We start from the raw sequence: 55,850 nt of genomic DNA, 5'->3' as shown, positions 1-55,850 counted from the left end.
CGCGAACATGTGCTGCTGCCGGGCCTGGTCAACACTCACCATCACTTCTACCAGACCCTGACACGGGCCTGGGCCCCGGTGGTCAACCAGCCGCTGTTCCCCTGGCTCAAGACCCTGTACCCGGTCTGGGCCCGCCTGACCCCGGAAAAACTCGCCCTGGCCACCAAGGTGGCGCTGGCCGAACTACTGCTCTCCGGCTGCACCACCGCCGCCGACCATCACTACCTGTTCCCCGACGGCCTGGAAAACGCCATCGACGTGCAAGTCGAAGCCGTGCGTGAACTGGGCATGCGCGCCATGCTCACCCGCGGTTCGATGAGCCTTGGCGAAAAGGACGGTGGCCTGCCGCCGCAACAGACCGTGCAGGAGGGCCAGGTGATTCTCGACGACAGCCAACGACTGATTCAGCAGTACCACGAGCGTGGTGACGGCGCGCAGATCCAGATCGCCCTGGCACCCTGCTCGCCGTTCTCGGTGACCCCGCAGATCATGGCCGCCAGCGCCGAAATGGCCGAGGCCCTGGACGTGCGCCTGCACACTCACCTGGCCGAGACCCTCGACGAAGAAGACTTCTGCCTGCAGCGCTTCGGCCTGCGCACCGTGGACTACCTGGACAGCGTCGGCTGGCTCGGCCCGCGAACCTGGCTGGCCCACGGCATCCACTTCAACCCGGATGAAATCGCCCGCCTCGGGCAGGCCGGCACCGGCATCTGCCATTGCCCGAGTTCGAACATGCGCCTGGCGTCCGGCATCTGCCCCAGTATCGAGCTGACCGACGCGGGGGCGCTGTTCGGCCTGGGCGTGGACGGTTCGGCGTCCAATGACGCCTCGAACATGATCCTCGAAGCGCGCCAGGCGCTGTATATCCAGCGCTTGCGCTACGGCGCCGAGAAAATCACCCCGGAGCGTGTACTGGGCTGGGCGACCCAAGGCTCGGCAAGCCTGCTGGGCCGCACCGACATCGGTGAACTGGCGGTGGGCAAACAGGCAGACCTGGCCTTGTTCAAGCTCGATGAACTGCGCTTCTCGGGTAGCCACGATCCGGTTTCGGCACTGTTGTTGTGCGGTGCGGATCGGGCGGACCGGGTGATGATTGGCGGCAAGTGGCGGGTACTCGATGGCCAAGTCGAAGGGTTGGACCTCAAAGGCCTGATCGCCGATCACAGCCAGGCGGCCCGGCAACTGATCGCCAATACCTGACCCATGCCTCCTGCGGCGAGGGAGCACATCCCTCGCCTGCGTTCCAAACCGGATCAGCCTGGTGAAACATGGTAGTTTTGCGTCCTCAAAATAGCTGTCACAGGGACATTACGTGAGACACAAGCACGGACTGGCGCTTTGCGTCGCGCTGCTGATTTCAGGCTGTGGTAAACAGGAAGTTGCAGGTCCCGCCAGCAAAGTACTGCCACCTGCAAAGGTTGCCGAAATAGCTTCCACCATCAACCGCAAGTACCCGGACCTCTCCCCGCAAAACCGCGCCGCCGTGCTGAGCACGGTCGTCCGCTCGCTGGACAACATGGTGTTGATTGAAGGTGGCGAATTCCAGATGGGCGATTTCGGTTGGCCCCCTGGCTTCGACCCACAGGCCCTGTGCCAATGGCCCTGCGGCGTAGACCCGGCGAAAATGGAGCGGATCAGCCTAGACATCGATGATGATTTCGTTCACCCCGTCAAACTGAGCAGCTATTACCTGTCCTCGCTGCAAACCACCCTGGGCGATTTCGATCTGTTCTTCCTCGCGCAAGGCAAGCCGCCATTCGACGCGGCCCTGCGTAACCGCGCCGACATGCAGCACCTCTACCAAGAGAACCTGCCCGCCCCGGCGTCTCGAGACTGGCAAGAAGCCAAGGATTACTGCAGCTGGCTAGCAGAACTCAGTGGTTATCCGGTCGATCTTCCGACCGAGGCCCAATGGGAATATGCAGCGCGCAACCGTGGCCAGCCGGTGATGTTCGCCACCGACAACGGCAACCTGGACTACGGTCGTAACTTTCCGGCGCCCGACGACAACCAGACCTTCGCCGTGGATCGGTTCGTGCCCAAACCCCTGGGCCTCTACAACCTCACCGGCAATGCCAGCGAATGGGTCAACGATTGGTACGATAAACACTACTATCGCGAGTCTCCCGTGGAGAACCCGCAGGGGCCGCAAACCGGCATTTATCGGGCGCAACGTGGAGCGAACAACGAGTTTGCCAACGACCCGACCTTCTCGCCTTCGGCCAGCACCGTGCGTCGCTGGCGTTGGGGGGCACTCGCGGCCTGGAATGCCCCCGGTGTCAGCTTTCGCTGCGCCATCCAGTCGGCACAGCCGCTTTAAAGCCCGAGCAGCGAGAGCATGATGAAGGTGGCGAACAGCACGAAGTGAGTCATGCCTTCGATGGCGTTGGTTTCGCCATCGTTGAGGTTGATCGCGCTGACGATCAGGGTGATGAACACCATCACCGTCTGCACCGGCGTCATGGCCATCTGGAACGGTTGGCCGGTGTACAGGGCCATGGCCTCCATCACCGGCACCGTCAGGATCACCGTCGACAAGGACGCCCCCAGGGCCACGTTGACCACCGACTGCATGCGGTTGGCCAGGGCTGCGCGCAACGCGGTGAGGATCTCCGGTGCAGCGGAAATCGCCGCCACCAGGATCGCCGTGATCACCGGTGGTGCGCCGGTGCCTTCCAGGCCCAGGTCCAGGGTCTTGGACATCACCTCGGCCAGGGCGCCGATCACCACCACGCCAAACACCAGGATGCCGATGCTCCAGGCCAGGTTGACGGTAGCGGGCTGTGCCTGCGCCTCTTTATGGCGGCGTTTTTCCGGATAGCTGTAGCTGAAGAAGTAGCTGTGTGGCCCGACCTGCATGCGCAGGAACAGGGTGTAGAGCACCACCATCGCGCCGATGGTGAAGGCCGAGTAGACCTTCCAGTCGCTTTCGGGAATGAACTCCGGCACCACCATCGACACGCCCATGGCGGTGAGGATCATCACGCTGTAGGTCCGCGCCGAATCGTCGTTGTAGGGCTGCTCGCCATGCTTGATGCCGCCCATCAGCGCGGCCAGGCCGAGGATGCCGTTGATATCCAGCATCACCGCCGAATAGATGGTGTCGCGCACCAGGGTCGGCGAAGCCTCGTTGCTCATCATGATCGCCAGGATCACCACCTCCACCAGCACCGCAGCCAGGGTCAGGATCATGGTGCCGTAGGGGTCGCCGACCTTTTCCGCCAGCAGTTCGGCGTGATGTGCCACTCGCATCGAAGCCACTACGATGAAGCCGATGAGCACCAGCCCGGCGAGCAGGGCGATGCCCTGGCCGCTGTTGAGCAAGAGGTGTTCCAGGGGATAGGCGGCCAACGCAGCCAGTAGCGCAAGCAGCAGGAGCTTTTCTTGCTTGAGGGAAGTGAGCATTGCAGTCCTTTGACGGAATGGAAAAACGGACACAGGAGATGACCTGGAGACTGCATCGAGTCACTAATGTTTCGTTACATCTTAGAAGAATCGACTTCCAGGGGCCGGGTCGCACGCCCCCTCGGTCAGGTTTTACCGGACATTCGTCGCGCCCGCTGTAGAATGGCGGCTTTTTCGGACCCGGTGAAAACCGGCGAGGAGCGCAACCGTCGGCCAGCCCCCAGAGAAGGGGAAGCCCAGGTGTCGCCCCTCCTCGCAGTCCCCCGCACCTGATGAGACAACACCATGTATGACTGGCTGAACGCCTTGCCCAAGGCTGAACTGCACCTGCACCTGGAAGGTTCCCTGGAGCCCGAGCTGCTGTTCGCCCTGGCCGAGCGCAACAAGATCGCCCTGCCCTGGAGCGACGTCGAGACCCTGCGCAAGGCCTACGCCTTCAACAACCTGCAAGAGTTCCTCGACCTGTACTACCAGGGCGCCGACGTGCTGCGCACCTCCCAGGACTTCTACGACCTGACCTGGGCCTACCTGCTGCGCTGCAAAGAGCAGAACGTGATCCACACCGAACCCTTCTTCGACCCTCAGACCCATACCGACCGTGGCGTGCCTTTCGAAGTGGTGCTCAATGGCATCGCCAGTGCCCTGAAGGATGGCGAGCAGCAACTGGGCATCACCAGTGGCCTGATCCTCAGCTTCCTGCGCCACCTGAGCGAAGAAGAAGCGCAGAAGACTCTCGACCAGGCCCTGCCGTTTCGCGAAGCCTTCGTCGCCGTGGGCCTGGACAGCTCCGAGATGGGGCATCCGCCGAGCAAGTTCCAGCGGGTGTTCGACCGGGCCCGCGCCGAGGGTTTCCTGACCGTGGCCCACGCTGGCGAAGAAGGCCCGCCGGAGTACATCTGGGAAGCCCTGGACCTGCTCAAGATCCAGCGCATCGATCATGGCGTCCGGGCCTTCGAAGACGAGCGGCTGATGCAGCGGATCATCGACGAGCAGATTCCGCTGACCGTCTGCCCGCTGTCCAATACCAAGCTCTGCGTGTTCGATCACATGTCCCAACACAACATCCTGGAAATGCTCGAGCGCGGCGTGAAGGTGACGGTCAATTCCGATGACCCGGCCTACTTCGGCGGCTACGTCACCGAGAACTTCCATGCCTTGTACACCGACCTGGGCATGACCCGGGAACAAGCCCAGCGCCTGGCCCAGAACAGCCTGGACGCCCGCCTGGTCAAGCCGTAAGGCCAGCCTGCCGGAGTCGCTGCCACAGCCGGCACCTTCCCCAGGCGCCCTCTTGCAAGGGCGCCTGGGGCCACGGAACTGCCCTCTACACTTCGCTCAATTCCTCCAGGGTCCGGCCCCGGGTCTCCATCCCGAAGCGCCAGACCATCGCCGCCGCGACCACGAAGCACGCCGCCCCCAGGGCGAACACGCCCCCCTGCCCGGCGACCGGCAACACCAGCCCCGTCACCAAGGGCCCCAGCAACGAACCGATGCGGCCAACCGCCGAAGCGAACCCCGAGCCCGTGGCCCGGGCCGAGGTCGGATACAGCTCCGGGGTGTAGGTGTAGAGCACCGCCCACATGCCGAACAGGAAGAACTGCATCAGCAACCCGGTGCCGATCAGCAGGCTCGCATTGCCGCCGAACACCGCGCTCTGCCCGTAGAAGAAGGCCATAATCCCGCCACCGAGCAAGGTGACGATGCACACCGGCTTGCGTCCCCAGCGCTCCACCAGCCAGGCGGCCATGAGGAACCCCGGGATCCCGCCCAGGGAAATCAGCACCGTGTAGTACACCGACTGGGTCACCGCGAAACCGGACTGCTGGAGCAACGCGCTGAGCCAGGAGGTCAGGCCATAGAACCCCAGCAGGGCGAAGAACCACAGGCTCCAGATCATCACCGTGCGCTGGCGATACTGCGGCGACCAGATCTGGCGCAACGCAGAGAAAAACTGCCCAGGCGCGCTGTCCATGCGCGGCAGGCGCACGGGCTCGGGCAACTGGCTGGTGCCCAGGGATGCCCGCACCTTGTCCTCGATGCCTTGCAGCACCCGATCGGCATCGGCATGGCGCCCGGCCTGCTCCAGCCAGCGCGGCGACTCGGGGATGAAGAAGCGGATCGCCAGCACGAACAGCGCCGGGATCGCCAATACCAGGAAGATGTCGCGCCAGCCAATCAACGGCAGCAGGAAGTACGACAGCACCCCGGCGGCGACGAAACCCAGGGGCCAGAAACCATCCATCAAGGCGATGTAGCGCCCGCGTCGTTGCGCCGGGATCATCTCCGAGAGCATCGACTGGGCGATGGGAAACTCCATGCCCATGCCGATTCCCAGCAGCACCCGGAACAGGGTCAGGCTGTCCACGTCCTGGGCCGTGGAGCACAGGTAGCTGGCCACGCCCCAGAGCACGATGCTCCACTGGAACACCGGCTTGCGACCGAAACGGTCGGCGAGCATTCCCGATAGCGATGCCCCCAGCACCATGCCGAAGAAGCTGGAGCTGGCCAGCAGGCCGGCCTGGGCCGAACTCAAGCCGAACTCGGCTTTGATCGAGCCCAGGAGGAAGGTCATCATCGCCAGGTCCATGGAGTCGAAGAAGAACGCCAAGGCGATGATGATGAAGATCAGCCGGTGATAGCCGCTGATGGGTAACCGCTCCAGGCGCTCCGCAGCGCTGTATCCCTGTATGCCCATGCCCCGCCCCCCACTCGAATGCTTGACCGTCGGAGTGTGCGGGATCGAGACCGGGGCTGATTGCCGAGGGCGACCTGTCCACGTCCACCAGCGACGTCCAGGGTCGCAACGCCCGCAGGCGGTCGACGCGGAGCATGTCCTGGGAGTGCTATGTCGTGGCGGGGCTACGCCACAGGAAGCTCATGCCGGGCGGCGAGCGCTGATCTCGGCGCAGCGTCTTTGCAACAGATCGCGCAACAGCTTCACCGGTTTGCTCAGGTGCGCCCGGTGGGTGCAGAGCAGGTTCAGCGACGCCCGCTCGCAGGTCAGCTCCGGCAGCAGCACTTGCAGGCGCCCCTCCAGCACATCGGCGGCCACATCCAGCCAGGACTTGTAGACGATCCCGGCCCCGGCCAGGGCCCAGCGCCGGACCACATCGGCATCGTCGCTCAGGCGGTCGCCACCGACGCTGTGGCTCACCTCGCGCTTGCCGTCATGAAAGCTCCAGAGATCGTGGGCCCGGCTGTCGAGCATGTACAACAGGCAGTTGTGCTGGGCCAGTTGCTCCAGCTGGCGTGGCTCGCCATGGCGCGCCAGGTAGCCGGGAGCGGCGCACAGCACCCGGCGGTTGTCCGGGGCTACCGGCAGGGCCACCAGGCTCGAGTCCTCCGGTTCACCGTAGCGCAGGGCGATGTCCACCGGCTGGCGGAACAGGTCGGCGATCCTGTCCCCCAGCAACAGGCGCACGCTGAGCTTGGGATGCTCGCGCTGGAACTCGTCGAGCCAGGGCAGCAGCAGGTTGCGCCCAAAGTCCGAGGGAGCGGAAAGCTGCAACACGCCGCTGACCTGGTCCTGCCCGCTGGCCAGCAGGCGCCGGCCGTCATCCAGGTTGCCCAAGGCGGCGCGGGCGTACTCGAGAAACCCCTCGCCCTCGGCGGTCAGGCGCAGACTGCGGGTGGAACGAGCCAGCAGGCGTGCGCCGAGGTGGTGCTCGATGCGCTTGAGGGCGGCGCTGGCCACCGCCGGCGAAAGGTCCATGACCCGGGCCGCCGCCGACAGGCTGCCCAGGTCGGCGGCACGCACGAACAACTGCAAGTCATCGAATCGCAACACGGCCAGCCTCGGATTATCAAAAAAATATTGAAAGAGACTGCTCTTTTAGCCGGTTTTACCCGGTGAAGAAATAGCCAATCATCTCTCCATCGTCCAATTCCGCCGAGGAATACCCCGATGTCCGATCCCTTCACCGCCATTGCCACCCTGGTCGCCCGGCCAGGCCAGCAACACGTGTTGCAACGCGAACTCAGTACCCTGGTGGCGCCCAGCCGCGCCGAAGTCGGTTGCCAGTATTACCAACTGCACCAGGATGCCGAGCAGCCGGGCACCTTCTACGTCCTGGAGCGCTGGGATAACCAGGCGGCCCTGGACCTGCACAACGGCACCGCACATTTCCAGGCCTTCCTGGAACACACCCGCGATGCCCTCGAACACTTCGAACTCAAGCGCCTGCAACTGATCGCCTGACCCTCTTCAATCTCTTTAAAGGAACCCATCATGAAAGCCATCGCCTATTACCAATCGCTGCCGATCGACGATCCTCGCGCCCTGCAAGATATCGAACTGCCGGAGCCTACCCCCGGCCCTCGCGACCTGCTGGTGGAAGTCAAGGCCATCTCGGTCAACCCGGTGGATACCAAGGTGCGCCGCAACGTTCAGCCGGAAGGCGGGGCCGCCAAAGTCCTGGGGTGGGACGTAGCCGGGGTGGTCAAGGCCGTGGGCAGCGAGGTCAGCCTGTTCAAGGCTGGCGACCAGGTGTTCTACGCCGGCTCCATAGCCCGCGCCGGGGCCAACAGCGAAGTGCACGTGGTGGATGAGCGCATCGTCGGCCACATGCCCAAGAGCCTGGGCTTTGCCGAAGCCGCCGCCCTGCCGCTGACGGCGGTCACCGCCTGGGAACTGCTGTTCGATCGCTTGCAGGTCAGCCAGGACCCGCAGAACAAAAACCAGAGCTTGTTGATCGTCGGCGCCGCTGGTGGCGTCGGTTCGATCCTCACTCAACTGGCGCGGCAACTGACCGGGCTCAAGGTGATCGGCACCGCCTCGCGCGAGCAGACCCAGGCCTGGGTGCGCGAGCTGGGCGCTCATGCAGTGGTGGATCACAGCCAGCCACTGAGCGCCGAGCTCAAGCGCATCGGCATCGAGCAGGTGACCCACGTGGCCAGCCTGACCCAGACCGACACTCACCTGGGCCAACTGGTCGAAGCCCTGGCGCCCCAGGGCAAGCTGGGGTTGATCGACGATCCGCAAAGCTTCGACGTGACCAAGCTCAAGCGCAAGAGCCTGTCGCTGCACTGGGAATTCATGTACACCCGCTCGCTGTTCGAGACTCCCGACATGCAACAGCAACACGTGATCCTGACGCGGGTCGCCGAGCTGATCGACGCCGGCACCCTCAAGACCACGGTCGGCGAGCACTTCGGCCGGATCGACGCCGCCAACCTGCGCCGCGCCCACGCCCTGCTGGAGAGCGGCAAGGCCAAGGGCAAGATCGTCCTGGAAGGTTTCTGAGACGACGCCAGGCGGCCAATACCACGCTAGCGGCGTGGTGTCGGCCGTCAGTCAGAGAGTTGATTCCGGTCATGGTTTTGACCTTGTTCAGGTCTACACTGGGGCTCCCTTGCAGTGCAGTCTTTTACCGTTAGGAGGTCAGCAATGAAGATCCTGATAAAAGAATTGGCAACCCCTCAAGGCTCCCAATGGCAAGTACGCCTGGACCAGCACGCCGTGACATTCCGCAGCGAGGCCGAGGCCCGGGCCTTCACCCAGACCCTGCAGGGCCGGCTGCAAGCCCCGCATACGATTCCCCAGCCACAACGCGCCGCCGGTTGACTCAGCGGGCGGCCTGCAGTGCCCGGGCATTCTGCAAGCGCCGGGTCATGACCGCCATGCTCACCGCCAGCACGCCGCACAGGCAGATGACCATCGCCATGGGCGTGGCGCTGCCGTCGTGCAGCACGCCCACCAGGTAGGCCGCGCCCGCGGCCACACTGAACTGCAGGCACCCCAGCAGCGCCGAGGCGCTGCCAGCCCGTGCGCCCTGGCCATTCATGGCGCAGGCCGCGGCGTTGGGGATGATGCATCCCAGGCTGGCGATGCATACGAACAGCGGTACCAGCAGCGGCCACAGCGCCGCGGTATGCAAGGTACTGATGCCCAGCAGGGCCAGCCCCGCAGCCAGGTAGATCCACACGGTACGGGCCAGCAGGAAGGCCGGCCCGCGCTTGGCCAACAGCCGCGCGTTGACCTGGGCCACCAGGATGAAACCGCCGGCGTTGATCCCGAAGAACCAGCCGAAATGCTCCGCTGGCACCCCATAGAGCTTGATGAGAACGAAGGGCGAGCCGGCGATATAGGAGAACATCCCGGCAATGGCGATCCCGCCGGTCAGCGCATGCCCCAGGTACACCCGGTCCTTGAGCAGCAAGCCGTACTGGTGCAGCGCCCCGGACAACGGCAGGCGCGCTTGCTCGGCCGGCATGCTTTCCGGCAAGCCCAGGGCCACCGCCAGCCCGGACAGGGCACTGAACAGCGTGAGCATGATGAAGATCGACTGCCAGCCATGCAGATTGACCAGCAGCCCACCGAGCATGGGGGCCAGGATCGGCGCCAGGCCCATCACCAGCATCAGTTGCGAGAACACCTTGGCCGAACCCACCGCATCGCATTTATCGCTGACCACCGCACGGGAGATCACCATCCCGGCGCAACCGCCCAGGGCCTGGACGAAGCGCGCACCGATCAGCCATTCCAGGCTCGGCGCATAGGCGCACGCCACCGACGCCAAGGTGAACAATCCAACCCCGGCCAGCAGCGGCGGTCGGCGGCCGAAGCGATCGGCCAATGGCCCATAGAGCAGTTGCCCGATGGACAACCCCAGGAAGTAGGAGGCCAGGGTCAGCTGGACGTGTTTTTCATCGGTGGCGAAAGCCTGGGCCATCGCCGGGAAGGCTGGCAGGTAAAAGTCGATGGCCAAGGGGCCGAATGCGCTCAGGGCGCCGAGAATCAAGATAATGCGTAGGTTCATGGCATCCAAACGAGCGTCGGGTCAGCGGCCCGATAGTTTATCCGTGCTTGGACGCCTTGAACATTCCGGTAGGTCGCTAACGATCAGATCGATCAGGCAACCTGCACCGCATAGCCTTCTTCGCTGATCAGGCTGATCACTTCATCGTTGGACAGCCGGCTCTCGACCCCCACTTCCTTGGCCGCCAGGTCCACCCGCACGGTGGCTGCCGGATCCTTGCTCTGCAAGGCCTGGGTGATGGCTCGCACGCAGTGGCCGCAGGACATGCCTTGAACGTTGAATACTTGCATTGCGCTTCTCCTGTGTTGAAGTTGGGCAGAGTCTTGTCCTTGCCACCATGGCAAGGTCAAGTTCCAGCGCAACCTGCCGGGCTGGAAATCGACGCCGCGCTCGGCCAAGCTTCACTCCTTATGTCATCAAAGCGGGAGATTCAGCCATGCGCTGGTCAACTTTCAGCCTCGTCGGCCTGCTGGGCCTGTTCGCCGCAGTGCCACCGGCCCTGGCCGCCGGCGAGGATTACGGCGTACTGATCATTTCCAGGGAGCGGCTGGAAGTCGCCACCTCCTGTGAAATCGGCCTGTACATCCAGGACCAGCTGGCCGGCCGGCTGTTCCAGGAACAGAGTACGTCCTTCAACCTGCCCGCAGGCAAGGTGGCGCTGAGCCTGAAGCTGCTACCGGGCCAAGCGCCAGGCTGCAACGCCGGCATGCTGGCCCCCAACGCCCAGGAGGTCAGCCTCAGGGCTGGCGAAGTGCTCAAGTACCGCATCGCCACCAGTCCCTCCGGCATGTATCTCAAGCCCGCCTCCCTGGGCTACTGACCGGTTGCCCGGCGTCCCTCGACGCCGGGCCGGTGCATTTTGTCCCTGGGACAAAATGAAGCACCCGCGCAATGCCCCTTGACCTTGCCTGCGTGGCAAGGTTGATCCTGTAGCCAACCGTCTACAGGGAGTGGTCCCCATGTCCGATTCAATCACCTTCAACCTGCCGATCGCCGGCATGACCTGCGCCAGTTGCGCCGGACGCGTGGAGCGCGCCCTGGGCAAGGTCGCAGGCGCCGCTGCGGTGAGCGTCAACCTGGCCACGGAACAGGCCCGGGTCGAGGCACCGGGAGGCAGCCTGCCAGCCTTGCTGGCCGCCGTGGAAAACGCGGGCTACAGCGTGCCTGTGCAGAGCCTGGAACTGAGCATCGGCGGCATGACCTGCGCCACCTGCGCCGGCCGCGTCGAGCGCGCCTTGAGCAAGGTGGCGGGAGTGCGCAGCGCCAGCGTCAACCTGGCCACCGAGCGTGCCCACCTGGAGCTGTTGGGCCAGGTCGATCCGGCGCAGTTGATCGAGGCCGTGACCAAGGCGGGCTATCGCGCCAGCCTGTGGCAGGCCGAGCAACGCCATGACGCCGATCCCCAACACCAACTGCGGCGCGAGCGCTGGAGCCTGGCACTGGCCATCCTGCTGGCCCTGCCATTGGTGGTGCCAATGCTGGTGGAACCCTTGGGCCTGCACTGGATGCTCCCGGCCTGGGCCCAGTTCGTCCTGGCCACACCCGTGCAATTCATCTTCGGTGCGCGCTTCTACGTGGCGGCCTGGAAAGCCGTGCGCGCCGGCAGCGGCAACATGGACCTGCTGGTGGCCCTGGGCACCAGTGCCGGCTACGGCCTGAGCCTTTATGAGTGGGCCACGGCCGCGCCAGGCAGCATGCCGCATCTGTACTTCGAAGCCTCGGCGGTGGTCATCGCCCTGGTGCTGCTGGGCAAGTACCTGGAAAGTCGCGCCAAGCGCCAGACCGCCAGCGCCATCCGCGCCCTGGAGGCCCTGCGGCCGGAGCGGGCGATCCAGGTGATCGACGGCCGCGAACAGGAAGTGGCCATCAGCGCCCTGCGCCTGGGCGACCTGGTACTGGTCAAGCCCGGCGAGCGCTTCGCGGTGGACGGCGAGGTCGTCGAAGGCCAGAGCCATGCCGATGAAGCCCTGATCAGCGGTGAAAGCCTGCCGGTGCCCAAGCAGCCCGGCGACAAGGTCACCGGCGGCGCCATCAACGGCGAAGGCCGACTGCTGGTACGCACCCAGGCCCTGGGCGCGGAAACCGTGCTGGCAAGGATCATCCGCCTGGTGGAAGACGCCCAGGCCGGCAAGGCGCCGATCCAGAAACTGGTGGACAAGGTCAGCCAGGTGTTCGTGCCCACCGTGCTGGTGCTGGCGCTGATCACCCTGGTGGGCTGGTGGTTGTCCGGCGCATCCCTGGAAACCGCCCTGATCAACGCCGTGGCCGTACTGGTGATCGCCTGTCCCTGTGCCCTGGGCCTGGCCACCCCCACCGCGATCATGGCCGGTACCGGCGTCGCCGCGCGCCACGGCATCCTGATCAAGGACGCCGAAGCCCTGGAACGGGCCCATGAGGTCAGCTCGGTGGTGTTCGACAAGACCGGCACCCTCACCTCGGGCACCCCGCGCATCGCCCATATGCAAGCCGTGGATGGCAATGACGACAGCCTCCTGCAACTGGCCGGCGCCTTGCAGCGCGGCAGCGAACACCCATTGGCCAAAGCCGTGCTGGACCTGTGCCAGGAGCGCCAGCTGGCGGTCGCCGATGTCAGTGCCAGCCAGTCCCTGACCGGCCGCGGCATCGCCGGCACCCTCCAGGGCCGGCAACTGGCCCTGGGCAACCGTCGCCTGCTGGAAGAAAGCGGCCTGAACCCGGGCGACCTGGCCCAGGCCGCCAAGGACTGGGAACACGAAGGCCGGACCCTGTCCTGGCTGATCGAGCAAAGCCCGCAATCCCGGGTACTGGGCCTGTTCGCCTTCGGCGACACGCTCAAGCCCGGCGCCCTGCAGGCGGTGCAGCAACTGCGCGCGCGGCACATCAGCAGCCACCTGCTGACCGGTGACAACCGTGGCAGCGCCAAGGTGGTAGCCGATGCCCTGGGCATCACCGACGTCCATGCTGAAGTGCTGCCCGCGGACAAGGCCGCCACCGTGGCCGAACTGAAGAAAACCGGGGTGGTGGCCATGGTCGGCGACGGCATCAATGACGCCCCGGCCCTGGCCGCCGCGGACATCGGCATCGCCATGGGCGGCGGTACCGACGTGGCCATGCACGCGGCCGGCATCACCCTGATGCGCGGCGAGCCACGCTTGATCCCGGCCGCCCTGGAGATCAGCCGCAAGACCTACGGCAAGATCCGCCAGAACCTGTTCTGGGCCTTCGTCTACAACCTGATCGGCATTCCCCTGGCCGCCTTCGGCCTGCTCAACCCGGTGCTCGCCGGCGCCGCCATGGCCTTGTCCAGCGTCAGCGTGGTGAGCAATGCGCTACTGTTGAAAACCTGGAAACCCAAAGACCTGGAGAATGCCGGATGAACATCGGCCAAGCAGCGCGCAAGAGCGGCCTGAGCGCCAAGATGATCCGCTACTACGAGTCCATCGGCCTGCTCAAGCCGGCCCACCGCAGCGACAGCGGCTATCGCCTGTACGGCAACGAAGACCTGCACAGCCTGGCATTCATCAAGCGCTCCCGGGACCTGGGCTTCTCCCTGGAAGAAGTGGGCAAGCTGCTGACCCTGTGGCAGGACCGCCAGCGAGCCAGCGCCGACGTGAAGGCCCTGGCACGCCAGCACATCGACGAGCTGAACCAGAAGATCCGCGAACTGGCGGGCCTGCGCGACACCTTGCAGGACTTGGTGGAGCACTGCCACGGCGACCACCGCCCGGACTGCCCGATCCTCAAGGAGCTGGCCTCCGGCAATTGCTGCGGGCCTTGAGTGCGGCATGCTTGGTGCAGCCGCTGCCGCAGGCTGCGCACGGGCGCGCAGCGCTCGCAAGTTAGAGTCCTGAAGGTCCCGCGGACCTTGGCGCAGCCTCGCAGGCTCGACAGCGGCTACAGGGAGTCGAAGTGCCAGGTAGCTTGCAGAAATGAAAAATCCGGCCGAGGCCGGATTTTTCATGGGTCACTGCATCCAGGGCGGAGGCGGTGGCTCGTCGGATTTGCCCGGCGGTCTTTCGTCCTCCGCACGGGCAGCCCGGCGGCGCTCTTCGTCGAAACGCGCCGCTTCGATCTCGCGCATCACGCTGCCCACGTCCGCCCGCTCCTGGGAGTCGGCGAACTCACCGGTCAGCACGCTGCCCGGATGCAAGGTGCCCGCCTCGTACAAGGCCCACATTTCCTTGGCATAGCGGGTGCGCTTGAGCTCCGGGGCGAAACGCCCGAAGTAGGCGGCCATGTTGCCGACATCGCGCTCGAGCATGCTGAAGGCATGGTTGTTACCGGCCGCGTCCACCGCCTGGGGCAGGTCGATGATCACCGGCCCTTGCGGCCCCAGCAGCACGTTAAACTCGGACAGGTCACCGTGCACCAGGCCGGTACACAGCATCAGCACGATCTGGGAAATCAGGAAGGCGTGATACTCACGCGCCTGCTCCGGCTCCAGCACCACATCGTTCAGGCGCGGCGCGGCATCGCCGTATTCGTCGGCCACCAGCTCCATGAGCAGCACGCCTTCGAGGAAGTCGAACGGCTTGGGCACCCGGACCCCGGCATTGGCCAGGCGAAACAACGCGGCCACCTCGGCGTTCTGCCAAGCGTCCTCGGCCTCCTTGCGCCCGAACTTCGAGCCCTTGGCCATGGCCCGGGCCTGGCGGCTGTTGCGGACCTTGCGGCCCTCCTGATACTCCGCCGCCTGGCGGAAACTGCGTTTGTTGGCCTCCTTGTAGACCTTGGCGCAACGTATCTCCTTCCCGCAGCGCACCACATACACAGCTGCTTCTTTGCCACTCATGAGTGGACGCAGCACCTCATCTACCAGACCGTCTTCGATCAGCGGCTCAATGCGTTTTGGAGTCTTCATCAGCTTTTATTCTGGTTCCCTTGTTACCAAACACGCGAAAGTCACTCGTTATACGGCAATCCTCCCACGACGGGAAAGGGCTGCCGGTCTCCCCTGCCCTGCAATGCTCGCAATATGCCGCTGCAGCCCTTGTCCACCAAGGGACAACGCTGGCCGGGCGCCCCCGACAGGAGGATTTTTCTTCCTGCCGACTCAATTTTCCACGGCCTGGGCCGAAGTCCTTAGAGACAAGGGAGTTTGTCCGACAATCCAATAAAGACGTCAGCATCCGGCCAAGGTTCGATCGCCGCCTGCCGCACTCGCTCCAGGGATGGCAACCCGCACAGATTCCAAGCTGCCCAGGGTTTCGCGAGGTGCCCGCACTTCGTGGACTGACAACACAACAAGAAAAACCGGAGCGCAGATGAACATCAGACAGAAACTCACCTGGGCCTTTGCCGTCATCGCCTGCCTCCCCGTGGTGCTGGTCGCCACGCTGGTGGTGATGAACCTGCGCAGCGATGCCGAGGACGGCTTCGTCGACAGCAGCAATCGCGAAATCCGCCAAGTGGCCAACGCCATGCAGCTGTTCTTCGAGGGCATCAGCCAGAACATCGATTACCTGGCGGCTCAACCCCTGCTCACCCAGGCCGGCGACAACCTCAAGACCTGGATAAGCGCCGAAGCCGCCAAGGCCCCCGAAGGCGAACAGGACAAACGCATCTTCGAACTGTTCGCCGCCATGGCCGCCAGCCATCCGGCTTATTCCTATGTGTCCTATGGCGTGAGCAATGGCGGCTACGTCTCCTGGCCCGCCGACCTGAAGCTGAGCAACTACGACCCACGTGTGCGCCCCTGGTACCAGACCGCCCAGGCCAACCCGGGCAAGACCCTGCGCACCGCGGCCTACTACTGGGCCAACGACGATGCGGTGCTGGTCAGCACCGTGCGCTCCCTGGGCAACCAATTGGGCGCCCAAGGCGGCGTGGTCGCGGTGGACGTCTCGCTCAAGCAGCTCACCGAGATCGTCAAGCAGATCAAGCTGGGCGAATCCGGCTACCTGATGCTCCTGGAAAACAGCGGCACCATCCTGGTGGACCCCAAGCAGCCGGAACACAACTTCAAGGCCCTGGGCAGCCTCGGCAGCGGCTACGAGCAACTGGCCAAGGCCGGCAAGGGCCTGGTGCAGGTGGAGCTGGGTGGCAAGCGCTACATGGCCAATATCTGGCCTTCCGAGCAACTGGGCTGGACCTTCATCGGCCTGATCCAGCAGGACGAAGTCATGGGCCAGGCGACCCAGCTGACCTGGATCATCGCCATCATCGCCGGGGTCCTGGCGGTGTTGTTCGCCGTGTTCGGCGCCAGCTTCGCCGGCCTCATCGTGCGTCCGATCCGGGGCGTGGCCAGCGGCCTGGAAGGCATCGCCCAGGGCGAGGGCGACCTGACTCGCAGCCTGGACATCCGCGGCCGTGATGAAACCGCGCAACTGGCCAACTGGTTCAACCAGTTCCTCGCGGCGATCCGCAAGCTGATCCAGAACATCGGCCAGGCCGCCCAGAAGATCCTCGCCACCTCCCACTCCTCGACCCAGGTCTCCAGCGACATGGCCGAGGCCGCCGGACGCCAGCGCGAAGCCGTGGACATGGTGTCCACCGCGTTCCATGAAATGGTCGCCACGGCCAACGAAGTGGCGCGCTCCTGCAGCCAGGCCGCCGAATCCGCCGACAGCGGCCAGCGCCAGGCCCGCGAAGGCCAGCAGCAGATCGACGCGGCGGTGCACAGCGTCGATCGCCTGAGCCAGGAGATCGAACAATCGGCGCAATCGATGCAGCAACTGGAGCGCGACAGCAACGATATCCAGTCGATCCTCGGCACCATTCGCTCCATCGCCGAGCAGACCAACCTGCTGGCCCTCAACGCGGCCATCGAGGCCGCGCGCGCCGGCGAACAGGGCCGTGGTTTTGCCGTGGTGGCCGATGAGGTCAGGGCGCTGGCCAAGCGCACCGCCGACTCCACCGCCGAGATCGACGGCCTGCTGGGCAACCTGGCCAAGCGCACCAGCGCGGTGACCCAGCAGATGCATGCCAGCCTGGAAGTGTCCCAGCAATCGGTGGAGCGCATTGGCCTGGCGCGCAACAGCTTCGGGCAGATCCGCGAATCGGTGGATGTGATCCGCGACATGAACACCCAGATCGCCACCGCCGCCGAAGAACAGCATCAAGTGGCCGAAGACATCAACCGGCACATCAGCCAGATCCATGGCGACGCGCAACTGGTGGCGGAACTGGCCAACTCGGCGCGCCTGGACTCCCAGAGCCTGGCGGACCTGTCCAACGAACTGGACGGCCTGGTCCGGCGCTTCAAGACCTGACCCGTGGCGGCGAGGGGAATGCCCCTCGCCTGGCCGGAGCCGTCAGCGCTCGACGATGGCCGTCACGCCCTGCCCGCCCGCGGCACAGATCGAGATCAACCCACGCCCCTGCCCGGCCACGCTCAACAGCTTGGCCAGGTTGGCGACTATGCGCCCGCCGGTGGCGGCGAAAGGATGTCCCGCCGCCAGTGAACTGCCCTTGATATTGAGTCGCGAACGATCGATCGCCCCCAGGGGCGCCTCCAGGCCCAGGCGCGACTTGCAGTACTGCGGGTCTTGCCAGGCCTTGAGGGTGCACAGCACCTGGGCGGCGAAGGCTTCGTGGATCTCGTAGTAGTCGAAGTCCTGCAGGCTCAAGCCGTTGCGCGCCAGAAGGCGTGGCACGGCATACACCGGAGCCATCAGCAAGCCTTCGGCGCCATGGACGAAGTCCACCGCCGCCGCCTCGCCGTCACGCAGGTAGGCCAGGATCGGCAGGCCACGCTCCCGGGCCCATTGCTCGCTGCCCAGCAACACCAGGGAGGCGCCATCGGTCAGGGGCGTCGAGTTGCCGGCAGTGAGGGTGCCCTGGCCGCCGCGGTCGAACGCCGGCTTGAGTCCGGCGAGCTTGTCCAGGGTCAGGTCCGGGCGCAGGTTGTTGTCCCGGGTCAGGCCGAGGAATGGCGTCAGCAGGTCATCGTGCCAGCCCTCGGCATAGGCGGCGGCCATGTGCAGGTGGCTGTCCAGGGCCAGCTGGTCTTGCGCGTCCCGGGGAATGTCCCAGGTCTTGGCCATCTGCTCGCAATGCTCGCCCATGGACAAGCCGGTACGCGGCTCGCCGTTGCGCGGCAGCTCCGGCTTGAGGTGGCGCGGGCGCACCTGGGACAAGACCTTGAGCTTGTCACCCAGGCCCTTGGCCCGGTTGGCCTGGAGCAGGATCTTGCGCAGCCCTTCGTTGACCCCGATCGGCGCATCCGAAGTGGTGTCGACACCACCGGCGATGCCGCAGTCGATCTGCCCCAGGGCGATCTTGTTGGCCACCAGCAGCACCGCTTCCAGGCCCGTGCCGCAGGCCTGCTGGATGTCATAGGCCGGGGTGGTGGGCGACAGCCGCGAGCCCAGCACGCATTCACGGGTCAGGTTGAAATCCCGGGACTGCTTGAGCACCGCTCCGGCCGCCACCTCGCCGATGCGCAACCCATGCAGGTTGTAGCGCTCGATCAGGCCCTCGAGGGCTGCGGTGAGCATGGCCTGGTTGCTGGCGGTGGCGTAGGCGCCGTTGGAACGGGCGAAGGGGATACGGTTGCCGCCGATGATCGCGACGCGACGCAGTTGTGTCATGGAAAGCTCCCTGTTCGGTGAATGCGACTGCGGTGGGTATCTCCTCCACCAGCGTAGGTTCTCATCCGGCGCCTGCTCGGCCCTGCAAGGAGAACCCCTGATCGAACGACCCGAAGCCATTCGTGGTCCACACTTTGAACCCCAACCTGCGGAGTGCGTTCCATGTCCGACCGTTATATCGACTTCGCCAACTCGGGCATCGGCCAGCGCCTGGTCGGGGCCCTTGGCCTGCCCTCGCCGATGCGCCTGGAGCGCTGGCAGGCTGGCCGCCTGCGGCCCATCGAAGGTGCCTTGCTGATCGGCGGCGGCCCCCTGGCGCGACAGGTGGCGGACCTCGCGCCACGCCTGACCGATGCGATCTACAGCTATGGCAGCGACCCGGCCCTGGCCAGCCCCTGGATTCCCGGACATGGCCCCAGGCTCAAGGCCGTGGTGTTCGACGCCAGCGAACTACTGCAGATCGACCAGCTCAAGCAATTGCGCGAATTCTTCCAGCCGCTGCTGCGCAACCTGGCGCCCAGTGCTCACCTGGTGCTGCTCGGACGTCCGCCGCAAAGCCTCGACGCGCCCTTCGCCGCCAGTGCCCAGCGAGCCCTGGAAGGCTTCAGCCGTTCCCTGGCCAAGGAGTTGCGCAACGGCGCCACCCTGCAACTGCTGTATGTGGAGGCCGGGGCCGAAGACCAGCTGGAAGGCGCATTGCGCTTCTTCCTCTCGCCCAAGAGCGCCTTCGTTTCCGGCCAGGTGCTGCACCTGCAGCCCTGCACCGCCCAGGTCCGGGACTGGAGCCGGCCCCTGGCCGGGCGCAAGGCCCTGGTCACCGGAGCGGCACGGGGCATCGGCGCGGCCATCGCCGAGACCCTGGCCCGGGATGGCGCCCAGGTGCTGTTGCTCGACGTTCCCCAGGCCCAGGCCGACCTCGAGGCCTTGGCCGCACGCCTTGGCGGGCAGGCCATCAGCCTGGATATCTGCGCCGAAGACGCAGCGCCAAGGTTGCTCGAACAGTTGCCCCGGGGCCTCGACATCCTGGTGCATAACGCCGGCATCACCCGGGACAAGACCCTGGCCAACATGACCCCGGAATACTGGGATGCGGTGCTGGCGGTCAATCTCGGGGCACCGCAGGTACTGACCCAGGCGCTGCTGGACAGCCAGTGCCTGCACGAGCACGGCCGGGTGATCCTGCTGGCCTCCATCAGTGGTATCGCCGGCAACCGCGGCCAGACCAACTACGCCGCCAGCAAGGCGGGGCTGATCGGCCTGGCCCAGGCCTGGGCACCACGGCTCAAGGCCCGGGACATCAGCATCAATGCCGTGGCCCCGGGGTTCATCGAGACCAGGATGACCGCCAGCGTACCCTTCGCCTTGCGCGAAGCCGGGCGACGCATGAGTTCCCTGGGCCAGGGCGGCCTGCCCCAGGATGTCGCCGAAGCCGTGGCCTGGCTCGCCCAGCCCGGGAGCGGCGCGGTCAGCGGGCAGGCCCTGCGGGTCTGCGGTCAAAGCGTGCTGGGAGCGTGAAGATGACAGGACACTGGCACGAGCTGAACATCCCCGCGCCGCTGCCGAAGCTGTTTCTCAAGGCCGCATTGCGGCGCAAGATCAGCGGCACGCACTTGCCCGACCAGGGCCTGCGTTGCTTGATCAGCCTCGACCCCGGGCAACTGGCGGCCTACCGCAAGGTCTGCGGGTTTACCGACAACGGCCTGCTGCCCGTCACCTACCCCCATGTGCTGGCGTTCCCGCTGCAGATGCAACTGCTGACCGTCAGCGACTTCCCCTTTCCCTTGCTGGGGCTGGTGCACCTGGGCAACCGGATCCGCGTGCTAAGACCCATGGGTAACGTCAGCAGCGTGCGGGTCGGGGTCCGGGTGGATAACCTGCGCGCACACGCCAAGGGCGCGACCTTCGACCTGGTGACCAGCATCGACGACCTGCTGGGGCCGCTCTGGGAAGCCCGCAGCGAGATGCTTTGTCGCGGGGTCAAGCTGGCCGCTTCCGGGCCAGCACCAGCCCCTGCCGAACGTGAGCCAGGTCCAGGCCTGGAGGCCGTGGCCAACTGGCGGGCAGAGAGCGATATCGGCCGGCGCTATGCCAAGGTGTCGGGCGACTACAACCCGATCCACCTGAGCGCCTGGAGCGCGCGACTGTTCGGTTTTCCCCAGGCCATCGCCCATGGCCTGTGGAGCAAGGCCCGGACCCTGGCGGCGCTGGAGCAGCACCTGCCCACGGCGGGCGTGCAGATCACGGTGCGCTTCGCCAAGCCAGTGCTGCTACCCGGCGAAGTCCGCCTGCTGGCCAGCGCCGCCGGCTCCAGCGGCGACTTGCAACTGCTGGGCAAGGGTGGACTGCAACATATGCAAGGAGACTGGCAACCACTGCCCTGAGCGTCGTCACCCTCGACGAATCAGCACGACGCCAAGGATGATCAGCAGCAATCCGGCCATCTTGCCGAGGCTGATCGGCGCCTCGCGAAACCCGGCCCAACCGAAGTGATCCAGGGCCAGGGCCATGCTCAACTGGCCGGCCAGCACCAGTGTCATGAACAGCAAGGCGCCAATGCGCGGCCCGGCGAACGCTGCGACGGTGATGAAGAACGCTCCCATCAAGCCCCCGCACCAATGCCACCAGATCAGCCCCTTGAGGGCGCTCAACGATGGCGTCTCGCGCTGTATCAACACCAGGAGCAGCAACGCCATGGTGCCGACGAAGAAGGAAATCATCGCCGCGACGAACACACTACCGACCTGCTTGGCCAACTGGCCATTGACCCCGGCTTGCAAGGCAATCAGGGCACCGGCAACGAACGGCAGGCACAGTAGCCACCAGACTGGAGTCAGCATCAAAAGCTCCCGCAAAAATTAAGGCGCGCAGTATAAGCCAGTGCCTCGGCTGACAACACGGGCCAGCCAACGCTGCAGCCAAGCATTTCGCCCTATTAATTGTATGTATATAACTTTGGTCGAGGACCACCAGCGGCGCTGCCCGGCAAGCTCATTAGTTGTTGTTTTAGATAGCCTTTCTTAAATGCACGCAGACTCTTTCAATACTTTCAGGCTATTCATTTATAAGCATCTGGCAGCCGAAAAATAAGTCATTAATACCAACTTCATAATTGTTCGAAGTTCCCTTCGCGACTTTCATCTGGACAACGGACGACGACATCTCCAGCAGCAGAACTGGCGAGCCATCGAAAACAACAGACGTTGTAACAGGTGCAAGGAACAACTCTCATGAACACTCAATCCGGATGGAAGACGTTAACGGCCCTGACCATGATCCTGACCCTCAGCCTGGCCGGCTGCAGCGGTGGTGGTGGCGGCCACAAGAGTGGCAGCAGTTCTTCATCGCCCGCCAGTACCGACAGCGGCACTGGTGGCACCGACGGAACGGGCGGTGGCACTGGTGGTGGAACCGGTGGTACCGGCGGAACAGGCGGTGGCACTGGTGGCGGAACCGGTGGTACCGGCGGAACAGGCGGTGGCACTGGTGGCGGAACCGGTGGTACCGGTGGAACTGGTGGTGGCACCGGCGGCACTGGCGGTGGAACTGGCGGAACAGGCGGCACCGGTGGAACCGGAGGTACAGGCGGGACGGGTGGAACAGGCAGCACCGGCACCCCCCTGACCACCAGCAGCCTGGTATCGGACCTGGGCACCACCATCAGCGGTGTCGGCACCGGAGTCAGCGGCCTGGGCGACTCGCTGAGCGGCACCCCCGTAGTCGGCGGCGTGGTGCAAAGTGCGGTCAATACCACCGGCAACGTGGTGGATACCGTGGGCGATGGCCTGACCGATGGCCTGGGCAAGCTGGGTACCGATCCCAAGGCCCTGAGCAAGACCACCGCCACCGTCGGCAATGTAGTCAGCGACGTCGGTACCGGGGTCACCGATCTGAGTGGCAAGTTGGCCACCAGCACCCAGAGCGTGCCGGTAGTCGGCGGCGTGGTGACTCGGGTCGCCCCGACGCTTGGCAGTGTCGGCGCCCGAGTGACGATGCTCGGCAATACCCTGAGCACCACCACCAGCAGCGGCCCATTGGGCACCCTGACCGATAACCTGGGTAACCAGGCCCTGGTGCCGGTGGTCAGCATGGCCGAAGGCCTGACCGGCAAACTGGGCAGCACCACAGGCCTCGGGACTCCGGTCAAGGGCTTGCTCAACGGCGTGGCCCAGGCAGTGGACGGCACCGGCGACAAGGTCAGCGGCGCCGGCAACGGCAGTCCGGTGACCAACCTGCTGGGTACCGCCCTGAACAACACTGGCGCCAGCGTGGGCACCGCCGGCGGCTACCTGGCCAGCTCCGGCTCCGGAAGCGGTACGGGTAATGGTGGCACTGGGCCCAACAACGGCTTGCTGGAGACCGTGGGCGGCGCCGTGGCCAACCTGAGCAACGGCCTGAACGCCGGCAACACCAACGGTACCGTCAGTGCCGGCGGCGTCACCGGTGCCTCCGCCGGTGGCCTGGTGGCCTCGGTCGGTGGTGCCCTGGGTGGCAGCGGCACTCCCAACCTGACGGTCACCGCACCACTGGCCAGTGTCGGGGCCAGCGTCGGCTCGGCACTCAATCCAGTCACCAGCGCGGCCAGCGGCCTGACCCAGCAAGTGGGTGCAGCCACCGGCACCGGAGCCCCGGTCGCCGGCCTGCTGAACCAGGTGGGCGGCGCGGTAAGCAACGTCGGCACCAGCCTCGCCGGCAGCACCGGCACCGGCCAGGTCGGTACGGCACTGGGTGGCACCTTGAACGCAGTGGGAGGCACCGTGGCCGCGGCAGGCGGCCTGGTCAACGGCGGTACCGCTCCCAGCGGTGGCCTGCTGGGTGGCTTGAATGTAGGGGCTTCCGCCAGTGGCGGCGCCTCCACCGGAACCACCAGCGGCGGCCTGGGCGGCGTGGTAGGAGGCCTCACCGGCGCCTTGGGCGGCACTCGATAATTTGCACCTGGCCGATTCGACGGCCCCACCTACAGCGCCTACGCTTGGTTGAAGGCGAGAGATTCAAATGGGTCTCTCGCCTTTTTGTTCATCCTGGGCACGACATTCCTGAGCCGCCCCGAGCCTGTAGCCGACGGCCACCAGGCATGAGCACCTTGGCATCACCGCAATTCGACCATGGAGTGTCCTATGCGTACGTTGGCCAGCTTGTTGTTACTAGGGTGCTGCTCCAGCGCCTATGCCGACTCCCTGCCGCGCTTTCTCAACAACAACGACAGTATCAACAACCTGCCGACCCCCAACCTGCCGGTGGACGCTTACCGCCCGGCCAGCCCGAAACTGCAGCTTCCCGAAGAACCCTCGGTACCCAAGGGCCAGCAACCGCTGCAGATGGGCACCAAGCTCACCGTGCGCCAGCTACAGATCGAAGGTGGCACTGTCTATCCCCTGGAAGAGCTGGCGGCCATCTACCGGCCGCTGATCGGCCATGAGGTCAGCTTCAGCCAACTGATCGAGGCTACGCGCAGCATCACCAAGCGCTACCAGGACGACGGCTACCTGCTGTCCTACGCTTTCATTCCACAGCAACGCTTCGACCAGGGCACCTTGCGGATCGTGCTGGTGGAGGGATACATCCGCGATTACCAGTTGCAGGGCGACATCGGCCCGGTGTCGGCCTACCTGGACAAGCTGGTGGCCAAGCTCAAGGCCGAGCGCCCGCTGACCCGCAAGACCTTCGAACGCTACACCACGCTGATGAGCCGGGTGCCCGGGGTGACGTTGCAAGCCGTGGTGCCACCACCGGGCACCACCGACGGTGCGACCGGGTTGGTGGCCGTAGCCAGCCGCAAACCCATCACCACTACCCTCAACAGCAACCAGGACAACCGCAATGGCATGCAGGCCCTGGTGGGCATCACCAGCAACTCGCAGACCACCTGGGGCGAGCAGCTGACCCTCAGCGGGCTATTCCCGCCAGGCAAGGACAAGGAGCACTACTACCGCCTGGACTACAACCAGCTCCTGGGCTCGGAGGGCACCCAGCTGAGCCTGTACGGTGCGCGCTACCGTGCCGATCCGCATAGCGACATCCTGCTCAGCAACGGCCTGGTGCTGGAGCCCCATCGAGAGAACGACCGGTTCTCCATTGGTGTCAGCCACCCTTTCATCGCCTCGCCCAACGAAATGCTCACCCTCGGTACACGCCTGTACGCGGTGAACGACAAGACCCGCTATCGGGTGAATGGCCTGCCTTTGTCAGTGGAAGAAAAGACCGACATTCGCGCCCTGGCATTGGAAGGCGACTGGAGCAAGTCGGACCAACGCCAGCTACGGATCCTCAGCGCCGGCCTGTACCGCGGCCTCGACAGCATGGGCGCCAAGACCAACAACACCCTCTACGACCTGGACTTCTTCCGTGTGCGCCTGGCCGGCGTGCAGAGCAATCGCTTCCTCGACAACTGGCAGGGCGTGCTGTCCGGCGCCCTGTACTGGAGCCGGGACAACTTGCCGGACAGCGAACGGGCCAGCTTCGGCGGCCAGAACTTCGCCCGGGGCTACCCTGATGACCAGACCACCGGCGACAAGGGCTGGGGCGTGGCCTATGAGGTCAACTACAGCTTCAACCGCGAAGGAACCTGGGTCCGGGTGCTGCAGCCCTACGTAGTGCTGGATCGCTCCAAGACCTGGTTCAACGAACTGCCAGTCAGGGGCAGCAGCCTGTCGTCGGCCGCCGTGGGCCTGCGCTTTGGCGATACCAAGCACTACAACATCGCCGTGGAAGCCGCCAAGCCCATGTCCGACGAAGCCCTGGACACCTACAACCGCCGGCCGCGCTACAGCCTGAGCTTCAGCTACCAGCTCTGAACGAACAGTTGCGTGACTTGTGGCCCGCTTCGGCGGGCCTTTTTTTGCCGCCTTGCCATATATCGAGCACACCAAGGCCCCGGTAATCCGGGCCCCCTGGCGAGACAAGGGAGTCAGGGCCCGACGACGTGCAGTCGGGGCTCGGGAAACAGGTTGTTGAGGGTTTCCAGCAGGCGCACGTGGTAGATCGGCTTGCGGAACAGGTCCAGGACCTGCAGGCGCAGCAGGTCACTGACATCGTCCATGTCGGCATGGCCCGACATGACGATGACCGGCAGGTGCTGGCGCGAGGTGTGCTCGCGCAAGCGCTTGATCAACGACAAGCCACTCTCCTCGGGCATGCGCAGGTCGGTGATGACCAGCGCGATGTCCGGATGGCGGGTGAGATGGTCCAGGGCCAGCCTCACCGAGAGGGCGGTGAAGCAGGTGAAACCCTCGCCTTCCAGCAGCTCGGCGAGTTCCATCAATGCGTCTTCTTCGTCATCCACAAGAAGCAGTTGCTGGCGTGGGGTGGAGGGAGTGTTCATGAATCCTGCCTTGAGCTGACTGTTCGACGGCCTTCACTGCTGTTGCAGTCGCAGGCCTCAAGGTGTGGGGCGTGTAACCGCCGTTCCTCCCAGGGCAGTGAGGATGTTGTTGAAGATCGCCAGAACCCGGTCGCCCATTGGGGTGACGAATACAACCACGACCACCGCGACCATCGCCACCACGATCGCGTATTCGATGGCCGAGGCGCCCTCGGTACGGGCCAGCAGCAGTCGCGCGCGAAGCAGCAGATATTCAAGCAGCATCAGATACCTCCCGGCTGCATAACGCAGCCATGCATTCTCGCTGGCTCACGGTGTGGGACGGGTAACGGCAGTGCCTCCGAGGGTAGTCAGTACGTTGTTGAAGATGGCGAGTACCTTGTTACCCAGCGGAGTCACGAATGCCACCACTACCACGGCGACCATCGCCACCACGATTGCGTACTCAATGGCGGAGGCACCTTCGGTACGGTCAAAAAACAGGCGCGCCCTGAGCAACAAATATTGAAGGATCATCCTAGCTCTCCTTTGCGCCAGACGGCGCCGATGGAACCGCACCGAACCCATTTCCCCGGTGCTAATTGAGCATTGTCAACAAAACAGGGCCCAGCAACTGTAAGAACGGATTAATCACTAAGTATTAATCGGAAAGTAAACGCCAGAAACCCAGACACTGTTGAGAGCGTTGTACTTTTGTCAGCTATTTTTTGACCAGGTAATGGCATTTCGTCCTAGCTCAACTACCTTCACATAGCGAAATAGTTGCATGTTCATAGCTGCCTGATTGCGAATCGACTCGTTTGGAATCACGGGCTGTCACGGGCTGTAGTGCAGCAGGAAAGGGAGAGCCTTCATGAACAGTCGCGTCACTATGGGCCTGGCAGGACTTCTTTTGGTCGGTGCGGTGTTTTTCGGGTACTGGGGCCTGGTGCTCAGCCGTCAACCCGAACCCGCTCCAGCCGCAGCGCAACCACCCACTCCCAGCACCGTCGTCGAGCAGACTGCCAGCACCGCCGAAGACCAGACGCGCCAGCCGGTGGTGGTGCTGGTACACGATGTCCCGCCGTTCGTGCCCCTGGCCGCCAGCGACCTGGCCCTGGAGAAACTGCGCACCGCCCCATCGGGCAGCCTGAGCGCCATCGACCAGGCCGTGGGCCGTACTCCATGGCGCCAGCTGAGCGCCGGCACCTGGCTCAACGAACAGAGCTTCGCCAGCGGCGGCGCCCTGGCCCGGATGATCCACAGCGACGAGCGGGCACTGGCGGTAGCGATCGACGAGGTGATCGGTGCAGCAGGCCAGCTGAGCCCCGGCGACTATGTGGACGTCCTGCTGTTCTTGCGCCAGGACAGCGCCAACCCGCAACAGTCGGCGCAGATCGCCGTACCGGCGATTCGCGTGTTGGCCGTGGGCGAACAACTGGGGCTGACCAACGACGGCCAACCGGGCAGCGCCGTGAGCAACGACGAACGGCTCAAGCAAGATCAGCGCCGGATCAACGCCCGCACCGTGGTCCTGGCCGTGCCCGAGCAACTGCTGAGCCGGATGATGCTGGCCACCCAGGTCGGCGTGCTGCGCCTGGCAGTGCGCAGCAGCGAGGAGCAACGCCTGGCCCACTACTGGGCCGGCAACGAAGAGGCAGTCGAGCATCTGGATGCCGCCAGCAGCAACCTGTTCCAGTTCACCCAACTGGCCCTGGGCCGCGCTCCCCGCAGCCCGGTCGCCCAAGGCACCGCGCCACGACCGGCGGTGGAGGTGATCCGTGGCAACCAGGTCACCCAACAGACCCCCTGATCGAGCAAGGATGCAATACATGCGCAGTCGCTCCACGCCCACCCTCATCGCCCTGCTGGCCCTGGCCCAGCTGCTCTGGAATCCGGTCCAGGCCGCTCCGGCAACGGGCTGCTCGGGCCTGGCCCCGTTGCCCGGGGTCTTGGAAGTCGGCGAAGGCCTGCAACAGCAGTTGCAATCGCCGGTGGCGATCACCCGGCTGGCAGTGGGCGACCCGAAGATCGCCGACGTCCAGGCCACCGGCGACCGGGCCTTTCTGCTCACCGGCATGGGCCCTGGAGCCACCAGCCTGATGGTCTGGACCGCCTGCTCCAGCACTCCACGCCAGAGCATGGTGTTCGTCCAGGGCCGGGCCAGCGCCGAGATGCAGGCGGCCCGCGTATCGAGCAGCGCTGATGCGCCGCTGCCCAGCCAGGTGCAGACCGATATCCGCTTCGTCGAGGTCAGCCGGACCAAGCTCAAGGAGGCCAGCGTCTCGCTGTTCGGCCGCGGGCACAATTTCCTGATCGGCTCGCCGAACACCGCCCCGGTCACCAGCGGCACCTCCGGCAGTACTACGCCAGTCTTCGGCAGCATTCCCCTGAACAATGACTCGTTCAACATCGGCTTCGGCGGCGGCCGGGTGCTGACCCTGATCAACGCCCTGGAAGGCAGCGGTTTCGCCTATACCCTGGCCCGCCCGAGCCTGGTGGCCCTCAATGGCCAGAGCGCGAGTTTCCTCGCCGGGGGCGAAATCCCCATCCCGGTACCCAGCACCGGCAGCAACAGCGTGACCATCGAATACAAGGAGTTCGGCATCCGCCTGACCCTGACTCCCACCATCGTCGATCGCGGGCGCATCTCGCTGAAGGTCGCCCCCGAGGTCAGCGAGCTGGACTACAGCAACTCCGTGGCCATCGCCGGCACTCGGGTGCCGGCCCTGACCATCCGTCGTACCGATACCAGCATCTCCCTGGCCGACGGCGAGAGCTTCGTCATCAGCGGCTTGATCAGCACCCGCAACAGCTCCCAGGTCAACAAGTTTCCCGGGCTGGGCGACCTGCCGGTGCTCGGCGCCTTCTTTCGCGACAACTCCATCAGCCGCGAAGAACGCGAACTGCTGATGGTGGTCACCCCGCATCTGGTCCAACCCCTGGCGGTGGATGCCAAGCTGCCGGCCCTGCCAGGGGAACGCTTGCGCAACTACGATCCGAATTTCTATCGCATGTTCTTCCTCGAGAACGGCAACTTCGATAAACGCAGTGGGCTGTCGCAATGAGCCAGAACCAGAACCTGAGCCAGACCTTCCTCGCCATCACCCGCAACAGCACCGACCTGGAATGGCTGCAGGGCGCCCTGGCGCCCCTGGGCCAGGTGGTGGGCGCCGATGGCAGCCTGGACGAGTTGCTGGCGCTGGTGGACGTGACCTGCGCCAACCTGGTGTTCGTCGGCCTCGACCGCGAGCACGTGGTGGCCCAGGCGGCGCTGATCGAGGGCGCCCTGGAGGCCAAGCCGATGCTGGCGATCGTCGCCCTGGGCGATGGCATGGACAACCAGCTGGTGCTCAACGCCATGCGCGCCGGGGCCCGCGATTTCGTCGCCTACGGCTCGCGCTCCAGCGAGGTCGCCGGGCTGGTCCGGCGCTTGAGCAAACGCCTGCCGGCGGTCACCCCCAGCACCCAGCTGGGCGGCCTGACCGTGCTCTACGGCGCCCAGGGCGATGGTGACGGCGCGCTGCTGGCGGGGCATCTGGCATTGGTGGTGCAGAAGAGCGGCCAGCAGACCCTACTGCTGGATCTCGGACTGCCCCGGGGCGACAGCCTGGCCTTGCTGGGCCTGGAGAGTTCGTTCCACTTCGGCGATGCCCTGCGCCACCTGCGCCGCCTGGATACCACCCTGATCGACAGCGCCTTCACCAGCGCCGAGGCCGGGTTGCGGATCCTCGCCTACGCCAGCCACGACGAGCCCCTGGAACACACCAGCGCGGCGGAGCTGTACATGCTGCTCAGCGCCCTGCGCCAGCACTTCCAGCACATCGTGGTGAACCTGGTGGGACAACCGGACAGCGAGGCCCTGCGCACCTTCGTCAGCCACTGCGACAAGCTGCTGTGGTGTACCGACCAGAACGTGCTCGACTGCCGACGCAACCTGGAAGTACTCAACCACTGGCGGGAAAAAGGCATGAAGCTGGAGCACGCGCGCCTGTTGGTGGACCGCTACCTGCGCTCGGTCGCCCCGGACTCCGACACCCTGGGCAAGACCTTCGGCCTGGAGGTGATCGCGGTACTGGCGTTCAGCCCCGAGCTGCGCCTGAACGCCAAGAACCAGGGCGTCACCCTGTTCGAACTGGGCCCGCGCGAACAACTGACACAAGCCCTGCGGACCCTGGGTGAACGCCTGGCCAAGCGTTCCCAAGGCCTGCCCCAGCCCAAGGCCGGCTGGCTGAACCGGATCATGGGGGGCCGATGAGCGGAGAAAAACTCTTTGGCGCGTCGAACCGCGCCAGCGGCAACGCCGACCACGAAGGCCTGAAGCTGGTCCTGCATCGCTACATCATCGATGCCATCGAGGAGTCGGGAAAGAACCTGCTGGAAAGCTCGCGGCAGAACCTCTCGCAGTTCGTCACCGACAAGGTGGCCGAATACATCGCGCGCATGCACCTGGCCATTTCCCGCTATGAAATGGAGCGCCTGGCGGAGGAGATCGTCGATGAGCTGACCGGCTTCGGCCCCCTGGAAGTGCTGCTGCGCGATCCGGCGGTGACCGAGATCCTGGTCAACGGCCCGCACCGGGTCTTCGTCGAACGCGACGGAGTGCTGCACCAGAGCGACCTGCGCTTCATCGATGCGCACCACGTGGAGCGCGTGATGCAACGGATCCTTGCGCCATTGGGCCGGCGCCTCGACGAATCTTCGCCGATGGTCGATGCACGCCTGCCAGACGGCAGCCGGGTCAACGCGATCATTCCGCCGATCGCCCTGGACGGCCCGTGCCTGTCGATCCGCAAGTTTCGCAAGGACATGCTCAAGAGCAGCGACCTGATCGCCATGCAGACCATCGACCAGGCGATCTTCGAGTTTCTCCAGGACGCGGTGGGCAAGCGCTGCAACATCCTCATCAGCGGCGGTACCGGCACCGGCAAGACCACCTTGCTGAACATCCTCAGCCAGTTGATCAATCCCCATGAACGCCTGGTGACCATCGAGGACGTGGCCGAGCTGCAACTGGGACACCCCCATGTGGTGCGCCTGGAAACTCGTCCGCCCAATGCCGAGGGCCATGGCGAGGTCAAGGCCAGCGACCTGATCCGCAACGCCCTGCGGATGCGCCCGGACCGCATCATCCTCGGCGAGATCCGCGGCGTGGAGGTGCTGGACGTGCTGACGGCGATGAACACCGGCCACGACGGCTCCATGAGCACCGTGCATGCCAACAATGCCCAGGATGCCCTGCTGCGCCTGGAGACCCTGGTGGGCTTGACTGGGCGCCACGTCGCCGAGCGCACCCTGCGGCAGATGATCTGCGCGGCCCTGGACGTGGTGATCCAGCTCAGTCGCATGCCCGACGGCCGCCGCTGCGTCAGCGAGGTGGTGGAAGTGGTGGGCATCCGCGACGACATCTATGTCACCAATACCCTGTTCCGCCTGGATCGGCGCACCGGTTTCGGTTTCCTGCGCGAGGCGCTCAACCCCGCCGGGGACAAGCTGCGCCGGGAAATCGGGCTGGGCCTCAACTGAACCGCCGGGGGGGAGCCATGATCGCGCTGTTGCTGACCATGATCTGCCTGTTCTTGCTGGGACTGTCCGGCTGGATGTTCTATCACGGCGTACGCAAGACCGAGCGCGAGCGGGTGCTCAGCCGCCTGGCCGAAGGACAGCCCGACCAGGCACCACCCCCCAGCTCCTGGACCGGCCTGGAACGCACCTTCATCCGCGCCGGTCTGGGCCAGCCAGGAGAGCGCCTGGGGTTGTGGCTGGCAGCCTGGGCCCTGTGCATGCTGCTGGGCTATCTGCTGGCCGACTGGCTCGGCCTGCTGGGCGGTGCCCTGGGGCCACCCATACTGCTGCGCCTGTACGTCAGCTGGCGCTACCAGCGGCGGATCAGGCGCATGATCGAACAGCTGCCGCCCTTGCTGGACCACAGCGTGCGCAGCCTGAAGTCTGGGCGGACCCTGGCGGATGCGATCCTGGGGGCCATCGAGTCGAGCAACGACCCGCTCAAGCAAGCCATGGGCCGGGTGCAGCGCAACGTGCAGCTGGGGGTCAACCTGCCGGAAGCGCTCAGCGACTTCGCCGAGTTCTACGATCAGGACGAACTGCGCATGTTCGCCCTGGGCCTGAAGGTCAACCATCGCTACGGCGGCAATGCCAGCGAGCTGCTGGAAAACCTGATCAAGTTGATCCGCGAGCGCGAGCAAGGAGCCCGGCAACTGAGCGCGATGACCGGGGAAACCCGCATGACCGCCTGGGTCCTGGGCGCCTTGCCATTGCTGTTGGTGGGTTACTTCATGTTCACCAATCCCGGCTACATGCTCGGCATGTGGCATGACCCCTCCGGGCAGAAGATGCTGATCACCGCCGTGTGCCTGCAGATCGTCGGCTGCCTCGCGCTGTGGCGCATGCTGAGGAGTATCTGAAGTGTTGCTGCTAGCGGCGCTGCTGCTGTTCCTCGGAGCCGCGTTGTTGCTTGGCAACATCGTGCTGGAGCAACGCCGGCGCGAGCGCCAGATCGCCCAACGGCTGCAGGGTCACATGACCCGCGACAGTCGCCTGGGCAGCTGGCTGCGCCTGCTTGGCGAAAGCCGCTTCGGCCAACGCGCGGTGAGCATGGACAGCGAGACCCAGACCCTGCTCAACCGCCTGGGCTGGCGCCGCGCCAACCAGCGCTCGCTGTTCGCCGCCCTGCAACTGGCCACGCCGCTGGTGGTGGTTTGCCTGACCCTGTTCATCCAGGAAGTGGCCTACCCTAACGCCACCAACAAGTGGCTGCTGCCGATGCTCTCCGCCGGTGCCGGCTACCTGCTGCCCAAGCGCGCCCTGGCCTACTTCGCCCAGCGCCGGCAGAAACACCTCGCCCTGGAGATCTCCACCTTCATTCCACTGCTGCGCATCCTGTTCGAATCGGGCATGGCCGTGGAACAGGCGCTGCGGGTGCTGAGTACCGAGGCGCAGAAACTGCTGCCGGAGCTGACCCATGAGCTGCGCCTGGTCCTGGCACGGGTCGACTCGGGCCTGGAGCTGGGCCACGAACTGAACCAGACCGCAATTCTGCTGGCGGTGGATGAGTTCACCGACACCTGCGTGATCCTCCAGCAACTGATCCTGCAAGGCGGCGGCGCGATGAAGTCGCTGCAAGCACTCAAGCAGTTGCTGGATGACCGGCGCCTGACCCGCCTGCAGGAATACATCTCGAAAATGTCGGCCAAAATGTCGGTGGTGATGATGCTGTTTCTCTTCCCCGCCCTGTTGATCGTCCTGGCCGGGCCAGGCTTCACCGCCATCGCCCGGGCCTTCGCGTCCTAGAGGAAACCTGATGAAACCACTGATCGCCATCGCTTGCCTGGCACTGCTGGGCGGTTGCGCCAGCAACGGCCAGGCGCCCTGGGCGGCCCTGACCAGCTCCAGCAGTTGCGCCAAGCTCAGCTCCGAACAGGAACTGACGGTGAACCTGGCCGACGACATGACCAACGATGGCAAGCTGTACGCCGGCCTGGCCAACCTGCAGAGCCTGCCGGACAACCTGGCCGAGGTCCGGGTGCGCAAGGCCCGGGTCTATCGCTTGCTGGGCCGCAGCGAGGCCGAGCCGCTGTATCGCAGCCTGCTGGGGTCATGCCTGGCCGCCGAAGGCGAACACGGCCTGGGCCAGCTGGCCGCTGCCCGGGGCGACAACGGCCAGGCCCAGGCGCACCTGCAACGGGCCGCCAGCCTGGCGCCGACCAACGAGAAGATCCGCAACGACCTGGGTGTGGTCTACCTCAACCAGCTACGACTCGAAGACGCCCGCTTCGAGTTCCTGACCGCCATCGAGCTCCAGCAGTCCGATCCCTTGGCGGCCATCAACCTGGTGACTCTGTTGCTCTACCAGGACAACTGGCAGCAGGCCTCGCAAGTGGTCAGCCGCGCACGCCTGAACCCACAGCAGTTCGCCCAGGCCCAGGCCCGCGCCGAAGAACTCAAGACCTCCGCAAAACCCGTCGCCAAGGTGACCCAGGTGGCCAGTGGCGCGGCCAGCCTGCAACCCGACGCCATACCTGCCAAGGAGCGCTGAAGATGAAACTGTCCATGCTCTGCTGCCCCCTGCTACTGGCCCTGCCCCTGGCGGCCCAGGCCATCGACCCCGGCCCGGCCTCGCCCCAGCAGCAGGAGACCGAAGGCTGGCTGCTGCTGCAAAGCCGCAACCTGCAAGCCTCGCCACAACCACAGAGCGCCACCGCCCGCGAACAGGAACTGGCGCTGCAACGCTGGCTGAAGAAATACCAGTACGAGATCCCGGACTTCTACGATCCGGATGCCGGCGGGAAGATCGATACCAAGTAACTGGCAAGGCGTCGCCTGGGGCCGCAGGCGCCAGGGATCAGTGCTCGGTGACGCGCTGGCGCAGGCCCGAATTGCTCGGCGACAGGGCCAGGGCCAGCTGCGTGCGGTTGTGCATGTGGGTCAGGCGCAAGACCTGGGAAACATAGAGTTTGACGGTGTTCTCGGTGATACCCAGCTCGCAGGCGATCTGGTAGTTGGTCTGGCCCTTGCCCACCAGGCGAGCCACGTCCAGCTGGCGGGGCGAGAGCTGGTTGAAGATCGTCGGGATCTCGACGGTATCGGCATCGGCCCCTGGCTCAGCCTGGGCTCCAGGGTCGGCGGGGCTGCGACGGACCTTGTCCAGGTCCTGGTAGAGATCGTCGATGGACTCCGAAAGAAACTGCAGCTTCTGGTTGAGCTGCCCCAGGTGCAGGCTCTTCTGTCGCTCCTGCAAGGCAGCCTCCTGGCGCCGCAAGCCTTCGAGCAGCTCTGCCAGGTCGATGGGTTTCTGGTAGTAGTCGGCTACCCCTACCCGCAGGGCCTTGATCACATCCTGCTTATCGGATTGACCAGTGAGCATGATGGCCTCGAACACCCGGTGCTTGCCGGCGATGCGTTGCAGTTCCTGCACCAGCTCGATGCCGTCCAGGTCGGGCATGTGCAGGTCGAACAGCACCAGGGCGATCTCCGGATACCTGGCGAAGCTGTCCACCGCATCGCGACTGGATTGGCAAGGCACGCAGCGATAGCCGCTGCCCTCCAGGAACTCGCAGAGTTCCTCGACGATCAGGGGTTGATCGTCCACCACCAGCACTTTCATCTGTGAAGTGAGCTTGTTCACGTGTTACTCCGTGCGGGCCCGGCGCCGACCGGCCACTCCTGTGTGCCTCGCATGATCCAGGCCGCTGAACTAGAACCTAGACCTACTTTCCGACTATGTACATAGCGTTAAACGGCCCGGCGACTAATGGGCCACCATCACAGTTAAGACCATTCCAGCCAGGACAAAAGGCGCGAAGGGATATTTTTTTGACGGCCGCGAAGGCTCCTCCCGGACAGATGGCCCAAGTGCCTGTCTGGCCGAGCTGCAAAGCCGGACAAACAACCACCAGAGCCCACTGCATAGCCCGGCGCCGATGAACGCGCCCAGCACATGCTGGAGATCGGAGGCCAGGCCCAGGGCCGCCATGAGCTTCACATCCGCCGCCCCCATCTTGCCCATGGCATAGCCGGGCAGGGTCAGCGCCAGGGCCACCGCCAGGGCCCAGCCCCCTTCGGCGGGCGATGCTCCCAGCCAGGTGCTGCCGGCCCACGCCAGGTACAGCGCCGCCAGCAGCGCAGCGCCCAGGGTCAGGATGTTGGCGATCCGCCGTTGGCGCAGGTCCTGCAGCGCACAGAGTGCCAACCAGCTCCACAAAACCAAGAAATGCATCGGCCAGAACAGTCCCTTTCGGCGGTTTGATCCTATGCTCAATGGACATAGTGGTTGTCAGGGTAGACGCACTCATGAAACCGGGCCTCCCTAGAAAACAGAAAGGCGCTGCGGCAATCGAGTTCGCGGCGGTTTTCGTGATCTTTTTCGCGGTGTTCTACGGCCTGGTCAGCTACAGCGTGCCGCTGTTGATGATGCAATCCTTCCACCAGGCCACCGCCGAGGCACTGCGCCAGGCCGTCAAGGTCGACCCCAATACGCCCAACTACGCCACCACGGTGCAGAACCTCGCTCTCGGCGTGGTGCAGGCCCAGACCGGGTGGATTCCGTCGGCCTTCAACTTCGGCGCCAACGACTACAGCGCGACCTACAGCAGCGGCGTACTGACTGTCAGCGTGAACTATCCCATCAGCAAGCTGAACCAGGTGATGCCCCAGGTGGTGCTGCCGCTGATCGGTCCGGTGCCCAGCTTGCCCAGCAGCCTATCCGTTCAATCGAGCTTGCAATTTTGAGTCCCGGCGACAAGCTCTTCGGGCGTTTCCTCGGCCGCCCGCCAGCGGCCAGCGACCCTGCGCCAGAGCCCCCTATCCAGAACAGCGGCTTGCTGCTGGTCCTCGATGCGTCTGCAAGGGTGCTGAGCATTGCCGGGCCTTTGCGTCACGCCCTGGCACAGTTGCCGCCCAGGGCCGAGCCGACCCGACTGGTCGACTACGTGGTACCCGCCAGCACCCAGGCCCTCGAAGGCGGTCCCGCCGACTGGAGCGGCCAGGTGCTGGACCTGCAATTGCGCGGACTCGCCGGCCAGATCCTGTACCTGCGCGGTTGGGTCCAGCAGCAAGGCGCAAACTGGCACCTGCAATTGCTGGACATCGGCGACCTGGTCCAACAACGCCAACAGGCATTGTGCCGCGAGCGCAGCCAGATCTTCGCCGCCCAGAGCAGCGAACAGATCCGCCAATGCAGCTTGGTGCGCCTGCCGGAAGTACTGCACGACCTGCTCGCCGACCTGGCCCATGCCTGGCATATCCCCTGCCTGGGCCTGGCCTTGCTGGACGAACAGGAACAGGGCTGGGTGATCCACAGTTGCTACCACGCCCACGACGCCCCGCGTCTGTGGCAGGACGGCCAGCCCCTGGGCAGCGGCCTGGACAGCCTGAGCGGCAACACGCCACTGCGCCTGAACCAGATCCACGGGCTGGACGAACACCCACGCCTGCAAGGCATCTTCGCCCACCGCGAAGGCTGGCTGGTGCCCTACCGCGACGACCATGGCGTAGCCGCCTGGCTGCTGTGCGGCGGCTACGCCGTCCAGCGCCAGGCGCCGGAGCTGCTGGAGCGCGACTGGCTGATGCTCACCGCGGCCCTGGCCGGACCACTGCTCGGGCGCCTGCGCGAACATCGCCATCATTTGCAGATGGAACGCCTGGATGCCCTGCAGGGGTTGCTGGGTGCCGGCTGGTGGGAGCTGTTCCCGACTACCGCCGAGGTGCAGCTGGCCAGCCAACTGGCCGCCAGCCTGCACTTGGCCGAGGGCCACGGCCGCCTGGGCCTCGAGGCCTGGCTGGAGCTGTTCCACCCGGCCGATCGCGCCGAGTTGGCCAGCCGCCTGCAAGCGTTGCAATTGGGCAAGCCATTGCTGCTCAGCGTACGCCTGCACCATGGCGATCCTGCCGGCGCGCCACTCTGGTATCGCCTCCAGGGCCAGGTCCTGGGTCGGGGGGAGAGCCAGCGGCTGGTGGGTTTCATGCTGGATATCAGCGACATCAAGAACCAGCAGCAACAAGCCGCAGCAGCCCACGCCCGGCTGGACAACCTGATCGCCAGCTCGCCAGCGGTGATCTACGTCCAGCGTTATGTCGAAGGCGCGCTGCAACCCAGTTTCTTCAGTGCCAGCCTGCAACCGCTGCTGGGCTGGGGCCTGGAGGACTGCAACGACGGCAAGCTGGTGGAACGGGTGCATCCCGAAGACCACGACCTGTACTTCCAGCGCTGCCGGCAGTTGCTGCGTGAAGGCAACGTGCATACCCGCTACCGCCTGCAAGACAGCCATGGCGCCTACCACTGGGTGCTGGACGAAGCCCGGCTGCTGCGCGACGACCTGGGCCTGCCGGTGGAAGCCGTGGGCCTGTGGCTGGACGTCACCGAGGCGACCCTGGCCGCCGAGCAGGTCCGCCAGAGCGAGGAGCGCTACCGGATCCTGGTGGAAGACTCGCCGGCGATGATCTGCCGCTACCGTCCCGACCTGACCCTGACCTTCGGCAACCGGCCCCTGGCGGCCTACCTGGAATGCGCCGCCCAGGACCTGCCGGGCAGCAACCTGGGCCAGTGGCTGTCCGCTGAGCAGCGTGAGGGGTTCGAGCGGCGGATCAAGCTGCTGAGCCCGGAATACCCCGTGAGTACCGCCGAGATCAACTTGCAGCTGCCGGGCCGCGAGCATGCCTGGTGGGTGTGGTCCGATCGCGGGGTGTTCGATGACCAGGGCCAACTGCTGGAGATCCAGGCCGTGGGCCGCGACAACACCGAGGTGCGGCGCTCGCAGCAACAGCTGACGCAAAGCGCGAAGATGGCCACCCTCGGCGAAATGGCCACCGGCCTCGCCCACGAGATCAACCAGCCGCTGAACGTGATGCGCATGGCCATCGTCAACGTGCTCAAGCGCCTGGGTAACGGCGACGTGCAAATCGACTACCTGACCGACAAGCTCAACCGCATCGACGCCCAGGTCCAGCGCGCGGCGCGGGTGGTGGATCACATGCGGGTGTTCGGCCGGCGCTCGGAGGTGGAGCAACAGCCCTTCAACCCGTCCCAGGCCATCGAGGGCACGCTGTCGCTGCTGGCCGAAGGCATGCGTGGCAAGGGCCTGGACCTGCGGATCAGCGAGCTGGACTTCGAGGTCCAGGTCATGGGGTTCGTCGACCAGCTCGAGCAGGTGCTGATCAACCTCTTGGTCAACGCCCGGGACGCCCTGCTATCCAGGCGCCAGGCCCAGGGCGACTTCAAGCCGTGGATCTCGGTGCATGGCCAGCGCGACGAGCAGTGGGTGCGGTTGTGGGTCGAGGACAACGGCGGCGGTATCGACCCGCGCCTGCTGGAACGGATCTTCGAACCCTTCTTCACCACCAAGCCGGTGGGCGTGGGCACCGGGCTGGGCTTGTCGGTGAGCTACGGGATCATCGAGAACATGGGCGGACGCCTGAGCGTGACCAACGGCCCGGACGGCGCGCGCTTCTGCATCGAGCTGCCGATAGTCCCGGCGGATCAGATCACCAGGTAGGCCTTGCCGGTCTGGCCACAGGTCAGGTTGGCGCCGACCTCGACATCCATGAGGTTGACCCCCAGGCCCGACAGCAGGTTGTTCAGCAAGGGATCCAGCAGCGGGCTCAGGAGACCGGTGATCACCGGCGTCAGCAAGTTGGTGACCCCGTTGATGGCTGACGCCAGCCCCGTGACTATGGAACCCAGGGGGGTTCCGTTGACCGGTTTGTAGACCACCAGGTTGATGCCGGCCAGGGTGCCGGCCAGGCTGCCGATCACGTTGCTGGTGGGCGCCGCCGTCTGGTAGCTCGGGGTCTGGTTGACATTGGGCGGTACCGGATAGGGCGAGGTCGAACTGGAGTACACCAGGTCCTGGCTACTTTGCCCGACCTTGGAATCGACCATGATCGCGATCCCACCGCCAGCGTAGTGCACCACCGGATCGCAATGCCCCGGCAGCACCAGGAACTGGTAGCAGGTGCGGATGCCCAGGTCCACCAGGGGCAGTGGTGTCACCGTGGGTTCGGCGGAAGAAGAAAAGGCATTGGTGGGATCGATCAGCCCGACCTTGAGGTCGGCCAGGGAGCTGGTGGTGTGCACGCTCAGGCTCTTGGTCCCGCTATTGCCATTGACCGGACAGCTGTAATCGGTGACGTAGGCGACCGCCCCACCGGCATCCAGGCTCAAGTCGATCTCCGATGACGGCGCCAGGTCTGGATACAACTGCTGGCACCCCGCCCCCAACAGGCACAGTGCCGAGCCCAGGGTCTGCACCAGGTTCAGGCTCAACAGGCTGTTGAGTACCGGCGTCAGCGGTGCCACCAGGTTACCCACCGCGGCATTCAAGCCCGAGACCAGCGGCAGCGACAGGTTGACCCGGACCAGGGTCCGTATCTGGGCGGTACGCACGTAGATCCGGTTGGGTCCGGTAGGGTCGAGCTTGGCCAGGGCCGGATTGCCGACGGCCGACAATTGAGGTGGTTCGATGACCTTGGTCTGCACGCTGATGTTGGCCAGCCCCAGGACGTTGATCGGCACTGTCGCAGCCACCGCGCTGTTGCTGTTGGATAGCTGGATAAAGGCCTGCACCAACTGGAACAACTGCACACTGGCATTGAGTGCCGTGCTCGGCAGGCCGGTCTGCAGCTTGAGGATATCCCCCAGCTTCAGCGGTGCGGCATTGAGCGCGGCGATCTGCAGGTTGCCCAGGGCGGTGAGGATGTCGGCCGTCGCGCCGTTGGCCTGGACCACGGTGATCGCCGCCTGGATCAGCTTGGTCAGGGTGGTGGTGGTATTGAGCAACTGGGTGTAGTTGCCTGCCGCTACATCGAGATTGATCGCCAGCTGGTCGAGGAAGCTCAATAGGTTGATGTTGGTATTGAGCAGGCCGTTCCAGCCCACGGCCGTGAGGTTCAGGCTGCCGCCCAGCAAACCACCCACCAGTGGATTGAGAATGCTCGACTGCGCGGTGCTGACCGTGCCCAGGGTACTGCGGATGCTCAACTGCGCCACCGGCGGCGTCGGCGCCGCGGCCACTGCCGTGGCACTGAGCTGGGTGGTGAGGTTGATCGGGCCCGGAGAAAACAGCGCGACGACTCCAGCGGCCACGCTGATGGGCACGGTGTTGCTGACGATCACTCGTACCGCCACCGCTTGCGTGGGATTGACGGTGAAACTGCGCAGGCCGTTGGCGCCGGTGACCAGGGTGCCGCAGCTGGCGGCCAGGGTGCTGCTGCCGGCAGTAGGAGTGAAGCCGTTGCGAGTGGCGTTCTGGTTGGCATAGGCGGCGGCCGTCAGGCCGGCCTGGCAGGTGCCACCGCGACTGACCGCCTCCAGGGCGGCATTGTCGGCGACCCGTTGCAGCTTGCGTTGTTCCAGGTACAACCGGCCGCTGTCCACCACCAGCAGCATGAACACCAACGCCAGGCCGAAGGTGACCGCCGCCATCAGGCCGATGGCGCCACGCTGGCGGGCAGGACCGGAAAACCGCTTGAGGGGAGACATCGAGGCACTCCTTTACCGACATTCAGCCCAGGGGCTGCCTCCATCGATGCCAAGCAGTGTAGTCAAGCTCCACCGCCAGCGCTGGCAAGGTGCCAGCCCGGCTGACTGACGGCGCCGCGCCCCGGCGCCCGGGGCGGCGCCAGGACGCCATGGGTCTAGCGGGGCGGGTAGTTCTGCAGGATGCGCGTCACCGTGGCACGCACTGCCGAGGCCCGGTCGGCGGGGTTGGGCGAGCTGCTGAGCAACTGCTCGTCACTGCCGCGCCATACCAGCTTGCCGTCCTTGCCATCGAGCAGATCCACCTGGATGGTCGCCACCTTGTAGGTGATGTTGCGGGTCTCGTTGTACGCAGGCCCACCCCAGTAGCCATTCCACGGGCCGCCCCAACCGCCGCCATAGTTGGTGGTGACCTGCTGCTGGCGATCCTCGACGATCAGGTAGGCCTGGACCTCCAGGTCAGCCCGGGCGCCACCTCGAGCCGGACGCAGGCCGCGCTGGTCCAGTTGCTCGGCCACGGCCTGGCGGATGCGCTGCTCGGTGAGATCGCTCCTGATCCGCGGATCATCGGGACGGTACTGCAGCGCGGGTTCCTTCCAGCTCCAGCTGCGATAGGCACCAAAATCCCTGCTGGCGTCGAAATCATGGTTCACCTGGTTGGCGGCACAGGCGCTGAGCAAGGCAGCACAGGCCAGTAATGCGATTCGATGGAACATATCGTATCTCCGCTTGAAATCAGGACACCGGCCTAGCTGGGAGGATAGGCCGCCATGGCCTTCTGCACCGCTTCGCGCAGTGCATCGGCGCGCTCGCCCAAGGAGCCTTTGCTGCTGGTCTCGGCACTGGCGCTCCATACCGGCTGGCCATTGCCGGCGTCGTACAGGTCGACCCTGACCACCACCACTTCCACTTCGTAGGTACGCACCATCGGTACGCTGCCGTACATGCCGTAGCCCGGTCCGTAGCGGTGATAACGATCGTAGCGATCGTAGCTGCCGTAACCGCCATAGCCGTAGTCCTCCTGGACCTGGCGCAGGCGTTTTTCCAGGCGCAGGTCGGCGCTGACCCACAGGTCCGCCGGGCGGTTGTCATGCAATGGGCGCAGGCCTCGCTGGTCCAGGGCGCCACTGACCGCCTCGGCGACCTGCGCCGAATCGGCCCAGGCCGTGCCCGCGGGCAAGCGACCATTGAGCCAGGCCCAGCTACGGTAGCGCCCGTAGTCCCGGGGCGCAGCCGGATAGGCGCTACGGTCGAAGGTCGTGGCCGCCTGCGGTGGCGCCGGCGGCAGCGGCCTGGAACTGGCGACATAGGGATTGCTGCCTTGGCAGGCGGCAAGGGTCGAACACAAAAACAGCAGACCCAGGCGGCGTTTCATCGAGTACTCCGTCAGACCGGCCGGCACAGCCAATGCAGATAACGCCCAAGCCCGGCGAAACTTGGGTGTCGGCGATGAGCCAGCTCCATCTCCAGCAGATCCGTCAGCTCGGCACGGGACTGGAACTCCACGGGCATGTAGTCGTGGAATACCCGCACCCCGCTTTGGGTTTCGACTCGCCACTTGCCATCAAGTTGCGCCGCCAGCTCGCGAGGATCAAGCGGTTGTTGCGGGGTCAGGCTCTGTTTTTCACCCGCCATGTCATTCTTGCGCAACTTGCGAAAATGCCCCTTGAGCAGGTTGCGATAGACCAGCGCGTCGCGGTTGTAGAACGCCAGGGACAGCCAGCCATCGGCGGCGGTCAACTGATGCAATACCGGCAGGATCGCGTGGGGTTCGGCCAACCATTCCAGCACCGCATGGCACAGCACCAGGTCGTAGGACTCGGTCAATTGCCCCAGCAGGTCCTGCCAGGGCGCCTGGATGAAGGCGCCCTGCTGGCCGGCGTCGGCGAACCGCTGTCGGGCCCCTTCGAGCATCGGTGCAGCTGGCTCGGCCAGGGTCACCTGGTGCCCGTGCTGGGCCAGCCACAGGGACATGTGGCCCAGGCCGGCACCGATATCCAATACCCGCAACGGCCGCTCAGGCAAGGCTTCCTTGAGGTCCGCCTGGAGCACCGCCAGGCGGATCGCGCCCTTGGCGCCGCCATAGATCTTCTCGGCGAAGCGTGTGGCCAGCTGGTCGAAATGTCGATCGCTCATGGGCAGAACCGCCGTTCACTGTCCGCCAGCTTGCTGCGCACCACCTGGTCCATGTCCAGCCCCAGTTCGCTGCACAACAACAGCAGGTAGAGGACGATGTCGCCGACTTCCTGCCCGGCATGGGCCAGCTTGTCCGCCGGCAACTGGCGGGACTGGTCCTCGGTCAGCCACTGGAAGATCTCCACCAGTTCGGCCATCTCGACGCTGGCGGCCATGGCCAGGTTCTTCGGGCTGTGGAATTGCCGCCAGTCGTTGTGGTCGCGGATGGCGTGCAGGCGTTGGGTGAGTTGCTCTAGGTTCATCGGGGTCTCCTGAAGGCCTATAGCTTCCGGGGGTTGGGCAGCGGACGCAAGCGCGCTTTCATCCGCCCGCGTGCTGCTCCAGAATGCGCACCACCGGCCAGCTTCTATGCTGATGGGGAACTCATCGCCAGCGTTGGCGGCCCAAGCATGAGCTCGGCTGACGCGCCCTTCTATGATCAGGAAATGCACATGCAGGTAGAAAGCTTCTTCGAATGGCTCGGCCAGGCCATCGGCTCGGCCATCCGTTTCATCGTCGACCTGCTGGGCGGGTTGTTCAATACCTTGACCCATGCCGGCGGCAACTTCGTCGATGGCCTGGCCCGGGCACTGGGCATGGACACCTCGATCGTCAGCATCATCGGCCTGATCATCGGCCTGATGTTCCTCTACTGGGCGATCCGCGCCTTCATGCGCGCCTCGATCCTGCTGGGCATCATCTGGCTGGTGCTCGGCCTCTGGCTGCTGAGCTGGATCATCCACTGAACCCGACGGCGCCGGGCCTCGGCGCCAACAGGTTGCGCGGCTACAATGCCGGCTCACGCAAGGAGCCCGCATGTCCCCCCTGATCACCGATTGGCGTCACCGCCCCACCCATCGTCGCGTCTGGGCCCTGGCCGCGCCGATGATCCTGTCGAACATTTCCGTCCCCCTGGTAGCCCTGGTGGACAGCACGGTGGTGGGCCACCTGCCCCACGCCCATCAACTGGGCGCAGTGGCAGTGGGCGCCAGCCTCTATACCTTCCTCGCCTGGGCCATGGGTTTCTTGCGCATGGGCTCCACCGGCTTCGCCGCCCAGGCCGCCGGCCGCAGCGACGGTGCGGCGCTGCGGCAGATCCTGCTCCAGGGCTTGTTGCTGGCGCTGGGCCTGGCCCTGCTGCTGGGGATCATCGGCGTGCCCCTCAGCGGCGCCGCATTGCACCTGATGCAGCCCTCGGCGGACCTGGACCAGATGACCCGGGCCTTCTTCCATACCCGCCTGCTGGGCCTGCCCGCAGCCCTGGCCAGCTTCGCCCTGGTGGGCTGGTTCCTCGGTACCCAGAACGCCCGGGCACCGCTGGCCATCCTGCTCAGCACCAACCTGGTGAACATCGCCCTGAACCTGTGGTTCGTCCTTGGCCTGGAATGGGGCGTGGTGGGTTCGGCCCGGGCCTCGGTGCTCGCCGAGTGGACCGGGGCCCTGGTGGGCCTGGCCATGACCCGCCCGGCCCTGCGTGCCTATCCGGGACAGATCGCCTGGGCGGCCCTGCGTCGCTGGCAGAGCTGGCGCCCGCTGCTGGCGGTGAACCGCGACATCTTCATCCGCAGCCTGGCCCTGCAATCGGTATTTTTCCTGATCACCGTGCAAGGCGCCCGCCTGGGGGACGCCACCGTGGCGGCCAACGCCTTGCTGCTCAATGGCCTCTTGCTCACGGCCCACGCCCTGGATGGCCTGGCCCATGCGGTAGAGGCCCTGTGCGGCCACGCCATCGGCGCCCGCGACCACCGGGCCCTGCGCCGCTCGCTGGTGGTCGCCGGAGGCTGGTCGCTGCTTTCGAGCCTGGGCTTCACGGTGCTGTTCCTCTTGGCAGGGCATCTGTTCATCGAGATGCAGACCGACATTGCCGACGTGCGCCAGACGGCCTTCACCTACCTGCCCTACCTTGCCGTACTGCCGCTGATCGCGGTCTGGAGCTACTTGCTGGACGGGCTGTTCATCGGTGCGACCCGGGCCCGGGAAATGCGCAACGGCATGCTGCTCACCGTGCTCCTGCTGCTGCCTTGCGCCTGGGCCTTGCAGGGCCTGGGCAATCACGGCCTGTGGCTGAGCTTCCTGCTGTTCATGCTGTTGCGCAGCCTGACCCTTGGTGTCTTCGCCTGGCGCCTGGAGCGCAGCGATGGCTGGTTCGCCAGGGCTCATTGAGCACAGCTTGCGCCGGAAATGAAAAACGCCGTTTCCCCAACCGGGGAAACGGCGTTTTGCCTTGGCCCGCGGGCACCGCCAGGGGTGCCCGAAGCGTCAGGACGACAGGTAGGACGAGCGGGTCAGGCCCAGGCGCAGGGCGTCCAGGAACTGGGTGCGCTCGGCGGCGCTGATCCTGGCGCTGGCCACCTTGTCGCGGTAGTGGGTCATCAGCTCTTCGGGCGACAGGTGCACGTAGCGCAGCATGTCCTCGATGGTGTCGTGGGTCTCGATGCCGGCGTGGTACACGCTGCCGTTGGCCCGCTGGTAGATGTTCACCGAGTCGGTGTCGCCGAACAGGTTGTGCATGTCACCGAGGATTTCCTGGTAGGCGCCCACCAGGAAGATGCCCAGCAGGTAGTCCTCGCCCTCGTTGACCGAATGCACCGGCAGGCTGGTCTCGATGCTCTGCTCGTCGACGTACTGCTTGATCTTGCCATCGGAGTCGCAGGTCAGGTCTTGCAGCACCGCGCGGCGCAGCGGCTCCTCATCCAGGCGATGCAGCGGCAGGATCGGCAGCACCTGGCCGATGGCCCAGGTGTCCGGCAGGCTCTGGAATACCGAGAAGTTGCAGATGTACTTGTCGGCAAGCTTGTCGTTGAGCTCGTCCAGCACCTGGCGATGGGAACGCTGGCGAGCCTTCAGCGAGTTGTGCAGGCGCCGGCACACGGCGAAGTAGCACTGCTCGGCCAGGGCTTTCTCGGCCAGGGTCAGCTTGCCGTCGGCGTACTGCGCGGCCACGTCGCTCATGTAGTGGGTTGCGCGCCAGTAGGTCTCGGTGACCATCTCGATGTCGGTCGGACCCAGCAAGTCCACCAGCCACTGCACGGTTTCGGGCAGCTCTTCCTTGTTCTCGATGACGGGCACGTCGTCGTTGTGCTTCTCGACGTCGGTCACCTGCACCACCAGCATGGCGTGGTGCGCGGTCAGGGAACGACCGCTCTCGGAGAAGATGTTCGGATGCGGCAGGCTCTGCGCGTCGCAGAATTCCTTGAGCATGCCCACCACCACGCCGGCGTAGTCGTCCATGTCGTAGTTGATCGAACTGGCGTTGCGCGAGTGGGTACCGTCGTAGTCCACGCCCAGGCCGCCGCCGACGTCGATATGGTCGACCGGCAGGCCGAGGTTGCGCAGCTCGCCGTAGTAGCGGATGGCTTCCTTGAAACCGTGCTGGTAGTCGGCCAGGTTGGCGATCTGCGAACCCATGTGGAAATGCAGCAGGCGGATGCCCTGGTCCAGGCCGGCATCGCGGAAACGCTCCACCACCGCCAGCAGCTGCGCCGCCGACAGGCCGAACTTGGATTTCTCGCCACCGGTGTCGGCCCACTTGCTCGAGGCCAGGGACGACAGGCGCACTCGCAGGCCGACCTGCGGCTTGACCTTGAGCGACGCCGCTTCCTCGATCACCAGGCCCACTTCGGACTCTTTCTCGATGACGATGAACACGTTGTGGCCCAACTTCTGGCCCATCAGCGCCAGGCGGATGAACTCGCGGTCCTTGTAGCCGTTGCAGACGATGGTGCCGCCCTTGGGCGCCAGGGCCAGGACCGCCAGCAGTTCGGGCTTGGAACCGGCTTCCAGGCCGATGGAGACGTTCTGGGTGGCGATGATGTTCTCGATCACCGCTTCTTGCTGGTTGACCTTGATCGGGTACAGGGCGGTGTACTTGCTCTGGTATTCCAGGCGCGCGATGTTGGCATCGAAGGCACCGGTGAGCTGGCGCACGCGATCCTGGAGGATGTCCGGGAAACGCACCAGCAAGGGCAGGGACAAGCCGCTCTTGCGCAGCTCCGCGACCTGTTCGAACAGATCGATGGGCAAGCTGCCCGGACCGTTGGGGCGAACTTCGACGCGACCGGCGTCATTGATCGCGAAATATCCGGCCCCCCAATGGCGAATCCCATAAACACTGCGGCTGTCCGCAACTGTCCATTGGCTGCCATCGTCTTTACGTGTGCGTCGTACGGACATCGAAGTCCCCTATAAAGAAGTCATAGAGCGCCGCCCCGATCCAGGGCCGACGCAGTCTAAAGAATGAAAATGACGATTAGCCTGCAAGCGCAATAGACCACGCATGCAGGGCCGAGTTTAGAAACCGTTCATGAACAGGCTCTGTGAAAACCATGGAGACGACGCCAGCGTCCTGAGCCAATCAGGACAGCGTCCAGTCAGAGGTGGTTTTCACAGAGGCTGCTAGCCGCCGGACTTCTTCGCCGTGAAACCGCGCTTGACCAGTTCCGCCAAGAGTAGCTCGACGTGGTCGCCCTGGATCTCGATCACGCCCTCTTTCAAGGCGCCACCGGTACCACAGCGCTTCTTCAACGCCGCGGCCAGTTCCTTGAGGGCGTCTTCGGCCAGGGGCACGCCGGTGATGGTGGTCACCGTCTTGCCACCACGACCCTTGCTTTCGCGACGCACGCGAGCAATGCCGTCGCCGGCTGGAATCACGCTTTGTTTGCAGATACAGGCGGCCACCGGCTGGCTACAGTCCGGGCAATGTCGACCTGCGTCGGTGGAAAACACCAGGCCGCCAAGGGCGGCGAAGGATGCGGCTTTTTTGGCCACCGGCAATCCTCTTGGGAGGACAAAGACTGGTCGGGGCACATGGCGGTGTCGCCGACCGCGAAGCCCCACTCAGGCAGGGGCAGCGCTACTGGGCCAGGTCCCTTGCGAGGATAGCGCTGGCTCAGCTTGAAAAGGCGCGCAGTGTAACGGCAAAAAGCCGACTTGCTAAGAGCCAATCGGCGTCAATTTATGCAACTTTAACGACGTCGCGCCAGATAGCGCTGCAAGGCGGCCAGGGAGTCCGGGCAATAGGGCTTCTCGTGGATTTCCCGCAGCACCTGGTCCAGGGGCAGGAAGCGTGCTTCCAGCACTTCCTCGGGCTGCAAACGCAGCGGCCCGTCCCATACGGCGGAGAAGGCCGAGCACCACAGGCGGTTGTCGGTGTCCTCGAAGAAGAAGTGGTCGTGGGCGACCAGCTCGACTCCACTCACCCCCAGTTCCTCTTCCAGTTCACGGGCCGCCGACTCGGCATAGCTCTCAGTGGCGAGGACCATGCCACCGGCGGCGACATCCCAATAACCCGGGTAGATGGCCTTGCTCAGGGTGCGCCGATGCACGCACAACTCACCGGCGGAGTTGAACAGCATGATGTAGGTACCACGGCCGATCAGGCCCTGCTCGCGCAGCTCCGAGCGGGCCATGGCGCCCAGCAGCTGGTCCTCGCCATCGACCCAGGCGATCTGTTCGGCATCGGAGGCGGCGCGGTGGGCCGCCTCATTGGTGGTCGCGACCATGGATCAGCCCTGGTTGAGCAGTTGGCGCAAGTCGATGACTGCAGCGTTGGCGCGGGAGATGTAGTTGGCCATGACCAGCGAGTGGTTGGCCAGGACGCCGAAGCCGTTACCGTTGAGGATCATCGGGCTCCAGACAGTTTCCTGAGAAGCCTCCAGTTCGCGGATGATCTGGCGCACGCTGACGGTGGCGTTCTTCTTGGCCAGCACATCGGCGAAGTCCACTTCGATCGCGCGCAGCAAGTGCGACAGCGCCCAGGCCTGGCCACGCGCCTCGTAGAACACGTTGTCGATCTGCATCCATGGTGTTTCTTCGATTTCCTCGCCCACCTGCGGAACCTGGCCCGGAGCCAGGACTTCGGTCTTCAGCGCAGTGTTGAGCTTGACCCGGCCGACGCTGGCCGACAGCCGCTGGGACAGCGAGCCAAGGCGCGTCCCCACGTCACCCAGCCAGTTGTTGAGGTTGTCGGCCCGGGCATAGAACTGCGCGGTCTTCTGGTTCGGGTCCGACAGCCGCGCCTGGTAGCGGCTCAGGGAGTTGATGCCTTCCAGGTATTCCGACTCGCTGGAGGGCAGGATCCAGCTCTTGTTGTCGAAGTTGAAGCGTGGCTCGGCCTTGGCCAGGTCGGCGTCTTCGGCGGACTGCGACTGGGACCGGGCGAAATCCTTGCGCAAGGCGCGGGTCAGGTCGCGGACCTGGACCAGGACCCCGTATTCCCAGCTGGGAATGTTGTCCAGCCAGATGCCCGGTGGGAAACGGTCGTTGGAGATATAGCCGCCCGGCTTGTCGAGCAGGGTGCTGACCACGGTCTTGAGGGTTTCCACGGTGGTGTAGCCCACCACCATCTGCCGGCCTTCCTTCTCGGCGGCGAGCTGGGCGTTCTGCTGGACCGGGAACAGCGCCGGTTCCTGGCTCCAGTACCAGCCCAGGGCACCGGTGACCAGCAGGTACAGGCCCAGCAAGGTCGCCAGGGCGCGACTGAACAGCAGGCTACCGAAATAGCTGCGTGTCGCCGACTTGGGTTGGGCGGCCCGTTCCGGCGCGCTGTCTGCGCGGTTCTTCCAATCCAGCATGGCTATATCCTTTCAATCACTTGGGTTCATCGATTCGACCGCAACCCTACTCCATCGTGCCTTGCCCTGGCGGGATAAATCTTCAGGCAAACGCGCGCCGCGCAACGATTGCGTATCGGGCGACCACTATAAATGAAGCACAGTCCGCAGCCTATGCGAGCAGTCGGTGGCGAACCCGGTCAAGTCGCTTTGCACATTATTGACGTACGACACTCATGGGAGCCGAAAGTGGTGCTAGCATAGAGCCACCAGTCGATCTCAGCATGCACCCTAACTAGTAGTCAGGATATGACCGAGCCAGAAGACCCCAGCCGTGAGCGCCTCAAGCACCACTTTGCCCAGCGGGTAATTCATCAGGCACGGCAGATCCTGGAGATCTGGCAGCGGCTGCAGCGCAGCGAGTGGTCGTCCACCGACATGTCGGAACTCTGCGAAGCCAACCTGCGCCTGCTGCGTTTCGCCGAACGCTTCGAACAACCCGAGCACTCCCAGCTGGCCCGCAGCATCAGCCAATCGCTGGAAGCGGTGGATGCCAACCGCGGCCGCCTGAGCAGCCACCTGATCACCGAACTCAACCGCCTGATGCAGCGCCTGTCACGTACCGGCCTGCGCCATGGCGATCAACTGGAACAGACCTTCCTGCCGCCGCTGCGCAAGCCGATCTACGTGATGCTGCAGGATCACGACCGGGCCGAACGCCTGGCCAAGCAGCTGGAGTTCTTCGGGCTCAGCGCCCAGCCCCTGGACAGCATCGCCGCGTTTCGTTCATCCATGGTCGAGCGCCTGCCGGCGGCCATCGTCATCGACGTGGACTTCTGCGGACCCGGCATGGGCCTGACCCTGGCCGCCGAGGCCCAGGTCGGCCTGGAGCAGAAGCTGCCGCTGCTGTTCTTCAGCCTGCACGAAACCGACACCCCGACCCGCCTCGCGGCCGTGCGCGCCGGTGGCCAGGAGTTCCTCACCGGCACCCTGGAAGCCTCCAGCCTGCTGGAAAAGATCGAGGTGCTGACCTGCGTCGCCCAGTACGAGCCGTATAAAGTGCTGATCATCGACGACTCCCGGGCCCAGGCCCTGCACACCGAGCGCCTGCTCAACAGCGCCGGGATCGTCACCCGCACCCTGATCGAGCCGATCCAGGCCATGGCCGAACTGGCGGATTTCCAGCCCGACCTGATCATCCTCGACATGTACATGCCGGCCTGCACCGGTACCGAGCTGGCCAAGGTGATCCGCCACAACGACCGCTACGTCAGCGTGCCGATCATCTACCTGTCCGCCGAGGACGACCTGGACAAGCAACTGGACGCCATGAGCGAAGGCGGCGACGACTTCCTCACCAAGCCCATCAAGCCGCGCCACCTGATCACCACGGTGCGCAACCGCGCGGCCCGGGCGCGCAACCTCAAGGCGCGGATGGTCCGCGACAGCCTGACCGGCCTGTACAACCACACCCATATCCTGCAATTGCTGGAAGACTGCTGCTTCCGCGCCCGCCGCGAGAACAAGCCGCTGAGCTTCGCCATGCTGGACATCGACCACTTCAAGCGGGTCAACGACAGCCACGGCCACCCCATGGGCGATCGGGTGATCAAGAGCCTGGCGCTGTTCCTCAAGCAGCGCCTGCGCAAGACCGACTTCATCGGCCGCTACGGCGGCGAGGAGTTCGCCATCGTCATGCCCGATACCGACCAGGACGCGGCATGCCAGGTGCTGGACGAAATCCGCCAGCGCTTCGCCGAGATCCATTACCCGGCCCAACCCCAGGACCTGTGGTGCACCTTCAGCGCCGGAGTGGTGCAAATGCAGGAAGACTCCGACAGCCTGATGATGGCCAGCCAGGCGGACGAAGCCCTGTACCGGGCCAAGCACAGCGGCCGCAACCGGGTGCAGAGCGCACGGCAATCAAATCAAAGTGCCATCTTTTCATCCGAATCCACCGATTCGGTCATAACCTTGTAATACAACCGCAATAAATTCAGGCGCTTGCCATTCAAGTCGTTGGTAGAGCCCCGATGCGCCTGAAGTTGCTGACCAATCTCAACACCCTTCTATTAGTTGCCGTGTGCGTGGCCCTGGGGGCGACACTGTGGTGGTCGCAGCGCGCCCTGGAACGCCCCTACCTGCTGATGGAGCGCTACCTGGGCCTGTCCCAGCAATTCCAGAACCAGGCGGCGCGCAATATCGAGGACTACCTGGCAAGCGGCGACGCCCTGCGCCTGAGCAGCGCCACCCAGGCCATCGAGACCCTGCAGGGCGGACTGTCCGAACTGCCACCGCAACTGGCACATAGCCTGAGCCCGAGCCTGGCCAGCCTCGCCGACTTCAGCAAGACCGACTTGCTGGCGGCGGGCAAGCTGGCGGGCGACCCCCAGGCCCTGCTGCTGCAGGCCGAACGCGAACTGGGCGCCAACCTGGAGCAACTGAGCCAGTACGCCGGCGGCGCCACCAGCGCCGAGGCCAGTGCCTACCTGCCGTTGTTGCTGGCCGCCTCCCAGCATCTGGGCAAACTCTCGCTGGCCCGGGACAAACTGGTCAGCAGCGGGCGCAGCGAACTGGCGAGCGACGTCGAGCGCGAACTGAACAACATCCGCGCCCAGGCCGACCGCCTCGAGGCCTTGCCTCTACTGGGCGTGGCGACCAGCAGCGAATCGAATACCGATGACTTCGCCGCCATGATGGGCCTGGAGAACACCCAGAAGAGCGCCGCCGAAGATGCCGGCATCGGCCTCAAGCGCGAACTCAACAGCCTGCTCAGCCGTTATCCCGCCGAGCTTGCGCGCACCCGCGAGCAGATCCAGAAACGCGCCGAGCTGAGCGCCGCGACCTTGCTGAAGATCACCGCCGTGCAGCAAGCGATCGCCGCACTGGAGCCGGAAGTGCGCGCCCAGCACGGCCAGATCCAGGGCGAAGTGCGATTGATGCAGGGGCTGATGATCGGCCTGATCCTGCTGATCGCCCTGGTGATCGATACCCTGCAGCGCAAGCTCGCAAGGGTCCTGACCAACCTCGCCCCGGCGCTGTCGACCTGGGCCCAGGGCGATTTCAGCCAGTCGATCCAGCTGGGCAAGACCAACTACGAACTGCATGCCATCGAAGCATCGCTGAACCGCCTGCGGGCCTACCTGGTGGACCTGGTGGGCACCATTCGCCAGAACGCCGAACAGGTGGCCGGCAGCAGCCGGGCCCTGGCCGACCTCAGCAGCGGCCTGCACAGCGGCGCCGAACGCCAGGCTGGCGACACCGCGCAGATCCGCGATGCGCTGGGCGAGCTGGAAGCCACCATCCAGCAGGTGGCCGGTGATGCCAGCCAGGCCGCAGATGCCAGCCGCAGCGCCGGCCTGGCGGTCCAGCAGGGACAGAAAGTCATAGGCCAGAGCCTCACCGGCTTGCATGCCCTTGTCGGGGAAGTCCAGGGCAATGCGCAGATGATCGAACACCTGGCCCAGGAATCGGCCACCATCGGCGGCGTGCTGACGGTGATCCGCTCCATTGCCGAACAGACCAACCTGCTGGCGCTGAACGCCGCCATCGAGGCGGCCAGGGCCGGCGAGATGGGCCGGGGGTTTGCCGTGGTCGCCGAGGAAGTGCGTTCCCTGGCCCAGCGCACCTCCGGCGCCACTGCACAAATCCAGGCGTTGATCGCCGGCCTGCAGAGCGCCGCGCAGCAATCGGTGCAGGGCATGCGGGCCCAGGTCGAGCACGCCGAGGCCACCGCCAGCCAGGCCGAGGCCGCCGATGGCGCACTGGATGAAATCGTCGGGGCGATCCAGACCATCGCCGAGACCGCGGTGCGGATCGCCGATGTCACCGCCCAGCAAAGCGGCGCGGTCAGCGAGATCCGCGACCACAGCGAACGCATCCACCAACTGGGCGGCGACAACCTGCTGCGCATCGGCGAAGGTCGGGCCCAGGGCGAGAACCTGCTGGACCTGGGCGGCCAGCTGCACACCGCGGTACAGGCCTTCCGCGTCTGACCCGAACCAGGCTGGCAGCCGCCTTTGGCTGTGCCGATAGTGGCGGGAGCCTTCATTTACGGGCCTGGCGCAGCCTTTGCCGGGCCGCTGCGGACCAGCGCCACAAAAAAGCCCCGGGCGCGCCCAAGATCGGCGAAAAAGTCGCCAACCACTTCAACAGCGCCTTATGACGGGCATATGACCGGATTTCCGCACTCGGTCACATATTTCGCGCAAACATCGGTCATCGTGCTGGCTATTGCCGGGAACTGGACAGTCACAAAGTCTTTCCGGCATAGTCGCCGGGTTCTGACAACCGCCCCGATAACAAGGAACGACCGATGGCCACCCTACTGGTTCTCCATGGCCCCAACCTGAATCTGCTCGGCACCCGCGAACCGGGAGTCTACGGCGCCACGACCCTGGCCCAGATCAACCAGGACCTGGAGCAGCGGGCCCGTGCCGCCGGGCATCACTTGCAGTACCTGCAGAGCAATGCCGAGTACGAATTGATCGAGCGTATCCATGCCGCGCGGGACGAAGGCGTGGATTTCATCCTGATCAATCCAGCAGCTTTTACACATACAAGCGTCGCATTACGTGACGCGTTGCTGGCGGTGAGCATCCCATTCATCGAAGTGCATTTGTCCAACGTGTACAAACGCGAACCTTTCCGCCATCACTCCTACTTTTCAGACGTTGCGGTAGGAGTGATCTGCGGCCTTGGCGCCAGCGGTTACCGACTGGCCCTGGAGGCCGCCCTGGAACAGCTTGAAATACAGGCAAGTGCTTGAACAACAAGCGTTGAACGCCCCTGACCGACCCCTGGGAGTTGATGATTCATGGATATTCGTAAAGTCAAGAAACTGATCGAACTGCTGGAAGAGTCCGGCATTGACGAGCTGGAGATCAAGGAAGGCGAAGAGTCCGTACGCATCAGCCGTCACAGCAAGACTCCAGCCCAGCAGTACTACGCTCCGGCTCCAATGGCCGCAGCTCCAGTAGCCGCTCCAGCCGCCGCAGCTCCTGCTGCCGCTGCCGCCCCGGCCGCTGCCGCCGCACCTGCGCTGAACGGCACCGTAGCCCGTTCGCCAATGGTCGGTACCTTCTACCGCAAGTCCTCGCCAACCTCGCCAGCCTTCGTCGAAGTCGGCCAGAGCGTGAAGAAGGGCGACACCCTGTGCATCGTCGAAGCGATGAAGATGATGAACCACATCGAAGCTGAAACCAGCGGTGTGATCGAATCGATCCTTGTCGAAGACGGCCAGCCGGTTGAGTACGACCAACCGCTGTTCACCATCGTTTGAACTGCGGAGAGTCTTTGATGAAGCCTGCGAAGTTGGAAAAAGTCCTGATCGCCAACCGCGGCGAAATCGCCCTGCGGATCCTGCGTGCCTGCAAGGAAATGGGGATCAAGACCGTAGCCGTCTATTCCAAGGCCGACAAGGAGCTGATGCACCTGGGCCTGGCGGACGAGTCCGTGTGCATCGGCCCGGCGCAAGCCGCGCAGTCCTACCTGCACATCCCGGCCATCATCGCGGCCGCTGAAGTCACCGGCGCCACCGCGATCCACCCTGGCTACGGCTTCCTGGCGGAAAACGCCGACTTCGCCGAGCAGGTGGAGAACTCCGGCTTTTCCTTCATTGGCCCCAAGGCCGATACCATCCGCCTGATGGGCGACAAGGTTTCCGCCAAGCACGCCATGATCGCCGCCGGCGTACCCACGGTTCCAGGTTCCGACGGCCCGCTGCCGGAAGACGAGGAAACCGCGCTGCGCATCGGCCGTGAAGTCGGCTATCCGGTGATCATCAAGGCCGCCGGTGGCGGTGGTGGTCGCGGCATGCGCGTGGTGCACAAGGAAGAAGACCTGATCGCCTCGGCGAAGCTGACCCGCTCCGAAGCCGGCGCGGCATTCGGCAACCCGATGGTCTACCTGGAGAAGTTCCTGACCAACCCACGCCACGTGGAAGTCCAGGTCCTCTCCGACGGCCAGGGCAACGCCATCCACCTGGGCGACCGCGACTGCTCGCTGCAGCGCCGTCACCAGAAGGTACTGGAAGAAGCTCCGGCCCCGGGCATCGACGAGACCGCCCGCCAGGAAGTCTTCGCTCGTTGCGTCCAGGCGTGCATCGACATCGGCTACCGCGGCGCCGGCACCTTCGAGTTCCTCTACGAGAACGGCCGCTTC

At 65.1% G+C, this 55,850-nt stretch carries 52 protein-coding genes and 2 pseudogenes (2 of these 54 running past the window's edge); 32 read left to right on the top strand and 22 right to left on the bottom strand.

The window, feature by feature from the left end; all coding sequences use genetic code 11:
* Window positions 1-1,200, top strand: the 3' portion of a protein-coding gene (locus AC3WK8_RS22425) for an 8-oxoguanine deaminase (protein WP_103325841.1). It extends 159 nt beyond the left edge of the window; 1,200 of the gene's 1,359 nt are visible here — the last part of the coding sequence; the start codon falls outside the window, past its left edge; its stop codon occupies window positions 1,198-1,200.
* Window positions 1,201-1,312: 112 nt separating this feature from the next.
* Entirely contained in the window at window positions 1,313-2,320 is a 1,008-nt protein-coding gene (locus AC3WK8_RS22420) for a formylglycine-generating enzyme family protein (RefSeq protein WP_103325842.1), read from the top strand.
* Here AC3WK8_RS22420 and AC3WK8_RS22415 read toward each other — a convergent pair.
* Window positions 2,317-3,405: a calcium:cation antiporter gene (locus tag AC3WK8_RS22415; protein ID WP_085595298.1), complete on the bottom strand. Its 1,089-nt coding sequence runs from the start codon at window positions 3,403-3,405 to the stop codon at window positions 2,317-2,319. The genes AC3WK8_RS22420 and AC3WK8_RS22415 overlap by 4 nt on opposite strands.
* Window positions 3,406-3,690: 285 nt before the next feature.
* On the opposite strand from AC3WK8_RS22415, the gene AC3WK8_RS22410 reads away from it, so the two are divergent.
* On the top strand, window positions 3,691-4,644 hold the full coding sequence (locus AC3WK8_RS22410; RefSeq protein WP_053132184.1) for an adenosine deaminase: 954 nt from the start codon (window positions 3,691-3,693) through the stop codon (window positions 4,642-4,644).
* An 85-nt stretch (window positions 4,645-4,729) separates the two neighbouring features.
* On the opposite strand, the gene AC3WK8_RS22405 is transcribed toward AC3WK8_RS22410, so the two are convergent.
* Both AC3WK8_RS22405 and vimR read right to left on the bottom strand, forming a co-directional pair.
* Window positions 4,730-6,100, bottom strand: coding sequence for an MFS transporter (locus tag AC3WK8_RS22405; RefSeq protein WP_103325843.1), 1,371 nt, complete (start codon window positions 6,098-6,100; stop codon window positions 4,730-4,732).
* Between the two features lie 180 nt (window positions 6,101-6,280).
* The gene (vimR, locus tag AC3WK8_RS22400; protein ID WP_103325844.1) at window positions 6,281-7,192 is read right to left on the bottom strand and encodes a transcription regulator VimR; all 912 of its coding nucleotides are present in this window, start codon (window positions 7,190-7,192) and stop codon (window positions 6,281-6,283) included.
* Window positions 7,193-7,309: 117 nt separating this feature from the next.
* Here vimR and AC3WK8_RS22395 point away from each other — a divergent pair, with 117 nt between their 5' ends.
* The 3 genes from AC3WK8_RS22395 to AC3WK8_RS22385 all read left to right on the top strand — a co-directional run bounded on the left by AC3WK8_RS22395 (window position 7,310) and on the right by AC3WK8_RS22385 (window position 8,968).
* Complete coding sequence (locus AC3WK8_RS22395; RefSeq protein WP_085595304.1) at window positions 7,310-7,603, top strand: putative quinol monooxygenase; 294 nt, start codon at window positions 7,310-7,312, stop codon at window positions 7,601-7,603.
* Between the two features lie 30 nt (window positions 7,604-7,633).
* A complete protein-coding gene (locus AC3WK8_RS22390) occupies window positions 7,634-8,647 on the top strand; it encodes a zinc-binding alcohol dehydrogenase family protein (protein WP_103325845.1) in 1,014 nt (337 codons plus the stop codon).
* Between the two features lie 144 nt (window positions 8,648-8,791).
* Complete coding sequence (locus AC3WK8_RS22385; protein WP_022642106.1) at window positions 8,792-8,968, top strand: hypothetical protein; 177 nt, start codon at window positions 8,792-8,794, stop codon at window positions 8,966-8,968.
* A gap of 1 nt (window position 8,969) precedes the next feature.
* Here the strand turns inward: AC3WK8_RS22385 and AC3WK8_RS22380 are convergent, their stop codons facing one another.
* A complete protein-coding gene (locus tag AC3WK8_RS22380) occupies window positions 8,970-10,163 on the bottom strand; it encodes a Bcr/CflA family multidrug efflux MFS transporter (RefSeq protein ID WP_085595309.1) in 1,194 nt (397 codons plus the stop codon).
* Between the two features lie 92 nt (window positions 10,164-10,255).
* Complete coding sequence (locus AC3WK8_RS22375) at window positions 10,256-10,453, bottom strand: heavy-metal-associated domain-containing protein (RefSeq protein ID WP_022642104.1); 198 nt, start codon at window positions 10,451-10,453, stop codon at window positions 10,256-10,258.
* Between the two features lie 146 nt (window positions 10,454-10,599).
* Between AC3WK8_RS22375 and AC3WK8_RS22370 the strand changes: the two genes are divergently transcribed.
* The 3 genes from AC3WK8_RS22370 (at window position 10,600) to cueR (ending at window position 13,920) form a co-directional block, all read left to right on the top strand.
* Complete coding sequence (locus tag AC3WK8_RS22370; protein WP_022642103.1) at window positions 10,600-10,983, top strand: hypothetical protein; 384 nt, start codon at window positions 10,600-10,602, stop codon at window positions 10,981-10,983.
* Window positions 10,984-11,122: 139 nt separating this feature from the next.
* On the top strand, window positions 11,123-13,519 hold the full coding sequence (locus AC3WK8_RS22365) for a heavy metal translocating P-type ATPase (protein WP_103325846.1): 2,397 nt from the start codon (window positions 11,123-11,125) through the stop codon (window positions 13,517-13,519).
* Window positions 13,516-13,920, top strand: coding sequence for a Cu(I)-responsive transcriptional regulator (cueR, locus tag AC3WK8_RS22360; protein WP_103325847.1), 405 nt, complete (start codon window positions 13,516-13,518; stop codon window positions 13,918-13,920). The genes AC3WK8_RS22365 and cueR overlap by 4 nt, the downstream gene beginning before the upstream one ends.
* Before the next feature lie 186 nt (window positions 13,921-14,106).
* Here the strand turns inward: cueR and AC3WK8_RS22355 are convergent, their stop codons facing one another.
* Entirely contained in the window at window positions 14,107-15,003 is an 897-nt protein-coding gene (locus tag AC3WK8_RS22355) for a PA4780 family RIO1-like protein kinase (protein WP_022642101.1), read from the bottom strand.
* Window positions 15,004-15,313: 310 nt separating this feature from the next.
* On the opposite strand from AC3WK8_RS22355, the pseudogene AC3WK8_RS22350 reads away from it, so the two are divergent.
* A pseudogene (locus AC3WK8_RS22350) lies at window positions 15,314-16,495 on the top strand (cache domain-containing protein); the annotation flags it as partial.
* A 90-nt stretch (window positions 16,496-16,585) separates the two neighbouring features.
* The gene (locus AC3WK8_RS22345; protein ID WP_371857902.1) at window positions 16,586-17,353 is read left to right on the top strand and encodes a methyl-accepting chemotaxis protein; all 768 of its coding nucleotides are present in this window, start codon (window positions 16,586-16,588) and stop codon (window positions 17,351-17,353) included.
* Between the two features lie 42 nt (window positions 17,354-17,395).
* On the opposite strand, the gene AC3WK8_RS22340 is transcribed toward AC3WK8_RS22345, so the two are convergent.
* Complete coding sequence (locus AC3WK8_RS22340; protein ID WP_103325849.1) at window positions 17,396-18,673, bottom strand: acetyl-CoA C-acetyltransferase; 1,278 nt, start codon at window positions 18,671-18,673, stop codon at window positions 17,396-17,398.
* A 162-nt stretch (window positions 18,674-18,835) separates the two neighbouring features.
* Here AC3WK8_RS22340 and AC3WK8_RS22335 point away from each other — a divergent pair, with 162 nt between their 5' ends.
* Both AC3WK8_RS22335 and AC3WK8_RS22330 read left to right on the top strand, forming a co-directional pair.
* On the top strand, window positions 18,836-20,188 hold the full coding sequence (locus AC3WK8_RS22335; RefSeq protein ID WP_103325850.1) for a 3-oxoacyl-ACP reductase: 1,353 nt from the start codon (window positions 18,836-18,838) through the stop codon (window positions 20,186-20,188).
* 2 nt (window positions 20,189-20,190) lie between these two features.
* The gene (locus AC3WK8_RS22330; protein WP_103325851.1) at window positions 20,191-21,054 is read left to right on the top strand and encodes a MaoC/PaaZ C-terminal domain-containing protein; all 864 of its coding nucleotides are present in this window, start codon (window positions 20,191-20,193) and stop codon (window positions 21,052-21,054) included.
* A gap of 6 nt (window positions 21,055-21,060) precedes the next feature.
* Here the strand turns inward: AC3WK8_RS22330 and AC3WK8_RS22325 are convergent, their stop codons facing one another.
* Window positions 21,061-21,510, bottom strand: a complete 450-nt coding sequence (locus AC3WK8_RS22325) for a DMT family transporter (protein ID WP_103325852.1) — start codon at window positions 21,508-21,510, stop codon at window positions 21,061-21,063.
* Window positions 21,511-21,900: 390 nt separating this feature from the next.
* On the opposite strand from AC3WK8_RS22325, the gene AC3WK8_RS22320 reads away from it, so the two are divergent.
* Together AC3WK8_RS22320 and AC3WK8_RS22315 are read left to right on the top strand one after the other, a co-directional pair.
* The gene (locus AC3WK8_RS22320) at window positions 21,901-23,598 is read left to right on the top strand and encodes a collagen-like triple helix repeat-containing protein (RefSeq protein ID WP_103325853.1); all 1,698 of its coding nucleotides are present in this window, start codon (window positions 21,901-21,903) and stop codon (window positions 23,596-23,598) included.
* A 189-nt stretch (window positions 23,599-23,787) separates the two neighbouring features.
* Window positions 23,788-25,464: a ShlB/FhaC/HecB family hemolysin secretion/activation protein gene (locus AC3WK8_RS22315; RefSeq protein ID WP_053132206.1), complete on the top strand. Its 1,677-nt coding sequence runs from the start codon at window positions 23,788-23,790 to the stop codon at window positions 25,462-25,464.
* Window positions 25,465-25,577: 113 nt separating this feature from the next.
* Here AC3WK8_RS22315 and AC3WK8_RS22310 read toward each other — a convergent pair whose 3' ends face one another.
* Genes AC3WK8_RS22310 through AC3WK8_RS22300 form a run of 3 tightly spaced genes read right to left on the bottom strand, consistent with a single transcriptional unit; the run spans window position 25,578 to window position 26,507 of the window.
* A complete protein-coding gene (locus AC3WK8_RS22310) occupies window positions 25,578-25,991 on the bottom strand; it encodes a response regulator (RefSeq protein ID WP_085595326.1) in 414 nt (137 codons plus the stop codon).
* 57 nt (window positions 25,992-26,048) lie between these two features.
* Window positions 26,049-26,255, bottom strand: a complete 207-nt coding sequence (locus AC3WK8_RS22305; protein ID WP_085595328.1) for a Flp family type IVb pilin — start codon at window positions 26,253-26,255, stop codon at window positions 26,049-26,051.
* A gap of 45 nt (window positions 26,256-26,300) precedes the next feature.
* Window positions 26,301-26,507, bottom strand: coding sequence for a Flp family type IVb pilin (locus AC3WK8_RS22300; protein ID WP_085595330.1), 207 nt, complete (start codon window positions 26,505-26,507; stop codon window positions 26,301-26,303).
* 337 nt (window positions 26,508-26,844) lie between these two features.
* Here AC3WK8_RS22300 and cpaB point away from each other — a divergent pair, with 337 nt between their 5' ends.
* Genes cpaB through AC3WK8_RS22260 form a run of 8 tightly spaced genes read left to right on the top strand, consistent with a single transcriptional unit; the run spans window position 26,845 to window position 34,295 of the window.
* Window positions 26,845-27,783, top strand: coding sequence for a Flp pilus assembly protein CpaB (cpaB, locus tag AC3WK8_RS22295; RefSeq protein WP_103325854.1), 939 nt, complete (start codon window positions 26,845-26,847; stop codon window positions 27,781-27,783).
* 19 nt (window positions 27,784-27,802) lie between these two features.
* On the top strand, window positions 27,803-29,038 hold the full coding sequence (locus AC3WK8_RS22290) for a type II and III secretion system protein family protein (RefSeq protein ID WP_103325855.1): 1,236 nt from the start codon (window positions 27,803-27,805) through the stop codon (window positions 29,036-29,038).
* Window positions 29,035-30,228 (top strand): CpaE/TadZ family protein, encoded by a 1,194-nt coding sequence (locus tag AC3WK8_RS22285; RefSeq protein WP_022642087.1) that lies wholly within the window; start codon window positions 29,035-29,037, stop codon window positions 30,226-30,228. Before AC3WK8_RS22290 ends, AC3WK8_RS22285 begins: the two co-directional genes overlap by 4 nt.
* Window positions 30,225-31,496 (top strand): TadA family conjugal transfer-associated ATPase, encoded by a 1,272-nt coding sequence (locus AC3WK8_RS22280; protein WP_053132208.1) that lies wholly within the window; start codon window positions 30,225-30,227, stop codon window positions 31,494-31,496. Before AC3WK8_RS22285 ends, AC3WK8_RS22280 begins: the two co-directional genes overlap by 4 nt.
* A 17-nt stretch (window positions 31,497-31,513) precedes the next feature.
* On the top strand, window positions 31,514-32,395 hold the full coding sequence (locus tag AC3WK8_RS22275) for a type II secretion system F family protein (RefSeq protein ID WP_103325856.1): 882 nt from the start codon (window positions 31,514-31,516) through the stop codon (window positions 32,393-32,395).
* Window position 32,396: 1 nt separating this feature from the next.
* The gene (locus tag AC3WK8_RS22270; protein ID WP_103325857.1) at window positions 32,397-33,281 is read left to right on the top strand and encodes a type II secretion system F family protein; all 885 of its coding nucleotides are present in this window, start codon (window positions 32,397-32,399) and stop codon (window positions 33,279-33,281) included.
* 10 nt (window positions 33,282-33,291) lie between these two features.
* Window positions 33,292-34,026 (top strand): tetratricopeptide repeat protein, encoded by a 735-nt coding sequence (locus AC3WK8_RS22265; RefSeq protein ID WP_085595340.1) that lies wholly within the window; start codon window positions 33,292-33,294, stop codon window positions 34,024-34,026.
* 2 nt (window positions 34,027-34,028) lie between these two features.
* Complete coding sequence (locus AC3WK8_RS22260; protein ID WP_103325858.1) at window positions 34,029-34,295, top strand: DUF3613 domain-containing protein; 267 nt, start codon at window positions 34,029-34,031, stop codon at window positions 34,293-34,295.
* Between the two features lie 37 nt (window positions 34,296-34,332).
* On the opposite strand, the gene AC3WK8_RS22255 is transcribed toward AC3WK8_RS22260, so the two are convergent.
* Together AC3WK8_RS22255 and AC3WK8_RS22250 are read right to left on the bottom strand one after the other, a co-directional pair.
* The gene (locus tag AC3WK8_RS22255) at window positions 34,333-35,115 is read right to left on the bottom strand and encodes a response regulator transcription factor (protein ID WP_103325859.1); all 783 of its coding nucleotides are present in this window, start codon (window positions 35,113-35,115) and stop codon (window positions 34,333-34,335) included.
* A 123-nt stretch (window positions 35,116-35,238) separates the two neighbouring features.
* On the bottom strand, window positions 35,239-35,706 hold the full coding sequence (locus AC3WK8_RS22250) for a prepilin peptidase (RefSeq protein ID WP_085595346.1): 468 nt from the start codon (window positions 35,704-35,706) through the stop codon (window positions 35,239-35,241).
* A 74-nt stretch (window positions 35,707-35,780) separates the two neighbouring features.
* On the opposite strand from AC3WK8_RS22250, the gene AC3WK8_RS22245 reads away from it, so the two are divergent.
* Together AC3WK8_RS22245 and AC3WK8_RS22240 are read left to right on the top strand one after the other, a co-directional pair.
* Window positions 35,781-36,218, top strand: a complete 438-nt coding sequence (locus AC3WK8_RS22245; RefSeq protein ID WP_085595348.1) for a TadE/TadG family type IV pilus assembly protein — start codon at window positions 35,781-35,783, stop codon at window positions 36,216-36,218.
* Window positions 36,215-38,980 carry an ATP-binding protein gene (locus AC3WK8_RS22240; RefSeq protein WP_103325860.1) on the top strand — a complete coding sequence of 922 codons (2,766 nt, stop codon included), beginning with the start codon at window positions 36,215-36,217 and terminating at the stop codon, window positions 38,978-38,980. The genes AC3WK8_RS22245 and AC3WK8_RS22240 overlap by 4 nt, the downstream gene beginning before the upstream one ends.
* Here AC3WK8_RS22240 and AC3WK8_RS22235 read toward each other — a convergent pair.
* The 5 genes from AC3WK8_RS22235 to AC3WK8_RS22215 all read right to left on the bottom strand — a co-directional run bounded on the left by AC3WK8_RS22235 (window position 38,965) and on the right by AC3WK8_RS22215 (window position 43,400).
* The gene (locus AC3WK8_RS22235; protein ID WP_103325861.1) at window positions 38,965-40,965 is read right to left on the bottom strand and encodes a pilus assembly protein TadG-related protein; all 2,001 of its coding nucleotides are present in this window, start codon (window positions 40,963-40,965) and stop codon (window positions 38,965-38,967) included. The genes AC3WK8_RS22240 and AC3WK8_RS22235 overlap by 16 nt on opposite strands.
* A gap of 155 nt (window positions 40,966-41,120) precedes the next feature.
* Window positions 41,121-41,678, bottom strand: a complete 558-nt coding sequence (locus AC3WK8_RS22230; protein WP_085595354.1) for a DUF4136 domain-containing protein — start codon at window positions 41,676-41,678, stop codon at window positions 41,121-41,123.
* Between the two features lie 32 nt (window positions 41,679-41,710).
* Window positions 41,711-42,337 (bottom strand): DUF4136 domain-containing protein, encoded by a 627-nt coding sequence (locus tag AC3WK8_RS22225; protein ID WP_103325862.1) that lies wholly within the window; start codon window positions 42,335-42,337, stop codon window positions 41,711-41,713.
* Between the two features lie 11 nt (window positions 42,338-42,348).
* Window positions 42,349-43,098: a methyltransferase gene (locus AC3WK8_RS22220; RefSeq protein WP_085595358.1), complete on the bottom strand. Its 750-nt coding sequence runs from the start codon at window positions 43,096-43,098 to the stop codon at window positions 42,349-42,351.
* On the bottom strand, window positions 43,095-43,400 hold the full coding sequence (locus AC3WK8_RS22215) for a MazG-like family protein (RefSeq protein WP_022642072.1): 306 nt from the start codon (window positions 43,398-43,400) through the stop codon (window positions 43,095-43,097). The genes AC3WK8_RS22220 and AC3WK8_RS22215 overlap by 4 nt, the downstream gene beginning before the upstream one ends.
* Window positions 43,401-43,589: 189 nt before the next feature.
* On the opposite strand from AC3WK8_RS22215, the gene AC3WK8_RS22210 reads away from it, so the two are divergent.
* A complete protein-coding gene (locus AC3WK8_RS22210; protein ID WP_085595360.1) occupies window positions 43,590-43,883 on the top strand; it encodes a hypothetical protein in 294 nt (97 codons plus the stop codon).
* Window positions 43,884-43,953: 70 nt separating this feature from the next.
* Window positions 43,954-45,300 carry an MATE family efflux transporter gene (locus AC3WK8_RS22205; protein ID WP_085653211.1) on the top strand — a complete coding sequence of 449 codons (1,347 nt, stop codon included), beginning with the start codon at window positions 43,954-43,956 and terminating at the stop codon, window positions 45,298-45,300.
* Window positions 45,301-45,396: 96 nt separating this feature from the next.
* Here the strand turns inward: AC3WK8_RS22205 and speA are convergent, their stop codons facing one another.
* The 4 genes from speA to AC3WK8_RS22185 form a co-directional block, all read right to left on the bottom strand.
* Window positions 45,397-47,310, bottom strand: a complete 1,914-nt coding sequence (gene speA / locus AC3WK8_RS22200) for an arginine decarboxylase (RefSeq protein ID WP_031320800.1) — start codon at window positions 47,308-47,310, stop codon at window positions 45,397-45,399.
* 222 nt (window positions 47,311-47,532) lie between these two features.
* Window positions 47,533-47,904, bottom strand: a complete 372-nt coding sequence (locus tag AC3WK8_RS22195; protein WP_022642068.1) for a translation initiation factor Sui1 — start codon at window positions 47,902-47,904, stop codon at window positions 47,533-47,535.
* A gap of 197 nt (window positions 47,905-48,101) precedes the next feature.
* Window positions 48,102-48,638, bottom strand: a complete 537-nt coding sequence (locus AC3WK8_RS22190) for an NUDIX hydrolase (protein WP_085595366.1) — start codon at window positions 48,636-48,638, stop codon at window positions 48,102-48,104.
* A gap of 3 nt (window positions 48,639-48,641) precedes the next feature.
* Window positions 48,642-49,709, bottom strand: a complete 1,068-nt coding sequence (locus tag AC3WK8_RS22185) for a DUF2333 family protein (protein ID WP_085595368.1) — start codon at window positions 49,707-49,709, stop codon at window positions 48,642-48,644.
* A gap of 288 nt (window positions 49,710-49,997) precedes the next feature.
* Between AC3WK8_RS22185 and AC3WK8_RS22180 the strand changes: the two genes are divergently transcribed.
* The 5 genes and pseudogenes from AC3WK8_RS22180 to accC form a co-directional block, all read left to right on the top strand.
* On the top strand, window positions 49,998-51,668 hold the full coding sequence (locus AC3WK8_RS22180) for a response regulator (protein ID WP_085595370.1): 1,671 nt from the start codon (window positions 49,998-50,000) through the stop codon (window positions 51,666-51,668).
* 1,499 nt (window positions 51,669-53,167) lie between these two features.
* Window positions 53,168-53,683: pseudogene (locus AC3WK8_RS22175) on the top strand (methyl-accepting chemotaxis protein); the annotation flags it as partial.
* 320 nt (window positions 53,684-54,003) lie between these two features.
* Window positions 54,004-54,456, top strand: coding sequence for a type II 3-dehydroquinate dehydratase (gene aroQ, locus AC3WK8_RS22170; protein WP_022642063.1), 453 nt, complete (start codon window positions 54,004-54,006; stop codon window positions 54,454-54,456).
* 48 nt (window positions 54,457-54,504) lie between these two features.
* Window positions 54,505-54,969 (top strand): acetyl-CoA carboxylase biotin carboxyl carrier protein, encoded by a 465-nt coding sequence (accB, locus tag AC3WK8_RS22165; protein ID WP_022642062.1) that lies wholly within the window; start codon window positions 54,505-54,507, stop codon window positions 54,967-54,969.
* Window positions 54,970-54,986: 17 nt separating this feature from the next.
* Window positions 54,987-55,850 carry the 5' portion of an acetyl-CoA carboxylase biotin carboxylase subunit gene (gene accC / locus AC3WK8_RS22160; RefSeq protein ID WP_022642061.1) on the top strand. Its footprint extends 495 nt past the window's final position, so only the first 864 of its 1,359 coding nucleotides appear in the window; its start codon is at window positions 54,987-54,989; its stop codon lies beyond the right edge, outside the window.

The organism is Pseudomonas sp. FW507-12TSA, assembly GCF_058781435.1.
Note: the sequence above shows the minus strand (reverse complement) of the source record. Positions and strands in the feature narration are given on the sequence as shown.

Bases quoted from the DNA above. Each gene is read 5' to 3' on its own strand.
- AC3WK8_RS22415 (WP_085595298.1), bottom strand. From the start codon at position 3,405: ATGCTCACTTCCCTCAAGCAAGAAAAGCTCCTGCTGCTTGCGCTACTG.
- AC3WK8_RS22410 (WP_053132184.1), top strand. From the start codon at position 3,691: ATGTATGACTGGCTGAACGCCTTGCCCAAGGCTGAACTGCACCTGCAC.
- AC3WK8_RS22405 (WP_103325843.1), bottom strand. From the start codon at position 6,100: ATGGGCATACAGGGATACAGCGCTGCGGAGCGCCTGGAGCGGTTACCC.
- AC3WK8_RS22395 (WP_085595304.1), top strand. From the start codon at position 7,310: ATGTCCGATCCCTTCACCGCCATTGCCACCCTGGTCGCCCGGCCAGGC.
- AC3WK8_RS22390 (WP_103325845.1), top strand. From the start codon at position 7,634: ATGAAAGCCATCGCCTATTACCAATCGCTGCCGATCGACGATCCTCGC.
- AC3WK8_RS22385 (WP_022642106.1), top strand. From the start codon at position 8,792: ATGAAGATCCTGATAAAAGAATTGGCAACCCCTCAAGGCTCCCAATGG.
- AC3WK8_RS22380 (WP_085595309.1), bottom strand. From the start codon at position 10,163: ATGAACCTACGCATTATCTTGATTCTCGGCGCCCTGAGCGCATTCGGC.
- AC3WK8_RS22375 (WP_022642104.1), bottom strand. From the start codon at position 10,453: ATGCAAGTATTCAACGTTCAAGGCATGTCCTGCGGCCACTGCGTGCGA.
- AC3WK8_RS22370 (WP_022642103.1), top strand. From the start codon at position 10,600: ATGCGCTGGTCAACTTTCAGCCTCGTCGGCCTGCTGGGCCTGTTCGCC.
- AC3WK8_RS22365 (WP_103325846.1), top strand. From the start codon at position 11,123: ATGTCCGATTCAATCACCTTCAACCTGCCGATCGCCGGCATGACCTGC.
- cueR (WP_103325847.1), top strand. From the start codon at position 13,516: ATGAACATCGGCCAAGCAGCGCGCAAGAGCGGCCTGAGCGCCAAGATG.
- AC3WK8_RS22355 (WP_022642101.1), bottom strand. From the start codon at position 15,003: ATGAAGACTCCAAAACGCATTGAGCCGCTGATCGAAGACGGTCTGGTA.
- AC3WK8_RS22345 (WP_371857902.1), top strand. From the start codon at position 16,586: ATGGCCGAGGCCGCCGGACGCCAGCGCGAAGCCGTGGACATGGTGTCC.
- AC3WK8_RS22340 (WP_103325849.1), bottom strand. From the start codon at position 18,673: ATGACACAACTGCGTCGCGTCGCGATCATCGGCGGCAACCGTATCCCC.
- AC3WK8_RS22335 (WP_103325850.1), top strand. From the start codon at position 18,836: ATGTCCGACCGTTATATCGACTTCGCCAACTCGGGCATCGGCCAGCGC.
- AC3WK8_RS22330 (WP_103325851.1), top strand. From the start codon at position 20,191: ATGACAGGACACTGGCACGAGCTGAACATCCCCGCGCCGCTGCCGAAG.
- AC3WK8_RS22325 (WP_103325852.1), bottom strand. From the start codon at position 21,510: ATGCTGACTCCAGTCTGGTGGCTACTGTGCCTGCCGTTCGTTGCCGGT.
- AC3WK8_RS22320 (WP_103325853.1), top strand. From the start codon at position 21,901: ATGAACACTCAATCCGGATGGAAGACGTTAACGGCCCTGACCATGATC.
- AC3WK8_RS22315 (WP_053132206.1), top strand. From the start codon at position 23,788: ATGCGTACGTTGGCCAGCTTGTTGTTACTAGGGTGCTGCTCCAGCGCC.
- AC3WK8_RS22310 (WP_085595326.1), bottom strand. From the start codon at position 25,991: ATGAACACTCCCTCCACCCCACGCCAGCAACTGCTTCTTGTGGATGAC.
- AC3WK8_RS22305 (WP_085595328.1), bottom strand. From the start codon at position 26,255: ATGCTGCTTGAATATCTGCTGCTTCGCGCGCGACTGCTGCTGGCCCGT.
- AC3WK8_RS22300 (WP_085595330.1), bottom strand. From the start codon at position 26,507: ATGATCCTTCAATATTTGTTGCTCAGGGCGCGCCTGTTTTTTGACCGT.
- cpaB (WP_103325854.1), top strand. From the start codon at position 26,845: ATGAACAGTCGCGTCACTATGGGCCTGGCAGGACTTCTTTTGGTCGGT.
- AC3WK8_RS22290 (WP_103325855.1), top strand. From the start codon at position 27,803: ATGCGCAGTCGCTCCACGCCCACCCTCATCGCCCTGCTGGCCCTGGCC.
- AC3WK8_RS22285 (WP_022642087.1), top strand. From the start codon at position 29,035: ATGAGCCAGAACCAGAACCTGAGCCAGACCTTCCTCGCCATCACCCGC.
- AC3WK8_RS22280 (WP_053132208.1), top strand. From the start codon at position 30,225: ATGAGCGGAGAAAAACTCTTTGGCGCGTCGAACCGCGCCAGCGGCAAC.
- AC3WK8_RS22275 (WP_103325856.1), top strand. From the start codon at position 31,514: ATGATCGCGCTGTTGCTGACCATGATCTGCCTGTTCTTGCTGGGACTG.
- AC3WK8_RS22265 (WP_085595340.1), top strand. From the start codon at position 33,292: ATGAAACCACTGATCGCCATCGCTTGCCTGGCACTGCTGGGCGGTTGC.
- AC3WK8_RS22260 (WP_103325858.1), top strand. From the start codon at position 34,029: ATGAAACTGTCCATGCTCTGCTGCCCCCTGCTACTGGCCCTGCCCCTG.
- AC3WK8_RS22250 (WP_085595346.1), bottom strand. From the start codon at position 35,706: ATGCATTTCTTGGTTTTGTGGAGCTGGTTGGCACTCTGTGCGCTGCAG.
- AC3WK8_RS22245 (WP_085595348.1), top strand. From the start codon at position 35,781: ATGAAACCGGGCCTCCCTAGAAAACAGAAAGGCGCTGCGGCAATCGAG.
- AC3WK8_RS22235 (WP_103325861.1), bottom strand. From the start codon at position 40,965: ATGTCTCCCCTCAAGCGGTTTTCCGGTCCTGCCCGCCAGCGTGGCGCC.
- AC3WK8_RS22230 (WP_085595354.1), bottom strand. From the start codon at position 41,678: ATGTTCCATCGAATCGCATTACTGGCCTGTGCTGCCTTGCTCAGCGCC.
- AC3WK8_RS22225 (WP_103325862.1), bottom strand. From the start codon at position 42,337: ATGAAACGCCGCCTGGGTCTGCTGTTTTTGTGTTCGACCCTTGCCGCC.
- AC3WK8_RS22220 (WP_085595358.1), bottom strand. From the start codon at position 43,098: ATGAGCGATCGACATTTCGACCAGCTGGCCACACGCTTCGCCGAGAAG.
- AC3WK8_RS22215 (WP_022642072.1), bottom strand. From the start codon at position 43,400: ATGAACCTAGAGCAACTCACCCAACGCCTGCACGCCATCCGCGACCAC.
- AC3WK8_RS22210 (WP_085595360.1), top strand. From the start codon at position 43,590: ATGCAGGTAGAAAGCTTCTTCGAATGGCTCGGCCAGGCCATCGGCTCG.
- AC3WK8_RS22205 (WP_085653211.1), top strand. From the start codon at position 43,954: ATGTCCCCCCTGATCACCGATTGGCGTCACCGCCCCACCCATCGTCGC.
- speA (WP_031320800.1), bottom strand. From the start codon at position 47,310: ATGTCCGTACGACGCACACGTAAAGACGATGGCAGCCAATGGACAGTT.
- AC3WK8_RS22190 (WP_085595366.1), bottom strand. From the start codon at position 48,638: ATGGTCGCGACCACCAATGAGGCGGCCCACCGCGCCGCCTCCGATGCC.
- AC3WK8_RS22185 (WP_085595368.1), bottom strand. From the start codon at position 49,709: ATGCTGGATTGGAAGAACCGCGCAGACAGCGCGCCGGAACGGGCCGCC.
- AC3WK8_RS22180 (WP_085595370.1), top strand. From the start codon at position 49,998: ATGACCGAGCCAGAAGACCCCAGCCGTGAGCGCCTCAAGCACCACTTT.
- aroQ (WP_022642063.1), top strand. From the start codon at position 54,004: ATGGCCACCCTACTGGTTCTCCATGGCCCCAACCTGAATCTGCTCGGC.
- accB (WP_022642062.1), top strand. From the start codon at position 54,505: ATGGATATTCGTAAAGTCAAGAAACTGATCGAACTGCTGGAAGAGTCC.